We start from the raw sequence: 57,671 nt of genomic DNA, 5'->3' as shown, positions 1-57,671 counted from the left end.
TTGAACTTGTATACTACATAATTAACTCAATTAACTCGACACAAATTACTGCATACTTGCCATACAAATCAATAATTTTTTTGTCTGGTTGTCTGAACCATTGCATCCTATCAATTTTTCCTTTGCAGTGCTCAGGCTTAAACCCTGTTATCGCCTCTCCTTACTTTCCTCTTTCTTTAAACCATAAACTCTTCCCGAAAGCAAAAACATGTTTAAAAAAACTCAGAAACTATCTGTTTTTCCAGCCCTGAATGCACAGAATACAGTATGTGCTAAATCTTTAGGTGAAGGACTGCCCATGACCAGGGACATTAAAAAAGCAGTTTCCCGGAAGATGACATTTAAAATCAGGGAAAAAGCTTCCCGGACGGGTTTAAAACAAAAGGCTTAATATTTCGGATAGCAATTTCCGTTTAAAATGTTAGTTTATTTATGTAAGAAAAGATTGGTAATATATCACAAAAGAAGTACACTTCAATCTTATGAGTAAACCTTACAGTCTTTCAGACTCAAAGGCAGCTTAACAGTTTATGAGATTTACTTTTCCAGAGGAAGCTGGAAAAAGTAATATTCTTCAGAAAGTAGAAGGAACTTTATTCGGGTATAGTGATTGGGTGACCCTGTTTACAGCAGAAGGCATAAATTTGCCAATACAAAGACCCATCGGGTTTCAGTTCAAAATAAAGAGAGATGTTAGCTTGAGGTAAACCTGGATCTAAATCAGCTCAGAGATATCTCTCATATATCAGACAGAGGGAAAAGGGGTAGCGAGTTGTCAGCGGAAAAACAAAAAGCGAATAAGGTGCATGAATTGAAGCAAATAAAGATGTTAATACTTCTATTATTAATATCGCCAATATTAACAGTTTTTATATTTTCAGATTTGAGCTCTGCTGTAAATAGTGAAAACGTAACAGTTACTGCGAATTTTACGGTTTCTAAGGAAACAGGAGAAGCACCTCTAACAGTACAGTTTACTGACAACTCAACAGGGAGTCCGACAGCATGGGCCTGGGAATTTGGCGACGGCTATACTTCTACTTCCCAGAATCCAGGCCACGAGTATTCCAAAGCAGGAACCTACACTATAACTCTGATGGCAAGTAACGGTACAGTGTCGGACGGAATTGTCAAGGAAGACTATATAACTGTAAAAGAAAAACCCGTTGTATTAGCCAGTTTCAGTGCTAACACAACCTCAGGCAAAGTGCCCCTGACAGTCAAGTTTACGGACAGTTCAAGCGGCGGACCTGCTTCCTGGAATTGGGACTTTAACTCAGACGGAAAAACAGACTCAACCGAACAGAATCCGATTTATACATATACAACTGCCGGGACCTATTCGGTCACCCTAAATGCCATTAACGGTACTGCCAGCAACGAAATTACAAAATCAAATTACATTAATGCAGGAAACGGCCCGACAGCCAGTTTTACCGCGACCCCTCGAGAAGGAGAAGCACCTCTAACAGTACAGTTTAATGACAACTCCACAGGGAGTCCGACAGCATGGAACTGGAACTTCGGAGACGGAACTACTTCAACAAAACAAAATCCTTCCCATACATATTCCTCAGCAGGAAAGTATACCGTGGAGCTGACAGTAAAAAATGCGTACGGATCCGATACCTCGGAAGCTCTTTCTTACATCCGGGCATATACAATAGTTGAACCAGTAGCAGATTTTGAAGCAAATACAACTACAGGACCGGTTCCTCTTACCGTTCAATTCAAGGACAAAAGTGAAAACAACCCGACAGCATGGGAATGGGACTTTAACTCGGACGGGAACATAGACTCAACCAAACAGAATCCGATTTATACATATACAACTGCCGGGACCTATTCGGTCACCCTGAATGCCATTAACGGCACTGCTAGCAACGAAATTACAAAATCAAATTACATTACTGCAGGAAACGGCCCGACAGCCAGTTTTACCGCAGTCCCCCAAGAAGGAGAAGCACCTCTGGAAGTACAGTTTACTGACTCCTCGTCAGGAAGTCCGACAGCATGGAACTGGAACTTCGGAGACGAAACTACTTCAACAGAACAAAATCCTTCCCATACATATTCCTCAGCAGGAAAATATACCGTGGAGCTGACAGTAAAAAATGTGTACGGGTCCGATACCTCGGAAGCTCTTTCTTACATCCGGGCATATCCAATAGTTGAACCCACAGCAGATTTTGAAGCAAATACAACTACAGGACCGGTTCCTCTTACCGTTCAATTCAAGGACAAAAGTGAAAACAACCCGACAGCATGGGAATGGGACTTTAACTCGGACGGAAAAACAGACTCAACCGAACAGAACCCGGTATACACTTATAAAACTGCAGGGACCTATTCAGTAACCCTGAATTCCATTAACGGTACTGCTATGGGCAACACAACAAAAACGAATTACATTACAGTTGGAGAGTTACCTGTGGCTGCCTTTAATATGTCCCCCCAGGAAGGATATTCCCCTCTCACGGTTCAGTTCAACGACACATCCACAGGCAATGTGACTTCCTGGCTCTGGGACTTCGGAGACGGCAATACTTCAACATCGCAGAGTCCGTCTCACACCTATTTCAGTGCCGGAACTTACAACGCAACTCTTACAGCAACAAATGCTTTTGGATCCGGTACCTATGAGGTTCCATCTGCCGTAAATGTACTCATTATCACTGCACCGACTCCTGATTTTACATCAAATGTGACTTCAGGCAAGGTTCCCCTGACCGTACAGTTCGAAGACCTCTCAACCGGCGGCGCTACTGCCTGGGAATGGGACTTTAACTCGGACGGGAACATAGACTCGACCGAAAGGAACCCGGTTTATAAGTTTACGGATATCGGGTTCTACACGGTTACTTTGAGAGCAGGGAACGGAACTGCATGGGACAACATTACCAAATCCGACTATATTATGGTGGGAGACGGGCTTCATGCTTCATTTACTGTTTCGACGCGGAAAGGAGAAGCACCTCTGGCTGTGCAGTTTAACGACACTTCCACAGGCAACGTTACTTCCTGGCTCTGGGACTTCGGAGACGGCAACACTTCTACTTCCCAGAACCCGAGCCACGAGTATACCGACTCAGGAACTTATTCCATAACCCTCAATGCCAGCAATGTATATGGGTACAGCGCCGTGACCTGGAACGACTACATTAAAGTCGGGGAAGAAGACGACAGCAGCGGGTCTGGAAGCTCCGGCGGGACATCCTCAGGAGGAGGGGGAGGCTCTCCCGAGCCTGCAAGTAATGTTGAAGTCAAGGAACTTTCCCAGGAATTTGTTACAATCGGAGACCGCATAAAGTTCGAGTTCACCAAAAATGCCACTGATATTACATACGTGAAGTTCGATTCAAGGAGAAACATCGGAAAGGTCACAACCATAGTTGAACAGCTTAAAGGCAGGTCTGTCCTGACCCCTGTAGAACCCTCAGGAAAGGTCTGCAAATATCTGAACATCTGGGTAGGAAATGAGGGCTTTGCAAGTCCCGAAAACATTGCCAACGCCCTTATCGGGTTCAGAGTAAAAAGGACCGAGATCACGGAAAGCGAGAACGAAGGTCCGACGGTATTCCTCTACAGGTACTCGGAAGGGAAATGGAATGCTCTTCCCACACGTAAAACGGGAGAAGACAGCCATTACATGTATTTTGAATCAAAGACCCCGGGTTTCTCCCCGTTTGCAATTATAACTGGCAAGAGAGCTGTTGAGTATACGGAAGACGGATCCGTAGAGACCGGACCTCTGGAGCTTTCCATAAACAGCAGGCAGGAAATGCCAAACGCATCTTCCTGGGCCGTCCCCCTTGCTAAAGAAAAAGACTGGACGGGAGTTTCCACAGCGATCAAGGTTTTTGTCGGGTTCATGGTAATACTTCTGATAGGGATTGCTATAACGGAGAAGAAAAAATAAAAAATATAAATAACGATTAAGAAGAAACAATAAAAAGACACGATAAAAAGAAATAAGGTAGTCATAAAACGGTTTATAAAAATGGAAGGACTGAAAAAGGGATTTTTCAGGTAATAAACCTGTCCAATTGTTTATTATCATAATTACTTTATAGAAACAGAGACTATTTCTAACAGGATAGATATGAGTTTCACGCTTAATATAGAAACTGATTTTTCACCTCAGGAAGTATGTGAGTCTATCCGCTCGGCCCTGGAACATGAAAAGCATGTTGCAAAATACAAGGTCAAGCGGTATTCCATAATCTGTGAGGATTTCGAGGCAAAGTTCGGGTACAGCTCAAGTGAGCTCAAGGCGAAGTTCGAAGCCGGAAACATGGGAGATGAAAGTGATTTCTTCGACTGGTATGCGGCAAAAAGAGGGCTCGACCACTGGAACAAGAGGCTTGAAATCCTTTCGGGGATTTCCTTCTGAAAGGAATCTTAATTACTATTTTTTCTGAAATTTCTGCTTTCCTGTTTTCCGAAAATGGATTTGAAGCCCGAAGTACTCTTCTACGGGACCGTGTTTTTATCCCCTGGATAGTGTTTTATCTCCGTAATCGGTTCTGACCCCCGTAATCGTTTTATCTTCCGACCTCCCGCTGTCGGACTGCACGAGCAGGTTCAGGAATCCACCGGATCTCTTTATAAAAGCCTCTCTGTTGCAAGAACAATGTTTTTCCGGAAAAATGCCTCAGGAAGCAAGGTTGAAAGTGGAAAAATTATTTATTTACGTCAGGAAGTATTACGGCTAATTTATTCGCTACATATGGAAACAGCCTCAATTTCTGCCCCCTGCCATCTTAACATTATCAAAATATCGTAAATTTTTCATTCCGGAAAGGGGGCTGGTGCGACTTTTCCATTGTAGAAACAGATTGAGGTGTTTAACATGGTAAAAACTGTTTTGAAAAGCATGGTAGGAGAAGCCCTCATAGGTACAGGCCCGGAAATCGCACATATAGACCTTATCATCGGGCCAAGAGGCGGACCGGTTGAAGCAGCATTTATGAATTCACTTGCAATGCCCAGGCAGGGACACACCCCGCTCCTTGCTGTCCTTGAGCCAAATGTCCAGCCAAAACCTGTGATCCTGCTTGTAAGCATAAATACATTTTGGTAACCCTAATTACATGATAACTTTTTTTGAGTGGTTGATGTTGATTATCTGATGTTGAATAAGCTTTAAAATGCCTTCTTTTCTGGTTAAGTTATTGTATTTTCATATACTGTTTAGTTTTATATATGGTAAAAATGTTTTAAATGTGATCGATTACATGTTCTTTTATCAACTCTCAACTTTGCAAATGTAAAAATATTTTTATATTATGGAAATAATGTGTTTAACTATGGTTACAGTTAAAAATGCATCATACAAAGCCATAAAAACTGCATCTGGTGTGCTCTCTGCGTGTGGGTTGAAGGCTAAATTTGAACTGACTTCGGGTGGTCAGTTTAGATCAGGGAATTCGGAGTTTATTGGAAAATTGTATATTGATGTTGAGAATGGTGTTGAGAATATTCCTCGTGATGTGTTTGTGCATCTGCATCGCTCAATACCTTACTACAAAGTTGAATTTAAAAATGTGTCAATTATTGGATTATAATCACTGCAACGGAAGACACAAAGTGGATTTCAAAAGAATCATTCCATATATTCAGATAGTACTGATATTAATAGCCGCAATAATAGTCTTTATTGTCATAGATGAAAACGAAAAAGGTAATGCAGCCTTAACAGTTATCGCAATAGTAGCTGCAATTCTATCATTACAGCAATCAATCGAAGCAAATCAAAAAACAGAGAAAGCATTAAAATTAACTGAAAAAACACTGAAATTAACAGAAACTGAACAAAAAATAAGAGACCTTGAAAAGCGTTTAGATCTTTTCTACTATCCGGTATATGATTATCTGACCCCGATTACAAGTCTAGGATTTGGAAACTTAAACGATAAAAGAGCAGATTTTACACGTGCATTATCATTTAGATATCTGGCAATAGGGGATACAAAAGAAAAACTTGAAAAATTCTTAGATAAGAAAGGCAAAACGAAAGAAGACTCAAGTGAAATGAAAGAAGTACTGAAAAATGATATATCAACCTGTGAAAAAGCGATACAAGAATATCAAAAGATTATAGACAAATTAAATTCATAAACATTTTTTAAAACTATATTGTATTCGCATGATTCACTCGTGACCAAAAAACGGTTAAATCGCGCTCGTTCAAAACTGTCTTAAAAATTCAATAGATAAAAAGGGTAGTCAAAAGTTTATACAAAAAGTGGATGTGCTAGACTTTTTAATGTTTTTGAGTATATTTGAATTTTGGTCTTCTGTTGTAACCTATATTCGGATCATTTGATCTGAGCTTTTCGATGAACATTGTTTCAATTTGATTAAGTTCTTCGATAGAGGAAGTTTCAGATTCCCATATGATTTCCTTCCTTATTGTAAAATCGCGTTTTTGATCCCTGGTGAAATCCTTTTCAATAAGATCGTTATTGGCACTTCCAAAATAGTTAATACTGTCTGTCCTATCCTGCCCGATGTAAATTTTACCATTAGGATATGTTATTTTGTAAATAACCTGCATACGAACACCACTAAAAAAGACTTTAAATCAAATCTAAAGAAAGGGAAAGACAATATTTCTAAAAAGATTTTCCCCATACCTCCATTTTTAATTATTATATATATTTTATAAAATTTAAATTTTAAATTGGATTCATGCGCCTGTATTTTCTGACATGCCAATCCTGCCTTGTGTCCTGAATTCATAGCCTGCTTTAAGCCTAGCAGCCTGCCGGGATATCTGGCTTTCATCCACATTCACCTGCGTAAGATTCCCCGCAAACCTCACTTGTCACAAATCCGCGTCATTATCCACTGTCGAAAGTAGTTTAAAATGTGAAACCGCGCCTGAGTAGGAAAGTGTTTTCCGGCGTTGATGTTGAATTTAATTTTGATATCTTAAGTGTATTGAAATTTATTTCGTCGTCGTCGGGGTTATTTCTTCGGGAATCTCGAAGTTCAGAATCATTAAATCGAGTTCATTAAACGTTATTTCACCACTCTTAATTCTGTTCAGAGCTTCAAATACATCTGTTCCATATTGCTTATAATGTCCTGAAAATGTTGTCCTTGGAATGTTCAGAATGTCGGCCATATCGGTTTTCGTTATTCCTTTTTCTTCTTTCATGAACAATATAAGGTTGAAAAGTTTTATGCTGCTTACTGCTGAAAATTTATTGAACACTTCAAGTAATACATCGTATGTTTCGATGTCAATCGTTACTGTTTTGTTCTTGTCGCTCATGTCTGAATTGCCTCCTGTTCTTCAGGCTTCCAGCCCTGTTCGATAAATTCCATCACGATTGCCATGATATCAAAATTGTAAAACAGTGTCCTGTCTGTTAGAGACTTTTTATTATTTTCTGGTTTTTCGTTTTCCCTCTATATCGTGCAAAACAATAAAATTTTAATTATATTGATATATTTTTTCTATTTATGGGAAAAGGAAACATTGCAATAGATAAATCAATGATAAAAACGATAGTTGACGGCAAAATAATAATTCCTTTGCCAAAAGTTTTGGTTGGAAATCGATACTATCCCATGTTCTCTATATTCTCCCCTACTCAGTGTGATAGTTGTGGAAGTAAATTACATGTTAACTCTCATCACACTCGTTTTATTATATCACGTTACGGCACTATATCTCTCAATGTTACATACTGGCTTTGTCCCACTTGTAAGAAACATTATCATGATCAGGTTATTGGTGTTCAGGGTTCTGCAAATTACAGTTCTGAATATTATGATACACAAATAAATGTCAGATACGATGGACGATGCAGTCTGCACAATTCTCGGCGAATTGGGGAAACATATACAGAAGGAGTAATAAATGTCTGTGGAAGAGCTCCTTGTCCCACTTCATTGTGGTTATATGAACAGAAACTAGCAAAACTTTCAAAGCAAGAACTTTTGAACCAAGGAGTTAGCTTTGAAGAAACATTGTATGTTGATGGGAATTGGATCAAGAATGGATGGAAAAAAAAGCTTGAAGAATTTATTGGAACGAAACTCACAAAGAAAGAATGGAAAAAAATGCGATATAAATCTGTTTACGTTGTTGCTACCAAAGAGAAGGTCATTTTAGATTTTGAAGTAACTGAGAGGTTACCAACAATTGAGGCTCTGATGCCTCTTTTTATACGAATAAAGAACCGATTTCCTGAAGATAAAATCAAAAAGATTGTTTCTGATGAGGATAAAGCGATCATTGGAGCCGTAAAAATGGTCTTTCCTGAAGTGACTCATTCCTTTTGTGTGTTTCATCAATTAAAAAACGTTAGTAAGAGGTATTATGAGGAATTCAGTTCTATTGAAGAGATTCCAGATAACGATAAGATTACCTATAATGAGATATCTCAATTGATACTTTCTGATACGGTTATCAGTGCTGTTGCGCATATTCAGAAGATACGAGAATTTAAATCTGATCTTGAACTTTCTGAAGCGTCTCATAAAGCGATTTCTTATGCCGAAGAGATTTTCAGCAAGAATGTGAGCTTCTTAAAAAAAGGTTTTACACCTGAGACAGATAATACAATGGAACAGATATTTTCTTTGATATGTGATATCGTGGACAAAGCGAGGTCATTCAAAACCGATAATGGACTAACTAATTTTTGTTACAATCTATTTACTTTTTTCAACAAACGGTGTTTCAGCACTGGAAAATGGAAAGGTTTCTCACCTTTAATGAGAGCAAGATTCCAATATGGATAATGCTAGAATTGGAGAATAATTAGTTCTTAAACTTGATGGCTTATAGCTGTAGCTGTCGGAAATTCCCACAAAAATAGTTCCACAATTTGGAAAATTTTGGTGAATGCTTGTGTGAATGAATCAACATTTTTAAATGAGTAAATTGATTTGCTCAAATTGGGATAAAATTTTGTGGTTGTCTTGAGATTGAAGAAAAACCAGAAAAAATTAAAAAGACTCGTCTGTTATGTATTTTGTAATCTGTTCTGCGTCCGTTGGTGGTTTTTGTGATTTCTTGAAATATTCAGTCATTGCAGACTCGACGGCATAGACCCGCAGTATTTTTTTAACTTTTGTACTTTTTTCAGGTTGGTTGCTACCGTATCCGGTTGCCGTCAGTTGCCTCTTTTTCAACTGTATTTCAAGAGTTTCCCCTGACATCATGTCGGTTACGATTTCACTATATTTCAGAGGTCGGTGACCGACGCTGTTTTTGGTTTTTGGTGCTTGTTTTCTTGCAATGTTTTGGCAATCTTTTGAACAGTATTTGCGTTTCGTGCCACACTTGCGCGGGAACTTCTTCCCGCAAACCGGGCAGGTTTCGAACCAATCCCTATTCATGCCTGGATCGCCTCCTCTTCTTTTTTTCTTTGTCTAAAGCCTCGCTGTCTGCAGCTTCCGGAACAAATCTGGGCCGTGGCTTTTGTTGAGTAGAACTCTCCCCCGCAAACCTTACAGACACATCTCTTCAAACCTGACCCTGCCAAATTGGGGCTATCGGGTGGTGTCTGGGGCTGTGCTGGCTCGTCTTGAGCGTGGTCTCTGTGACTGTGGCGCGGTCTCCGTTGGCTCTGTGGACTCGTGACGGGTGTGCGTCACTCATAGCTTTTTGTACGGCTTTCCTCTGACAGTCCGGACTACTGCACACTTTTCGGTAATTGAAAAAGGTTTCAAACTCTGCTCCACAGTATTCACATTTTTTACGATGTTTTTCGTGGTTCGTGATTTTTCACCAATATGAAAAAAGGTTAAGAAGTACTTAAATTATAAACATCTTATTATAATATTTAACTGTTGAATGTCCCGATGTGGCAACAAAAACGTTATTGGATGCCTGTGGTGGTGGTCACCTCATCCCTATCTCCTCCCCGGACTTTCCGCCACACGCGGATATCCGCTTTGTATATGATCGGGGCAGGGACGTGGGATAAGGTGAAGGAAAAACAGGACTTATAGGATTTATATAGATCAGGCGATTTTCAAGGGAATTTCTGACTTATTGGATCACTGGGCTTTAGGTCGAATTTCGTTATCTGGTTTTGACGTAGGTTCTGACTGACTATGTTTAGATTTAGAAATTAACGTGGATTCAAGCGCACTTGCTATTGCAAACCCAAAAAATAATATAAAATATGAAATTGTGAGTTTCATTTGATCTGTTTTGAATAGTATCGCCGGGATGGTTGCAGTGATGCCTGCAATCCCCCCGGTTAGCCAGTAATATGAATGATCCAACCGCACGTCAGATTTTTCATCGGGTTTTAGATGTGCTACCATTGCTGTAAATGCAGACATTATCAAGCAACATATAGCTATTAAAAAACTCACGAGAAAAAAAACAAGATTTGATGTCCCATATTCATCTAATTCAATTGCGCCGAGAGCATTTACTAAAATGCCTAATAATAATCCTACAAAACCAAGCATTGTAGCTGCCTTATTTTGAGTTTCATTCTGAGTCTTCATCCTTTCATTGTATCTGTGTTTGTTTACTTATAATGTGTGTACCTAGACACCTTTCGCAGACAGACAGAACCTTCGTTCGCCCCTCCAAGCCGTTCCCTGTTCCCCTCGCCCTTCGTCGTCATCACCCCCTACCCAGCCCCATAGTTCTAAAAAGCCAGGTGCAAGATAAACCAGCCGGCCTTCGGCACGCTGCGCTCGGCAGGATTATCCGCACCTTAGCTTACCGCACATCAAGGGCACCGGGGTCTGGTCTGGGGAAATGACTCCCTTCTCCTATCCAAACACACCCATTTAGAAGGGAATCTCATTTTCTCCCCACACCGTCGCCCCCCTGCCTGTGATGCCACTCTAAGCGGGTGTCTGGATAATGCCACCACTGAAAGGAAGCTCCGAAGGAGCCGGGGGCTTTATCGCAGATAACCGCTTTTGTGGCTCTTTGGCGGGGGGAGTGAGGGGATGACCGATCACCACCAACCACCAACCAACCACACGACGATATCAGTATGAATATTTCCAGATAGATAAACCAAATACCCAATGGTACATTTCCGTACCAAACCCTGTACCAAACACAAAAAAAACGTAAAAATCAATATCAGTATAACCGTACCAAAAATACCAATGAAAATTTTGTTAAAAAAAATTCCTATAAAATGAAAAAATGAAGAAATGAAAAAGACGTATTATAGAAAAAAGTTATAGGGGGGTCTGGTACGGTGGAAAAAATGACATAAAACAGCATCATTAGACGGTTACAAGTGTACCAAAAAAAATTCGAACTTCCTAAACGTTAACCGATGTCGAAAAAAAACGGTAAAAGTATCTTATATTTCTGGTATTTGGCGGTTTTTTTTGGTACAGTGTTTAGACAGTTGCGGAGTTTTCAGGTTCTTCATCAAATTTTTCAGGTTCTTCATCAAATAATGTTATTTCATCGGAGTCAAGAGATTCTGTCCCGCACAGCTTGAGTCCTTTAAAATATTCATACCATGGGCGTGGTTTTCCGTCCTCATCTTTCTCGTATCTATCACGTGTGATTAGGTAGGCATATTCAAGTCTGATGCATTCATCGGTTACACACTTGATTATATCGGCCTGTTTCGGGATAGGAAGTGCTTGTTTTTTGGCGTATTTCACGTATGCCTCATAGATCTCTGCAAATGTCAACCTTGACTTTTCGAACACTATTTTCCATCCGTAATCACTGTATTCTATTTTTCCGGTCTTTTCGTTCAAGTATCCACGGTCTATTTCATCAATGTGGGCTTCCACGAAACATTTTACGGGCCCACTGATCTTTTCGTATCTATTCGTTATTTGCGCTTCCGTCCTTGGATCGGAGAATTTTCCGTTTTCGATTAATCTGTGAAGACCCGTGAGTGCCCAATTGAGAACCCCAGTAAGTGACTCAGGCGTGAATAGCTTATCTTCAAGATTTTCATCCGCGTTGATGCCAAGATTGAATTCATTCGGGAATGTTATAATCACAAGTCTTCGTTTTGCACCTTTGATGCCGTCTTTTATTGTCGGGGGGTTGTTCATCGATACGATGATCTTAGCAAAGTTGTAGAATTCGATCCACGATTTGTAAAGGTCTCTCGATCTGATGAGGTCTCTACCTGTAACTTTTTTGAGTTTTCCAAGGTTCTTGATATCCGCGTCCCCGGTTTCCCCACATAGGTTAGCAAGTTTTCCGTGAAGAGATTTGAGTGAATGGATGTCCTTGGGGTAACATATTTCGTGGATATCCATAGCTGAAATATTTTCTTGTCCGAGTAATCTGGTTATAAGGTTTATCATCACCGATTTTCCATTAGAACCATTACCAACTAGGAAGAAAAATTTCTCTATAAAGTATTTTTTATATAGACAATAACCTATCATTTCTTGTATAATCGGTATCTGCCATTCTACGCCTTTGAATGTCGATGTAAGGTATTTCTCGAACGTGTCTGGTATTTCCACATCTGGGTCATAATTGACGTTGATTCTCATTGTATACATTTCAGCCGGGGTATGGTCAGCAAGGTCACCGGTCAACACATCAAGAATCCCATTATTGACTATAAGTCTCTCTGGGCTTTTGTTGAGATATGTAGACGGAATTGCAGTGAAATCCATACGTCTTCGGTTAAGTGATGAATCATGACAAATTGCCTCCATTCCCACAACAGTTATCAAACATTTTTCCAGATTGGAGGTTGGAACTGAGTATCGATTCCATGTAAAAAGGCCAAAATTTAAGGCCGCTTCTGGTGCAAAATCGATAGCTTTCAGGCAAGAAAATTCCTTAACCGATGACGCATGCAGTGAAATCTGATATTCGCCTTACAACCTTCGTTACGTTCGTCGGCGAAATATCAATAGAGTGCTGATTTGCAAGGCCGTATATGAATCTCCTTATCTCTTCCTCAGTTGTTTCGCCGGCTATGTAAACCCCGTTTTTGTATATATACAAGGTTTTTCCAATCGTCAAAATTGGGTCATACTGCTTCATGAAGTCATTAGCCAAGACTGCCGCGGCATATGCAGCTTTGTCCTCATTGAATCCGAAAGTAATCTCTGAGTGCGTCTCCTCGGTTTGTTGCACCTGATCAATCATGGGTATTATGTCGCGCGGCCATGCTTCCAAGACTCGGTCATTTTTGAAATAGGTCGTGAGTATTCGCAGAATTTCGTCCTTGTTGAACTCTTCAGCTAATGCCACGGCCAGCTTTTTGTAGAAACCAAGTCCTCGCTCGTTGACATCAGAATTGAGTAATTGCTGTATATGATCCGATCCGGAAACAGTCCGTTTTAGTCTCTCGTCAATATCTGGAAGTTGACCGAAATTTTCATGTGGGTTGGAGTCGTTGTTGTTGTCATCAGTACGCATCTCTTTTTCTGGCCCGGGAGCGGGGGTGGTGACCCCTATTCCCTTTTCGTTTTTCGGCATGATCAGGTATCCCCGAAGATTGAATAAAGGGTCTCGTCGTCGAATCTTTCGGAAAGTTGTTTTCTATATTTCCTAAGCCGATAATGCATTTCCGAAACCATACTCAGCGGTGCATCTTCGGCGTTCCACTTACCGAGAATTTTCGGAAACCATGCAGCTTCGGGCGCATTGTAACCTACATAATCTTTTTTAATAGCACCGTCACATCTCGATTTTATGAACATCGCCATGGCGAAAATGGTTGCAGGATCGGGTTGGGTCATATTTCTACCCCGGCAACTTGGTAAACGGTTTTTGCAAGAGCTCTTTTGAATGGGTCTGCGCTATTCTCCCAGATCTTCAAACCTGCTTTCGGCAGGTAAACCTATAGTTTAATATCATTAATTTTATATCTCTTTCCTGATCTTTCCATGGCAGAAAAAAACAGCAGTAGAAGAGTTGAATCCTCCTTAAAACGTACAAAGTTCTTAGGTCACCTTGGTCTTATGGCTGGAGTTTTCCGAGAACTTGAAGTTGACAAACTTATTGATGAGAAACTTCCTAAAGAACGTACTCATAATGTTCCTCATTCTGTTTGTATCCTTGCCATGGTACTCAATGGTCTTGGTTTCGTAGGGCAACGTCTGTACCTGTTTCCTGATTTTTTCAAAAACATTTCTACTGAAAGGCTCTTTGGAGACGGTATAACAAAAGAAGACCTGAATCAATATGCTATCGGAGAGACTCTTGACAGAATCGTAAAATATGGTCCTACAAAACTGTTTACTGAAATTACTCTTCACATTATGACTCGTCTACCTATTCCTGTTCACTGTTTACACGCTGACACTACAAGTGTCAGCGTTTATGGGAATTATGAAGACGAAGAAACTGAATCTATTGACATTACTTTTGGTATTCCCAAAAACGGACGATGGGACCTCAAACAATTTGTACTGAGCTTGATTGTTAATCAACATGGGATACCTCTTTTCATGAATACACATTCAGGAAATGCTTCAGACAAAAACACAATTCTGGAAGCAATCAAATCTCTTAAATCAGTTTTAAGACCTGAAAGCAAAGTGTACTATGTCGCTGATAGTTCCTTTTATACAGACAATAATATCCAGAACATAGGAAGGTCGTTCTGGATCAGTCGCGTTCCTGCAACAATTACCGAGGCAAAGGAACTGCTAGCTGCGAATCTGAACCTTCAAACGCTAAAAAGTGATGAGAGATACTCATTCTATCAAACCTTTATGGAATATGGCGGAATCAAGCAAAAATGGGTTTTGTTGCTTTCTCACAAGATGAAAGAGAAGAAAGAGCAAACTCTCAGGACGAAGCTTGACAAAGAGGTTGAAAAAGCAGAGAAGTCTTTTAAAAAGCTGAAAGGAGAGGACTTCTTCTGCGAAGAGGATGCATTAAAAGCCGCAGAGAAATGGATTGCAGATTTCCCTTTTGTCTCACTTGAAAAGGTAGATGTGAAATCCATTAAAAAGCGTGAATCAGGTAAAAGAGGAAGACCTTCGAAAGATGAGGAATTAAAGACTTATTACAGGATTAATGGCAGTATAAAGGTTAACAATACTTTTGTTTTGAAAGAAATGGAGAAAATGGGACTTTTCATTCTTGCGAGTAATGATATCAGTCTTTCTCCTGAAGAGATGCTGAAGTATTACAAAGGACAGGACAATGTGGAAAAAGGATTCAGATTCTTGAAAAGTGATACATTTAGCATATCGAAAGTTTACCTTAAGAACAAAAAGAGAATGGAAGCGCTGACTATGATAATGGTTCTCTGCTTAATGATTTATTCAATTGCAGAATGGAAATTAAGGACAAAATTAGAAGAAGAAAATGAAACGGTTCCAGATCAAAAAGGAAAAACAACAAAAAGACCTACAATGAGATGGATATTTTTTAATTTCCAGGGAATTACAGAACTTATTTCTCAGAAAGAAGGACAAATGAAGTCAGAAATATTGAATATGGAGGAGATTCACTGGAAGATATTGGGGCTAATGGGAGAGAAATATGAAAATATCTATCTCTAATAACGTTAACCTGCCGAATGTAGGTTCAAAATCTCGCTGTGCTTGTTTTGCAGAGCTTTCGCTCGGGTAATTGTATCAGTATCCATGTTTTTGAACCCCTGAATCGGAGCCCGTAAAATGCAAAAAAAGCAGGAAAAAAAGGTTTAAATATTATCTTAACTTAAGATAATTTGGTGTATTTGTGCCTGTTCCTGCTTCATGACGTTGGCGCGTCTCTGCATTAACAGGCATTCGCATTCACAATTTCATTTATTTTTTCGCCTAAAAAGGCACTTCTTGGCTCTTTTCCTCGCATCTCTTCGATACGTTCGAACGTTTCTGGGTCAATGTATGCAACGACTTGCATCCTTTTTCCAATTTGGGTTGGCATGTTTTTTCACCTCTGTTTATATTATGTGTGTTGAGGTATATAAGCGAACCATTGTCGGTATGTGGCTAAAGGGTAACCGATGTTACTTTTGCATCTGCTTCTATATCCTCATGTGTTACCATATTTTAAGTAACTACGTTAAATATACTAAGCCAAAGATATATATAACCTATTTTACGCGCATGTCTGTATACAAAGGTGATCGCTGTTACTTTTGCATTTCCTGCTTTAACTTTTCAGTCAAGATGGCCAGCAATTCAGGGTTTCCGAGTATTAATTGTGTTATATCGCTTGTGGCGGTTTCCTCTTCTTTGATGCTTTCCTGTGTTAGCGGTAGCCCACACTTAAAGCAAAACTGTTTTTTCCCGACCTCCCCCCGCGCCTCTGCCCCGATCAGGCATAAGCACCGGGTTCTGATGATGGTTTAGCGTAGCGACGGCGAAGCCGGAAACCTTCATCTTGAACTCGTGCCCCTGATTTAAGGGGCTGAGGGAAGGGGGTGACCACCGTTTAGAAATGGTTGGAAAAGTTAGGTTAGCCTAAGAACGATATAAGAAAAAACGGATGAGTAGACTACGACTTAATATGACGTGCTTTTCTATGTTCCAGTGCAATAGTTGTAAATCTCAATTATGCTAGCAATCCCGGTTACTAATCCAACTACGACCCCAAATAAACGAAGTGTTTTGTTTTCCTTAATTGTTTTTATGATTTTTGCATTATTACCGATTATACTGTCATTTTTCATTTTGATGTCGCAGTTATTAACATTTGTACTTGCATCCAAATTTAAATTTAATACAGTTGGTTGTAGATATCGTTCCCCGCTGTGATCAATTTCAATGTCATACATAATTTTATCTAATCTGTAATTTATTTCCCTTGCTAACGGTTTCACGATAGTTTTATTGAATCTACTTATTGCCACAGTCTTATCTGGGGCCCCGAGAAACTTTCTTGAAAAGTCAAAGTAATGAGGGTCTTTCTTGTTAACTTTCAGGCATATTTGATATAAGATGGCATAGCTTTTAGTTTCATCCGAGGGTAGATCAAAAACGCTTCTTTCGCTGGTATGCTTAAGTTTTTTACACCATTCATCATATTCAATGTCTACACTTTTTAACTGATTGCAAATGTATGACATTACTGGATCGTTTTCACAGTACTGAATAAAACGATTAAATGTTGTATCAAATACATAATAATCTGATGATAATACGTCATCCGCGTAACCATTGAACTTTTTAAAACTCAGCTCGATTTGTTTTCTTTCGAACTTTTCAGGCATGTTTGATTTCCTTCGGTTAGACCGTTTTGGGCCGGTCTTTCCGAGTTATACTTTCGTTCGTTTTTTACATTTATTCTTGATGCACGGTTAGTATATAAAATCTTTCTTCATAATGTCGTCACCCGCTTTCGATTAAATCTTATTTTATTTAAAGAAAAAACATATTATATTTATAGAATGAGTTTTATTCGTTTCGTGTGTTTTGTCGATACTGTTTTTTTAATGGTGAAAATATGACATTTTATAATATTGAACCTGTTTTAGATCGAACACCGTAATATGTAGCTATTCACTTTCACAAATCGAAAAGCATATTATTAATTTTTACATTTAAAAATAATATGGGTCAACAGGAAAAACCGAAATTAGTATATAAGTATGAAACCGTTAACGAGCACTTGTTTGAAAACTTGGAGAAAAACCAATTATACTTTCAAGATCCGCGTAATTTCAATGATCCGTTTGACAGTGATGTAAATGGGTGTATGGAATACACGGAGCGGCAATGGTATGAAAAATTTTATAGAGGGTATCCAGCACATGCGACTCCAATGAATGCGCGGGTGCAGCTAAACTACTTGATAAATACTGGTGTACTTAAACAAGATCCAAAAACAAGAATAGTAACTGAAGATATGCGGGATTATCTATCCCCTTTGACGTGCTGTTTTTCGGAAAAACGAAATAATATTCTAATGTGGAGCCACTATGCAAATAAACATAAGGGTATGTGTCTAAGTTACAAAACCATCGAAGTGCCGAAGACACCAAACTGCAGCTATACAACCACGTTTCGATTAACAGTTGACTTGAAAACCGTGCCGCTATTTGAAGTGAGATACCGAGCAAAAAAACCGCCTTATAAAAATTATGCCGGTGTAATTATGCGAAATGATCATGAATCACTTTTTGAGAATCTACTAACAAAATCGACTTGTTGGAGGTATGAAAAGGAACGGCGAATGTTATCAATTGAGCGAAAAAATATTCAAAATTTCAAAAAAGATGAGCTCGAAGGGGTTATTTTTGGATTAAAAACAAAGCATTATGATGCTTACAGGGTTTATAAAATAATTGAAAAGTATTACATCAATAAAGGTATCCCTATTAACTTTTACAAAGCCACGATGAATAAAAATTACTACAAATTGAATATAAGCAAGATAAAAGAGAGTGGGGTGGATGATTACATCGAATCATTAACATAAATCTTCAGTTGTGAATCGTTTATCGAATAAAATGTCCCTGTATCAGTTAGAAGCGCCCGGTATAAGGGGCTGTGGGAAGGGGGACGAACCCCGATTATTTTCCCGATTTAAAGTTTATCCAACAGTGTGTTTAAAGTCTCCCGTTTCTTGTTTTTGAGTTTCTGGAACTCGTTATAACTTGTCGCTTTTCGCCATCTCTCGCGGTAATCCTGATCAGTCTTCAACCGTCTATTGTGCTCCTTCATCTGTTCACTGTCTGGGGGTATTATTGCACCAACATCAAACTTTTCCACTGCGGTTGTGAAGTCTACACCGGTTGTATTTTCCACGGCGTTTATCTGTGCCTCGTTTTCGTCTATTATGGGTGCAAACTCATTTCGCAATTTTTCTCTCTCTGTGGTCGCCTGTTTCAATTTCTCAATTTCATCAAGGACAGTTTTCAGCGCTTCTCTTTCTGCCTGGCGTTCACGGTTCATGATTTCATTCGATGCTTTGAGAGCTTCGTTTTCCTGCTTCATCAAGTTGTATATCGGATGCTCTGTTGGGTCTATGGTCTCCTCTATGGTCAAGTGAGTCGATGTGTTTGGCATACTCCGCTTTCAGAGCTTTAGGATCGGCTCTAAAATATGCGTCTCTTGTGGAGTCTATTTGGTGTCCCATAAAGAAGTCGACGAGATATAATTCAGCTTTATTTGCTAGGAGTGTGCTATTAAAAAACTTCCTGATATTATGGGATCTTACTAGATTTCATTCTCCGGTGGGGTTAGCTTTGCTGGCTCTTTCGTTTAGTTCACAGTAAATCTTTTGTATCGCCTTTGTGCTGAGTTGTCTGAGGTCTTCGTCTTTGGTTTGCAGATATGCTTTCGGGATATATCGACCAATGAATAGGTAACCGATTGCTTTACATCTGGAATCATATTCTACCTTCTGTTTTTGCAAGTGTTCTTGCCTGGGTAGGTCTTTTGTATCTGATGTGCGATTTCTCCACTGTATGTAGTCCAATATTGCACGCGAGCACTCCGGCGATAGGAAGGTGTAAAACTCATAGCCCACTTTTGCCCGGATCAGGTGTAGGGTCGTTATTTGCGTTTCAGGGTCGTAACCGTCAAGGAAGTCTTGTGCTTTCAGGTTTGAAATTTCATTAACCAACAGCCCACTTGAAACACCGGTTAAAACTATTGCTCTTTCGAGTTGATCTGCGACATTGAGTATATCCCTGATGCCTTTCTTATTGGGGATATCCCGGTGTTTTAGTAGTGGTCTTGCTGTGGTCGTGGATCTGGGTAGGACCGGGAGTTGAATATTGTAAAACCTGTAAAAGCTCCGAATTCCGGATAATCTGCCTTTGATAGACATTGGAGCACTGCCGGACTCTTCCAGCTTCTCCCTGAACTTTGTAAGCTCGCTCGATATTTTACGTTCACGCATTAGCAGACCGTTTTTTATGTCGTCTTCGGATTCTAGTATAATGGTTTCCGGTGTCTTTTCTAAGAAGTCGGTGTATGCCCGAATCGAGTCCGTATAAATTTCTCTTGTGTTAGTTTTTGCACCAATTCCAGACAGCCACGCCTTAATATATTTATCCTCTTTTAATTCCGCATACTTCATCCGATCACTTTTCCTGCAATCCCATAATTTTATTAATAGGGTTACAATTATGCAAATATCCTTGTAAACAAGGTAACTATCAAGAATGTGGCACAGGCTTCCCTGATGTTCGGACCTGCCCAGGCTGCGGTTGCAAAAGCTGTTATGGACTCGGTAGCTGCCGGAATACTCCCTGAAGAGCAGGCAAATGACATTTTTATCATCGTTTCGGTCTTTATCGAATGGGATGCAAAAGACAAGGATAAAGTCTACGAATACAACTATGAAGCAACCAAACTTGCAATAGTCCGTGCAATGGGGAGCAAACCGACCGTTAAAGAAGCACTGGCCAAAAAGGATTCCGCAAAACATCCGTTCGCATAAAAAAACCTGTCAGGGTTTTTGAAAGGTTTGAGTAAAGAAGAAACGCCAAAAGGAGCTTCTTCCGCACCGAACCTTTCTGCAGGCTTAAAGTTGTAAGGGAGCGTGCTTTGGAAGCTTTTGGTTTGCGGAAGCTGAAAGGTTTCGGGCCTCAATTCTTCATTTTTGCACAGCCTGTACATGAAAGTTGTCTTACCTAAGTTATCTCACCTCAAAAGTTGTCTCACCTTCTGTCCTGGAGATGTCCGAGACAAGGGAAAAAAGAAGAGAAGGTAATTCATCTAAAGGACAAAAAATAAAAGTGGGATAATAAGAGTGGAATAATAAGAGTGGAATAATAAGAGTGGAATAATAAGAGTGGAATAATAAGAGTGGAATAATAAGAGTGGAATAATAAGCGTGGAGTGGTAATGAAAAATTCAAATATTATTGAAAATGTGCTTGAAAAAGCAGGCAACAAAAACCTGATAAATGAACTTACAAATAGGCTTTCCCAATCAGAAATTACCACATTTCTGCTCGCCCTTTCAAAAGAGATGGCAAACAGAAATACTCCGAATGGTCTTTTGAGCAGGTACGAGGCCAACAGGTTTGTAAAGCCTTCCGGACTTAACCCCATTCAGGTCAAGCAAGCAGAACTATTAATGCTCGAAATGGCTGAAGCTTCGGGTTTTTCGCCTGTTTTACTCTCTCCTGCAGGCCTGTTAGGAAGCTGCTCTGTCATAGCAAAGGTTGACCAGAACAACGTGATCTCCGCAACAAGAGGGTTGGAACTCATTGCAGACAGCACCAATATGCTCGCCATCTACCTTGCTGATGGAATAAAAAAGAAGACCATTGATAACACAAAAAGCCCGGTTCATTTATCCGCGACCTGCAGGGTTACTCGCGGGCAAATGTTTCAGAGTATGGAATTCGTACCTCATTTTAGCCTGTTTACTCTTGCCAGTTCCGGCAAAGACAGAGGTTCTTATGGGTTCGAAAAGAACGCAATAGCCAGGCATATGGAGTTTTATATAAGCTATTTCGGAGAGAAATTGGGGCATAAGTTCCGAGTTTCCCTTAACATAAGAAATGGATATGCCGATAAAACGGGCTTCATCGAGAGAATCCACCTCCACCTTCGGGAAAGGTATCCCAATATTGATTTTACAGTGAACCTGGAAGAAACCGACAACAGTTATTATCAGGGAATTAATTTCAAGCTCAGCGTTAATGATGTGGAAATTGTGGACGGCGGCTTTGTTGACTGGACACAGAAGTTGCTTGGCAACAAAAAAGAGCGCTTATTAATTAGTGGAGCGGGAGTGGATTTGCAGCTTATCACAGGGATGCCGGATAAGAAGATTTGAGGTATGGATAAGAAGATTTGAGGGTTTGACGACTAATTAACAGAAGAAAAAGAGAAATTTTGCTGGGATCACAAACAGATCAGGGCCCACCGGAGAACCTTTTTCTTGCAATTTCGGGAAAACGGAGCTTGCAACAGATTTCATTTAACGGGATAAGATAAGTAAGATAAATCGTTTAACTTTCGTATAATTCTTACCCCTTTATCATTTTCATTTAAAACTGAGACTCCTCCGGGTAGACCCCGAAATTCCGTATTTTCCAGATTATTGATATCGTGGTTATGCCACATGTAAAATAGCATACTTAATGTGCCGCCGTGCGAGACTATTATAATGTTTTCTTCCCGGGAATTTTGCATTTCATGCAAAAAAGGAAGCAGTCGATAATATAGATCTCGTTTTGATTCTGCGTCTGGCAGGAGTTTATAGTCCAGAGAAGATGTACGCATATCCTGCTTAACCTGATTTTTATGTAACCACTCAACTGATTTCCCTGTAGCACTTCCTAAATTAAGTTCTCGAAGTTCTTTTTTATAAATCGGCACAATTTCCAGTGAGGAAGCTACGATATCTGCGGTTTGTCTGGTCCGCAATAAATCGGATGCATACATTACATAGTGTTGATCCGCTACTTCTTTTCTCAACGCTTCACCGATATTAAATGCCTGCTGCTTTCCCAGAGCAGTTAATTCCCAGTCAGTCCAGGCCCCTATCATTCCATTCGTATGATGGACAGATTGTGTGTGCTGAATCGTAATAATATTTTTCAATTTTCTACTTCCCTTAAATTGTTCCAATAAAGACTTAAGCATTTGGACTGAGAAACCGGATTTCAATCAAATTGCGGGCGGCACGCAGTAAAAAATGACATAGATTTAATGAGGTCGGTCTGATTTTTCAAAAAAATTCCGAAAAGGCACTAATTGTCGGAATAAAGTTCAATTCTCCGGTCTCCAAAAATAGGAATAACCTTTCGAATTTCTTCTTTTCCTGCAAGGTCAAGGTCGCAGACAATTGCGCACTCCTTACTGCCTGCTTCAGCTTTTACCTCACCCCAGGCATCAATAATCATCGAATTTCCGAAGTACGTACAGTCAGGAGCAGAGCCTACCCTGTTGCATGCGACGTGCGGGATCTGATTTTCGATCGCTCTTGCCTTTGCAAGAGTTTTCCAGTGATCAGCCCTGGGATTTGGAAAAGCGGCTGTGGTCACAAGCAGGTCAGCCCCGGAAAGGGAAAGTTTTCTTGCAACCTCGGGAAAACGGAGTTCATAGCAAATTTCAAACCCGATTTTAAGGTTCTGTTTCTTAAGGGAAATGGGCTCTATGGAGCTTCCTTTTGAGAAATAATCGTTTTCGGCTTTAAAAGGGTGGGTTTTCCGGTAGGTACCTGCAAAGGCTCCGGACTCAAAACAAAAGCCAAGGTTGTAGTAGAGAGTGGAATTTTTCCTTTCCGTAAAAACTTTACTCTCCGGAATTTCCGTTTCTTTTCCGGAAAAACCCTTTTCTCCTTTTTTAGAACCTTTTTTTCCACCATCTCTACCCTTATCTTTACCGCCGTCTCCATCACTTTCCGTGCAGGTTTCTCTGTTATCTTTCTGAATAAATGAGCCCAGGATAATGCAATCATTTGCTTCGGAAAAACATGCAAGGTTCTCAAGAGTGGGAGAGGGGAGACTTTCGGCTGCATGGTTAAGATCTTCGTAGCAAAAGCCTGTGGAAAAGACCTCGGGAAAAACAATTAACTCGGCTCCTTTCTTTACAGCTTTGAGACCCAGGTAAAGGGCTTTTTCGAGGTTTTCTTGCTTCTTGCATTGAAGCACGTCCATCTGGATACAGGCAACTTTCATATTCGGACCAGCATATCTGCTTTTTTATTCTGGATTGGATTCCGACTTGTGTAAAGGTTTTCAGGAAAAAGAAAAGTTTTTCAGGGCACCAGAGTGGTTTGTTTGCTTTTTGCTACCAGCCCTTCCAGGTCCATTCTGTGCCGAATCATCCCTGCAAGCACTTCATTTGCAAGCCGGGTTAATTCGTCCCTGTTTTCCCTGACTTCGTATGCAGGATCATCTGTAGGGATCTCAATTTTCGTAATTTCTCCTCTGGCTTTTTTCAGGGAGGAGTCCGAAACTTCACAAACCATGGCGGATTTTTCCATGTACTGGTCGAGGTGTTTCTGGGTAATTCCTGCAAGTTTCAACTCCCTGCGAAAACAGGGTCTTTCAAACAGCCTGGAAATTACATAAACGCCAACCGGAATCCGGAAGTCAAGGTCGATTTTCAAGAGTTGGGTCCTGAAAATGAGGTAAATGTCTTCAGAATCGGAGAGGACTGCCGGCTCTGATTCACTGCCTTTTTCAGGCAGAGCCTCCCTGTCCTTTTCGGGCAGAGCATAGATCTTGGAAGGGGGAACTTCACTTTCCTCCAGAAGTTCCAGGTCCCGGAGTGCCCTGAGGTAACCTGTCAGGACCAGCCTGTGTTCTTCTATCCCCTCGGCTTTCAGTTCCCGCGAAAGTCCGCTGATTGAGAGCTGCTTGCCGTCAAGCAGTTCCATAACTTTAAGGTTGAGTTTCTCGGCCATTGTCTCTGCCTTTATATTAACATCAGGGTTAATTAATGGTAGTTCGCTCTTCAGGCCCGGGGCCAGAAAAACACAGTCTCCTGCTCCAATAACACATAATCAGGTCCGCATTTCCGGGGGATACCGGAAAAAACTGAATTTTTCCTGTCATTAAAAGGCTGAACAGGAAAATTGTAAGGAGTAACACACGATGTAATTATCCGGCATGATATAAAGCTTATGAGAGTTTTGCACAGAGGCCGGGAAAATTGAAGTATTTCGGCAAAGAACGGAAACTAAGGCTTACAAGAAGGAATAAAGTACAAAATTAAAAGAATTTTTTGAGGTAACATATCCATTTTGAAAAAAAGGAATTGTAGACCAAATTGAATAAGAGTAAAAGAACTTCGGATTGCAAAAATATACATAAAAACTCCCGAATAAAACACGTTTAAATATAAAAGTATAGATATGAACTCCTGCACTCCGCTAATGCCTGAAGAAACAGCAATAGGACTTTTTTCCAGCGAAATTGAAGGGCAACGCTTAAAAATGATAATTGCCATTTCAATTAAGTTCAAATTGATGGCCTCGCAAGGAAGTAAAGATGATCACAAAGTTAATTCCTAGAAAAGTATTCTTTACAAGTGGAGTTGGTTCGCACTCCGAAAAACTTGAATCATTTGAGGTTTCACTCCGGGACGCAGGTATTGAAAAATTTAACCTTGTAACCGTAAGTTCGATCCTGCCTCCAAACTGTGAAATTGTGACAAAGGAAGATGGCCTGAAAGAACTTAGTCCTGGAGAGGTAGTTTTCTGTGTAATGTCCAGAATCTCTTCCAATGAACCTGGAAAGACCTTAAGCACCTCCGTAGGATGCGCACTTCCCAGAGACATAAGCAAACACGGCTATATTTCCGAGTACCATGCTTACGAAGAAAGCGCACATGAAGTGGGAGAACATGCCATAAAACTTGCAGGAAGCATGTACAGCACCTGGATAAATGAACCCCCTCTCAAAACCTTCAGCATCCCAAAGTCGTCTTCAGTACAGGAAAGTGGAGACTGGATGACTGTAATATCCGCAGCAGTTTTTATAATTTAAAAAGGAACTTCATACTGAAACTCCGTCATACTGAAACTGCGCCGGAACTGCGGTTAATGCTGTTGTTTAATATACATTACAGTACTATTACAGATATTAATTACATACTTTGCCTGTTTACAGACATTACATATTTTACTGCAATACATCTATTTACACATCTATTTCCCTATACTATCTCTAATACTCTATCCAGATCACAATTATTAGCATCCAATCACCAGGTCAATCATCAACTCAGCATTGATAATCAAACCAATCGTTAACTCAGCATTAATTATCAATCCGTCAATCCGGCACCTGATCGACAATCAACACAGTAAAAAAGTCCCCTTCGGAGAAGCCTGTCTCTATAAAGAAGTTTCAGGATAGAGAGTCTGCATATATTGATATTTAATAAAAAATATATAATCCCTTAACGTTATTTGTGTCTCCTACCTTTATTGCCGGGTACCTGCCAGACAAGATTCCGAGGGCACAGGCAAACCTACCTCTATCTGCTTATTATGGAGAATGGCATGCATCACAATGTATTTACGAACAACCCGACCGTTCCTATTGATGTAAAAGACAGGTCCGTAAGTGAATTGATGGACGGAATGCTCAGGACCGGCTTTCAGGGAAGGAAGCTGGCAGAGTCAGTCCAGGCCTGGTATAACATGCTTAAAGAGAAGAATACGACTGTGTTTATGGGTTTATCCGGAGCCATGGTCCCTGCCGGGATGCGCAGGGTTATTTCCCATATGATCCGGGAAAGAATGATCGATTGCCTTGTAAGCACAGGAGCAAACCTGTTCCATGACTGTCACGAAGCCCTCGGCAGGAAACACTATGTGGGTTCACATCTGGCTGATGATGAAAAACTCTTCGAACAGGGAGTGGACAGGATTTATGACGTCTTTGCAGTGGAAGAAGAGTTCAGGACCGCAGACAACCTGATTGCGGATTTTGCGCCGGAGATCGGGGAAATTACCTGTTCTTCCAGAGAATTCATGTACCTGCTCGGAAAGGAGCTTGTCAGGAGAGGAGCTGCCGAAGACTCGATAGTTGTAAGCGCATACAGGTACAATGTCCCGATTTTTGTACCTGCACTGTCAGACAGTTCCATAGGAATAGGGCTTACCATTGCAAGGAGGAAAGGGCTGAAACTTGAAATAGACCAGATAAAAGACGTGGATGAGATCACACAGATCGTGGAAAAATCCGAACGTACAGGTGTTGTTTATGTAGGAGGCGGAGTTCCGAAAAACTTTATCCAGCAGACCGAAGTAATAGCTTCTATTCTCGGGATGGATATTGGCGGACATGACTACGCGATCCAGTATACTTCCGATTCCCCACACTGGGGAGGTCTCTCAGGCTGCACTTTTGATGAAGCTGTCTCTTGGGGAAAGATCGCCCCTCAGGCAAAGAAAGTACAGGTTTTTGTGGACGCTACCATTGCTCTTCCGATTGTTGCCCACGCCCTGCATGAAAAAACCCATAATCTGAAGCGCATTGCTCCTGTTTTTTCCTGGGACGGGCCCGAAGGGCTTGATATCGATTACAAAGAAGCTTGATGTCGATTACAAAGAATTATCATATCACAAATCTTTATCATATTTGAAAGCTGATAATATAAGGCGAGAAGGAGAGGACATAAATGGGTAAACGAACTCGAATAATTAACGATCCTTCCTATTTAGTACCATTACTCAGGACATTTGGATCAAGAACCCATAAAAAAATATTCGATGCACTTTCTAGCAAATGGATGACAAGAGCAGAAATTGATGAGTTCATAGGTTCGGACTCATCAAGAAGCCTTCATATTCTGAAAAAAGCCGGGCTCCTCGAGAGCCAGTGGAGAGTCCCTGAAGCAGGACAAAAACCCTCAAAAGAATACCACAGTTCTTATTCAAAGGTTCAGGTGAACTTTCAGTGTTCCTTTGAAGACCTCAGTGACATCATAATGCTGACCTTCAAACCGTATGAGGAGGTAAAGGATGCAATGGATGAACTGGAAAGACTGGTAGAAGAGGGTAATACCTCGATGAGCAACCTCACACGGACTCTTAACAAAAATCCGTTTTATATCTGCGCCGTTGCCCGCAGGTCCGAGAGGCTTTCAGTAATGGGGCAGAGATTAAAAATAATTGAAGATGTTGAGGAGAATTACGATTGATGATTAAGATCCTCCAGACCAAGAGCGGCGTCACCAAATTTCAGGTCCTTATTGAGATTGCTGCCCACCAGCCCAATGTCAGGCAAAAGGAGATTGCCGCAAAGATAGGAATAACCCCTCAGGCTGTTTCCGAATACATCAAGGAGCTTGTAAACGACGGGCTCATTGTAACCGAGGGCCGCGTCCGGTACAGGATTACAAAAGAGGGCGTGGAATGGGTCCTTGAAAACGCTGCTGAAATGAAACAGTACGCCCGCTTTGTCATGGAGGACATCATCAGCCATGTCTCTACCTGGACAGCCATCACAAAAGAGGACCTCAAAGAAGGCCAGCAGGTTTACTTGAAAATGGAAAACGGACTTCTCTATGTAAGCAGCACGGAAAAAACAGGAGCTTCAGGCACTGTCATATCCAATGCAGCCGAGGGAGAAGATGTGGGAGTAACAACCCTCAAAGGTCTCATAGACCTGGAAAATGCTACCATCACAATCTGCAAGGTTCCCAGAGTCGAACGCGGTGGATCAAGAAAAGTTGACCTCGACCGCCTGAAAGCACTGGCAGGCTCAAAACCCTATATAGCAGCAATCGGGGTGGAATCGTTAATTGCCCTTCGCAAGATCGGCATAAGTCCCAATGTCATGTTCGGTACAAACGAATCCGTAATCGAAGCTGCATACCACGGTCTTTCATCCCTGGTCGTGTCGGTGGACGAACAGGTCTCTGCGCTCCTGAGCAGGTTAGAAACCGAGAACCTTGAATACGAACTTGTTGACCTGACAGTCGAATAAGTTTCCTGACTTTTATCTTTCAGTTCGAATTATTCCGGACTCACGGGTCTGGAATCCGAACCACCTGTTTTTCTGCAATACTGCATAATCATCTACCCGGAGGTTTTCCATGAAGCTGATCGCAATTTCCGATACCCACCTCAAGACCGGCGAAGTCCCCCCTCAACTTCAAAATATCCTCAAGGACTGCGACCTGATCGTCCATGCAGGGGACTTCAGTACTGTAGAAGCATATCAGGCGTTCAATGCAAGTGGCAAGCTGAAAGCCGTTGCCGGAAATGCCGATACCTTCGAACTCCGACAGCTCCTTCCCGAAAAGCTGAAATTTGATGTTGAAGGGATCAGAATAGGGGTGGTGCATGAAGGAGGGCTGTCCGTGATAGATACAACTGCTCAGGGTTACCTTGCCAGGGAAATGGGAGTGGATGTCCTGATTTTCGGACATCTTCATCGCCCTTTGATTGAGAAAAAAGAGGTCATACTTGTCTGCCCGGGTTCCCCGACAAAACCCAGGATGTCAAAACCGAGTGCTGTGGAACTGATAATTGAAAAAGGAAGTATTAAAGGTCGGATTCTTACCCTTGAAGGAGATAGCTGTGAATATATCAGGTTTCAGGATGCCCTGAAAAAACAAAAAGAGGAAGAGAACAGGAAATAAAAGAAGTCTGATCACCTGAGCCTGCAGGAAGGACCTGAAAAAGGTAGCATAGGAATATACTAAGGATTTTTATTGTCAGAATTCGGGCACATGCCCCGCTAGGCAAGGTCTCTGGAACTTACGTATCTGACAAACTCCTGTCAGTTCACATAGTCTCCAGTTTGAACATTACCCCCGTCCCCTGAAGGCTCAGGTAGACTTTGTCTCCAAACTCGAGAATTCTCTCGACGTCAACATTGCTGTTCCAATTATATACGAAATCGTAGCTTCCCTGCATGGGCTCGAAACCCAGGGACAGGAGCCTCTGGTTGACCTCAGACGGGCGAACTCCCTCACTACTGAACCAGACCACAAGATAGGTTTTCACAGGATCATCTCATATACCAATTCATTAACTTATTTTAGCGCTAACTCTTATTCAAACACTTATTGCTTATTTCATATCATGTTTCGTTTATTTATCTATATTTTGCCTTTTAACGCTGCCAGAACCTAAAAAATAAAAAAACAGAGCCAGTACGTAAAAGATTGGAAGAAAACTATCCGAAAAATGAAGAGAATAAAGGAAAAAGCAAAATAAAAGGAAAAACAAAATGAAAATAAAGTAAAAATCAAGGGTAAAGAAAAGAATTAACAGAAAATTAAAAACACAAAGATCTTCCTGGTTTAAAAACGTGGATTCAGGGCAAAAGCCCCTGAATTTCACGATTACTTATCATTACTGCTTTTTATGATTCTCGGGGATTATTTCCAGGGCATTAGATCTCAGAAATTATCTTTAAGGGACTCAAGAGCTTTTTTCACCATTTCACAGTAAATCGCAATATCGGTAGAGTAGTGCTCCCTTGCAAGCTTTGAGTTAGGGTCTTCCTGTGCCTCAACTGCCTTTATTCTCTCAAGAGTCTGCTTTGCAGTATCGAGCACCCACAGATTTCTTGTCAGTTCATCCACCTGCTGGATAGATTCCGGACGGATAGAGGTCAGGACATTTCCGTCGTCTGTGGTATAGGTGCTGGTTTTGCCAATGACCGCTACGAAAGCAGGCAGTTCGCACTCCTCAAGGAACTGTGCGGCTTCGGGCTGGTACTGCCCTGCATAAACAAGGAAGGAACCTGTAGGGTCGGAAACCCTGCCTCTCCAGTACTCGGAGTCGGTACCTATATCCTCCTTTTCGATAAGAGTTCCCACAATGAAAATACGGTTCACCTTCGTTCCCGTAGGTGTAAGGAGATACTGAGGAGCATACTGGTCGGTTTCATCCCGGGATGTGAGGTTTGAGTCTTTTAATTCCTGGGCGAAAACCCTGCGCGACACTTCTCTAAAGAAGCCTGCCATTTACTCCACCCCCAGTTCAGCAAACATTTCATTAAGTAGTTCCCTGTCCAGAGAAGTCCTCGGAGTGATCGATTCCACAAGGATATAGCGGTCAAGCCTGTGCCCACTGACTGTGTAATACCTGCCGACAAGCTCATGTTTCAATTTATCCAGCACAACCCCGGGGTCAAGGGCATCCGCAGCCATTGCAATGGCGCTATCAAGAGAGATTCCTGCAAGCTCTTCGGTGAGCTCCCGGTTAATCAGGGCATCCTGTGTGGAAGTTCCGGAATCAAGGACTGCCTTTATCCTGAGGTCATATTCTCCTTTGACCTTTCCATGCTCTGCACAAGCACCTTTAACCAGGGCCCTTTTGCATTCAGGGCACCGCTTTATAAGCCCTGACCCGGTCTGAATGTCAATCATTGCCCCGAAATATGTAAAAGAGGAAGTCCCCACCTCGATATCTTCATCGAGTATTTCTATGGAACTTGATTTATTAAGCTGGATCTGGATCTTGCCGTTCCACTCGTTAACGACCACATTTTTAAGCATGTAACTTTTGCCTTCCTCCATATCAGGAAGTTCGGAGCTTGCCCAGTTGGTGAATTTAATAACACCGGTTTCGTCTCCTATAAGCCCTGCCTGTTCGATTGACTCATGGGAATTTTCCCAGAGCTGGACCACTTTTCCTCTTACTGTAGCCCACTGGTTCCCCACCAGGTCGACAATATTCCGGAGTTCGGCTTCTCTTGCTGCGGGAGTGAAATCGCCTCCCCCTACTTCAACGGGATCGGAAAGCTTCTCTACGGAACTGTTTTTATTAAACTGGACCTGGAATCTACCGTTGTATTCTCCTACAACAACGCTCCGGAGAAGGTAGCTCTCTCCCTGTTCAAGAGGAGGAAGTTCGGCATTTTTCCAGATGGTAAACTTTATGATCCCGGTCTCATCTCCGAGGAGCCCAACCTGGGAGATGGATTCATGGGTATTTTCCCAGAGCTGAACAACCTTTGCCTTAAGATTTGCCCACTGTCCGTTCTCAGTAATATCCACAATTTTAGTGAGCTGGGGTTCAGCCTGCCGGACATAAAACTCATTTTTAGGAATGGAATATTTCTTCAAAAAATAGTTTATTACGCTGCGCTGTGCCTCGTTTGAAGGCACTTTGAACTTCGTGATCAACTCGTCAAGCCTGCTTTCGATGTCCTCAACAGGCACATCGATGCCAAGTTTCATAAACCGGTCTCTAATGGATTCTGCAATCTGTTTCATCTTTAATCTACCTCAAGCCTCATGGTTATTTTCATCAAATTGTGAGGCACTCTAAAGTACCGCAGCAGAGAATATAAAGCTAAGTGAGGCGGGGTGAAAGTATTCGGTCACAGGTGAAAATATTCGGTTGCGGATAAAAATTTTCGGTTATGGTTGAAAACATTTGATATAAAACATTCAGATATTATGCATTTATGCATTCCGCACTTCCCATCAAGGGAAAGTCCGGGAGAAGGAATAGGAGTGCATACCATTTCAGTGCATGTTTTCCACACAGAGAAAAGATTTATCTTCCTTTCCAGGTCTGAATCCATGATACAAAATCACTTTCTCTGAGACTTCCTCTGATATTCGATTTTCAGCATGTGTTTATCAAATTACCAGGGAGTATACTCCGCAATATATTAAAAGTTATTTGTGAAGTATGGACGCGGTCTGCTTGGCTGCATCTCCTTCTCCGATAACGGTTACGATATCTTCATATTCAAGCACGAGGTTTCCATGGGCGATAATAGAATCACTTCCCCGCTGAACCATAACCAGAAGGCTCTTTTCAGGGAACTGGATATCCTTGATGGCTTGCCCGATCACCCTGGGGTTCGTAACCTTGACTTCCATCATATCCCCTTCACCTCCCACCTCACACATTGAGAAAAGATGGGGTCTTCCGATCATGTTGTCCAGCACAACTGCAGTGGTCATGGCCGGGCTCATGGAGCGGATCCCCAGGTTCCAGAAAGCCTGCAGGTTTTCGATTTCGTTTACCCTGGCTACCAGCTGGTCACCCCTGAATCCGAAAGAAGCTTTAGCGAGCTGGCAGAAGAGAAGGTTCGTATTATCCTGATTAGTTGTAGCAACCACATATTTGGCATTCTCTATTCCTGCCTTTTTCAGGACATTCACGTCTCCAGCATCTCCCTGGACAGTACGGATTCCGAGTTCCATGCATTTCTTGCAGTTGTCCTCGGAAATATCCACAACAACTACATTTTCTCCTCTTTTGTCAAAACGTTCGGCAAGAATCCTGCCTACCTTTCCTCCACCAATAATAAGGATTTCCATAGGGATTACCTCCAGCACCTCTGCCACTTTTTTTGACAGGCTGCCACTCATGAAGACCGTGATAATAACCGTAAGGAAGACAAGCCCCACGAGGGTCTGTCCTCCGGGAATGCCCATTGAATCAAGCTTGATTGCAAAATAGGTCGCAACCGCAGTCGGCACAACGCCCCTGGGCCCGACAAAGGAAATAAAAAGTTTCTCATTCGTGCCGATCTGCGAGTTCCACATAGAAACAAAGACTGCAAAAGGACGGATCACGAATATGAGAAGCATTACAAGGGCTATTCCGCTTGCCCCTATTCTCAGAATATATTCGAATTTAATCATTGCAGCAAGCAGGATAAAAATCAGGGAAAGCATAACAATCACAATGTCGCTCTTGAATTCCTTGATAGTATCCTTATAAGGGAATTCCGAAGTTCCGAGGATGATCCCGAAGATGGCTACCGCCAGAATTCCGGACTCGTTGCCCAGGTATTCCGAAAGGACGAAGCAGGAAAATACCGCGGTAAGGGAGACCAGCCTTGCAGTCCGATTGCTGATCGCCTTTCCCCGTGTAAAAAACCAGCGGAGAGCAAACCCACTCAAGGACCCCAGTGCAATTCCGATCCCCAGCCTGTAAAGGATAAAGACTACAGCATCAGTCCCGGAAAGTTCTGCTGCTACCCATTCGAAGACCATGGCCGCAAGGATCACACTGGCAGCATCATTCAGGACCCCCTCAAGCTCCAGGATCTTGCCAAGCTTGTGGCTGACCTGGATATTTCTCACAATTGGGGTTATCACTGTCGGGCCCGTTGCCGTTACAAGGGCTCCGAAAAGGGCAGCTAGTTCGAGTGGGAGCCCTATCAGGCAGCTGGTCAGAACCGTGGTGCCAAGAAAAGTCACAAAGACCCCTATTGTTGTCAGCTTCAGGACACTTTCCTGAACCATCCTTATGTGCTTCAGGTCGATATGGAGCCCGCCGTCAAAAACAATAACGGATACCGAGATTGCCACGATAGTGCTCAGCCCGTCGACATATAGGGCCGGGTTCACCAGGTTAAGGACCTCGGGCCCTGCGATGATTCCTTCGATCAACAGGAAAATGATAAAAGGAATCCGGAAATAGAAGCTAAGTGCCTGTGCGACAAGAGACATTACAAGCACGGCAACCACGAGCCCTAGTAGGAGTATTGGATCAAGCATGAGATTCCCTGTAATGATGCATTAACTTACCAAAAATATTTGACAAATATCCGAGATAGTGAACGGAAAGATATCTAAAGGTTGTATTGCCTAAAGGTTGTATTGCCAAAAAAGCACATAACACTTGAAGATGCATACATTATCATACAATTGTTTTATATAAACTTGACTCTGTTGTTAACCCCCTTAAAGCGAAAGAATAGTTTTTTACAACATCTACAATCCATGGAAACTGGAAAAAACAAGAGCGTTTGAGTTATATTCCTTGTCCTCTTTAAAGGACTCCATGGAGTTGCTTTTGATCTTTCTCTTTCTGCTCAGCCTTGCCATGATAAGCAAAGGTTCGGACTGGTTTATTGAAGCTGCGGTTGCAATCTCAAACAAAAGCGGGATCCCGAAAATGCTTATAGGGGCTACGATCGTAAGTTTTGCAACCACAGCTCCGGAGTTTGCAGTTTCTGCAACAGCAGCTTATCTCGGGCATACGGATGTAACAATAGGAAATGCAGTCGGCTCGGTCATATGCAACACCGGGTTTGTACTGGGTTCGATTATCACTGTAAAAGCAATCCCCGTGAAGGACGATACCTTTCCCATTAAAAGCGGGCTTATGCTCCTTTCAGGAATTGTCCTCATCATAGTCAGCCGCGACGGAAATGTGAACCATCTCGACGGAATAATACTTCTGCTTGTGTTTTTTGCCTTCCTATTCCACGCTTCAAAGACCCAGCGTGTGTTATTCGAAGATGACGAGCCCGGAAGAGAAAAGATAAAGATCAAAGATATCCGGAAGGACATAGCTTTCTTCGTTCTCGGTTCCTTTTCCGTAGTTATAGGAAGCAGGATCCTGGTAGATTCCGGAATAAAGATAGCCGAATGGATAGGCATACCCGAAGTAATAATAGCCCTGACGGCGGTTGCAATAGGAACCTCCCTTCCCGAACTTGCAACTGCAATTGCCTCTCTCAGGAAAGGGCACCAGGACCTCTCCATAGGAAACATCCTTGGGGCAAACACAATGGACGTGGCCATGGTCCTCGGGGTGTCCTCCCAGATTCGCGTACTTCCTGTCTCGGAACAGCTTGCAAAATACGATTTTCCATTCATGTTCTTTATAACTCTCGCCCTTGTAGTCTTCGGAATAACGGGAAAAAAACTAGAAAGGTGGGAAGGAGGCGCGATTCTAGGAGCGTATCTGTTTTATGTAGCAGGGCTTTTTATCTTATACGGATAAAACCTGCATTTCAGTTTTGAGAAAATTAGAATGTTCATCACTCTTAAAACCGGAGAGTGACAACTTCTTATATATAATTTTCCCTTTAAATAGACCAGTAACTCATTTTAATATTTTACATAATGTATTTGAGTCTTTGAATTAAATAAACTTATTAATATATTTAAATGAGATCGCATTTGAAGGTAATGTATAAATTCTAAAAAAAAGTTCTTTAACTCTATGAAAGCTATTATCCTTGCAGCAGGGGAAGGACTGCGCTGCAGGCCTCTTACGCTTACTCGTTCCAAAGTAATGCTTCCTGTGGCCAACAGACCCATTCTGGAACACGTCATATCTTCGCTTGAGAAAAATGGAATAAAAGAGATCATCCTTATTGTTGGATATGAAAAAGAACGCATAATGAACTATTTTGAAGACGGGCTGAATTTCGGGGTCAATATAACATATGTTGAGCAAAAAGCCCAGCTTGGGACAGCACATGCAATTGAACAGGCAAAAAAACAAATAAGTCCCGAAGATTCCGAATTCCTCGTCCTTAACGGAGACAACCTGGTAGAATCTAAAACCATTGCAGATCTTCTTAACAACTATGAGGGAGATGCAAGCCTTTTAACCGTGAGAATGGAGGAAACAGCAGGGTATGGAGTAGTATTGAAAGAAAATAAACGAGTTACCCGAATTCTGGAAAAAAGGCCCGGGGACCTGAGCCATATCGTAAATACGGGAATTTATATTTTTACTCCGCAGGTCTTTGAAACAATAGAAAAAACTCCGATATCCGAAAATGGAGAATACGCAATAACCGATACTCTCCAGCTTATGATTGACGAAGGAAAAGTCGTCACTTCAATCCCGACCGAATCCAAATGGCTGGATGCGGTTCATGCCTGGGACCTCCTGAAAGCAAACTCGACTGTATTAAACTCCTCCAGGAACCTTAAGCAAGAAGGAGAAATTGAAGAAGGGGTAATAATTCGCGGGAAGGTTGCAATCGGGAAAAACTCAAGAATCCGTGCCGGAACCTATATAGTAGGCCCGGTAGTTATCGGGGAAAACTGTGATATAGGACCTAATGTAGTAATTCTGCCCTCTACCACAATAGGAGACAATGTGTCCATAAGGTCCTTTACCGAAATCCAGAACAGCATCATAATGAACGACTGCAGGATTTCTTCCCACGGACAGATTTCTAATTGCATAATCGGTAGCAACAATACCCTTGGCCCGGGCTTTACTGCAGAGGAAAAAGAAAACCTTGAGATAAACATAAACTGCAAGATTCACACTGCTCCGAAGCTCGGTACCATACTTGGAGACGATAACCGGATAGGAGACAGGGTGCTTGTGAAAGCCGGCGTAATGATTGCTGTCAACTGTCAGGTAGAGTCTGGAAACACCATTTACAGAGACCTCCCCCGTGATTCGGTGGTCCTCTGAGCTCTTAAAAAGGAGATTAAAAATGTGTGGAATTGTCGGATATGCAGGGCGAAATGCTGCTGCACCGGTCATTATAGAGTCCCTGAAAAAACTTGAATATAGAGGATACGACTCCGCAGGGATTACCGTTCTTGGTAAAGAAATTGAAACTTACAAGGCAGTCGGGAAAATCGTAAATCTCGAAGCCGAAATTCCGAAGAACCTCGGAGGAAGCGTAGGAATAGGACACACACGCTGGGCAACCCACGGCCGTCCAAGCACGAAAAATGCCCACCCTCATAACTCAGGAGGTAACCCGGGAAAAATTTCGCTGGTACATAACGGGATTATAGAAAATTACATGGCACTGAAAGAACAGCTCACCGGAGAAGGCTATGTCTTCAACTCCGAAACCGACACCGAAGTGGTCGCACACCTCCTCCACAAACACATCTATGGAAAACCGGATGGAAAAGAAGCTAAATGCGAACTCCTTGTCGGACTCAGAGAATCCTTAAAAGAGATTGAAGGGTCCTATGCCCTTGCAATCCTCTCTGCTGATGAACCCGGGAAACTCGTGCTCGCCCGCAAGGACAGCCCTCTCGTCATCGGGCTTGGGAAAGGGGAAAACTTTGCTGCATCCGATGTAACTGCTTTTCTGAGCCACACCAGAGATGTTGTCTTCGTAAACGACTTTGAGACGGCAGTCCTGAGTCCTGCAGGCGTGGAGATCTTTGACAGGGAAGGAAAACCCAGGGAAAAGAAGATCGAAAAGATAGAATGGGACTTTGAGGCTGCGGAAAAAGCAGGTTACGAACATTTCATGCTGAAAGAGATTCACGAACAGGTCACTGCAATTCATAACACCCTGGCAGGCAAAGTCTCTGAACTGGAAGGAGATATTTACTTAAAAGAACTGAACCTCAGTGAGGACGAAATCAGGGAACTTGTAAGGGTTCAGATTCTCGCCTGCGGAACCTCCTGGCACGCAGGCCTGCTCGGGAAATACCTGTTTGAACAGCTTGCAGGAATTCACTGCGACATTGACATCTGCTCTGAATACAGGTACAGAAATCCTGTTATGAATGAAGGGACCCTTGCCATTGCGATTACTCAATCAGGAGAAACTGCCGATACCCTTGCAGCCGTGCGGGAGATTATGTCTTACAATTGCCCTACACTTGCGATTACAAATGTTGTGGGAAGCACGATTACAAGGGAAGCAAACAGTGTGCTCTATACACGTGCAGGGCCCGAAATCGGAGTTGCTGCCACAAAGACCTTCACCACCCAGCTTACCCTTCTATATCTCCTCGCCGTAAAATTCGCTCTTGTAAGGGACAGGCTTAGTCCGGATTATGTAAAAAGTTTCATTACGGACCTCAGGAAAGTCCCCGGACAGATCCAGCAGATCCTAAACCAGAAGGAAATAATAAAGGAATGTGCCGATGGCTTTGCTCGCTCAAAAAGCTACTTCTTCCTTGGCAGGCATCTTAACTATCCCATAGCTCTAGAAGGAGCCCTGAAACTCAAAGAAATTTCCTACGTGCATGCCGAAGGCTTCGCTGCAGGAGAACTGAAACACGGTCCGATTGCCCTGCTTGATGAGGGAACCCCGGTAGTTGCGATTGCCACCAGAGGGCATACTTATGAAAAGATGCTCAGCAACATAAAGGAAGTAAAAGCCAGGGATGCTTTTGTAATAGCAGTTGCCGACAACAAGGACACAGAGATCACGAAGTATGTAGATGTTGTCCTCAGAGTACCCCAGAGCGACGAACTGCTGTCTCCCCTGCTGAGTATTGTCGTACTTCAGCTGCTTGCCTATTATACGGCTCTTGCCAGGAACTGCTCCATTGACAAACCCCGCAACCTTGCAAAGAGTGTTACTGTCGAATGATTGTACGGACTGAGAATTTCGGATCAGGACCGGATTTTCAGGATTATAAATCTAACAACAGAATATGGGACTTCAGAACAAAAAGGGACCTCACGAAATATGGAGTGGGATTTATGAAACTCTTCGGATCTTCAGGAATTAGAGGCATAGTCAATAAAGAAGTTACACCCGAACTTGCACTACAGATAGGGCTTGTTCTGGGAAGCCGAAAAAAGACCGCGGTTATCGGGAGGGACCCCAGAGTTTCGGCGCCTATGATAGAGCACGCCCTGGTTGCCGGGCTGACTGCAGCAGGCTGTGATGTTACAAAGGTGGGAATGGTAACCACCCCTACCCTGGCATACGCAGCCAGAGAATATGAGTGCGGAGTAATGGTTACGGCTTCACACAACCCCTCAGAGTATGTGGGGATAAAGTTGTGGAACCCTGACGGCATGGCTTTTGATTCGGCCCAGCAGGAAGAAATTGAGGATGCTATCGAAAACGGAAATTTTTTGCGAGTTACCTGGGACCTCATTGGAAATGTTGCCGAGGACGAAAACGCCATTCGGAGCCACATAGATCTGATCGAGAGGCTCGTAGGGAATTCAAAACTGCGCGTAGTTCTTGACTGCGGATGCGGAGCCGGAAGTACAATCACTCCATATCTCCTGCAGGAACTCGGCTGCCAGGTAATAACCCTGAACTCCCAGCCTGACGGGCACTTCCCTGCAAGGAACCCCGAACCTAACGACCAGAACCTTTCCCTGCTCAAAAAAGCCGTTGTGGCGTTCGAAGCCGACCTCGGAATAGCCCATGATGGGGACGCGGACAGGATGATGGCAGTCGACGAAAAAGGCAACTTCATCTCCGGAGATGAACTGCTCGCAATCTTCGGGCGTTTTGAGTGCGGAGGCGAAAAAGAAGCTGTAGTCGTGCCTGTGGACACCTCTATGATGGTTGACGATTATCTTGAAGGTTCGGAAATCATAAGGACCAGGGTTGGGGATGTTTACGTTGCAGAGGGCATAAAGCAGTATGGGGCCATCTACGGCGGAGAGCCATCAGGAAGCTGGATTTTCCCCAGGATTTCCTACTGCCCTGACGGGATCTATGCTGCTGCGAAGCTTGTTGAGATTGTCAGGAAAAAGAAATTAAGCGAACTCAGGGCAGAACTTCCTGTCTATGCCACAAAAAGGGGAGCTCTTCCGTGTGCAAACGAAAAGAAAGCCGAGTTAATGGAAAAGGTAAAAACAAAGCTTGAACCCCTCGGAAAAGTCCTTGATATTGACGGCATCCGCGTGGAACTCGAAAACGGCTGGGTGCTTGTCCGCCCCTCGGGAACGGAAACAAAGGTCAGGATTACGGCAGAAGCCCGGGAAAACGTAGACGAAATCTATGGGATGGCAGAGAAAATCGTAAAGGAGGCACTTAAATGAAAGCAGTTGTCCTCGTGGCAGGCAAAGGCACAAGAATGGAGCCTCTTACCTCCGACTGCCCGAAAGTGATGCTTAAGGTTGCAAACAAACCGATACTTGAACATATCCTGAACTCAGCGATAGAAGCCGGTATCGAGGGCTTTGTCTTCATTACGGGATACCTTGAAGAGCAAATAAAAGCCCACTTCGGGGACGGAAGCAAATGGGGAGTGAGCATTGAGTACGTGCAGCAAAAAGAGCAGCTCGGAACTGCAAATGCGATAGGCTACGCCAGGGGACACGTTGAAGGGGCATTCCTTGTACTTAACGGGGACATGCTCATAGAACAGGAGGACTTAAAGGCCCTGGTCTCAAGGAAAGAAGAAGCTGTCATCTGCGTAAAAGAGGTAGAAAACCCCTCGAACTTCGGAGTGCTCGAGACCGAGAATAATAAAGTTGTCAGGATAATTGAAAAGCCGAAAACCCCCCCAACCAACCTTGCAAATGCCGGCATTTACCTTTTCAGGGAGTCCATTTTTGACTTTATTGACAAAACCCGGCCCTCCGTGAGAAGGGAACTTGAGATAACGGATTCCATCCAGATGCTGATCGACAGCGGGACACCTGTGGGTTACAGCCCCCTCGAAGGCAGGTGGATTGACATCGGATATCCCTGGGACCTCCTGAAAGCAAACGAACACCTTTTAAAAGACCACAAAGGCAGCTGCGAAGGTACCGTTGAGCCATACGCAGTCATAAAAGGAGAAGTTGCAATCGGAAAAGGTGCTATAATCCGAAGCGGGTCATATATCGAAGGGCCTGTGGTAATAGGTGAGAACTGTGACATAGGGCCCAACTGCTTTATCCGCCCTTCAACTGCAATAGGCAAGCGTGTCAGGGTAGGCAATGCCGTTGAAATAAAAAACACAATTGTTATGGAAGGCACTCATGTAGGGCACCTGAGCTACGTGGGAGACAGCGTAATAGGCCGCCGCTGCAATTTCGGGGCCGGGACAAAGGTTGCAAACCTCCGCCATGACGGGAAGAACATAAAGGTAATGTTGAGAGGCAGGATTCTTGACTCCGGCAGAAGGAAACTGGGCGTGATCATGGGAGATGATGTGCACACCGGCATCAATACGAGCATAAATATTGGCGTGGTAATGCACAAAGGAAGGGCCACACTTCCCGGAGAAATAGTCAAGCACTGAACCAAAGTAAGAAAAGAAAGCAGGATTCCCTTCCTTATGGGGTACAGGAGGGGAATCAAAAGGTTTTTTATACGAATCTTTATTCTGAAAGGACATTTTTAAAGGGTTCAGGAATACAGCTGCTTTATGCTCCAGAGCACCGTTTTTCGGAAGAAACCTTCTACTGTCACATTTAGAGAACCATCATTCATCTGTTCTACAGCCTTCCTTAAAGGATCATCCGAATCAAGTGTCTCTCTTACGGTTTCTTCATCGGATTCCACGATTATGGTGGGGCCTAACTGTGAATTGGGATCATTGGGAGTGTCGTATTTGTAAAACTCGCCTACTTTCCCACCCCTCATAAGTGCGGTTACGTAGAGCATCTCACCATTCTCAAGTTCAATTGTTCCTGCAATCTCTTCACTTGCCACAAGTCTTTTGACGAGTGAAGGCACATTATCAAAGTTATTGTTATAAAGCTCCGCTTGTGCACTTAATTCCGAAAAAAGATCGTTCTCCGTACTGGAATTAATAGAAGTTGTAAAGGTTTCAGCTGCTGTAATGTTACCCGCACCGGAAGCCGCACCTGCGGAACTAACAAGCAAAAGCATAACCAGAAGGGAAACCATAGCCCTATTTTTCAAATAATTCATGATTGAGAATAAGAGGCAGGGATATAAAAAAGTTCTCAATACTAATGTTGTATCCTGAATTGGTACTGCGAATGATCATGTAAAATGAAACAAATTTGAGCGTCAGGATCTTTGATATAACCTGATTGAGGATATTTTACCAAAAAATCACCAAAGTAATGGATACATAGTTTTTATTTAAATAGGTGCATTTTGAGTATTTTTGAACTAAAAAGCCCTATAACTATATCAAATCTTAAAAAATGCACAGTTTTTTAGAGTAAACATGTGCACCAATGTAACAGGAATGAATACAAAAGTGTGAGAAATAGCAATTGTTAGAGACTTTGGTCAGAACATTTATATTGAGTTAACAAATAGGAGTTTAGGGGATTAAAATTTTCTTCCTATTTTACAATCAGTTAAATAGAAAATATGTCAAATCGATAAGTTAAAAGAGAATATGTTATTTGGTGAGTGACCTGGCCATTTATTAAACAGTCATGTCCTTTATTTTTAGGAAGGAGTTGAAAATAATATGGAGCTTTCCAGAAAAAATACTTCGTTGATATTTCTTATTGCACTACTGATTGCTATAATTGCTATTGTATATTACCTCACTTCAGGACCACAAAGTTTCGCTTTTCGTGTGATTTATACGTAATATCGTTGCATTATCAGGAATTCTGCTAAAGTTTGGTATTATACCGAAAGAACTGATTCTTTGTTTCTACTTAAGCACAGGTTTTCGTATAAAAACTGTGCATGAATATGAAGGGTATGATTTCATTTATAGTGATGTCATGCGGTTGTTTATGGGAACAGTGACTTGCCCAGGAAGTTGCAGTATATTGAACACATCGAAAACAAGTTTGATGGGGAGACAGGGATTTTAAAGCGGAGAAAACTAAGTCTGATGGAGCAATTGTGAAAAGCCAGATGCAAACAAATATAGCAAAAGATTTTAATTTTGATGTGAAAGTGGAGTAATCTATATTTTCATTCATTGCAGAGACGGATTTATTTTGGAAGGGAGCAGAAAACGACAATGAACATCTCTATCAGATTAGAAGAAGAAAAGGACTTCAAAAGTGTAGAATACATGACAAGAGAAGCATTCTGGGATTTATACAAACCGGGATGTGATGAACATCTTATAGTGCATAAAATAAGAAAAGTACCTGCATTTGTAAAAGAGTTGGATTTCGTTGCATGTGATAAGGATACAATCGTCGGAAATATTATCTATTCAAAAGCTAAGGTCATAAATGAGGAAAATAAAAAGTTCGAAGTTTTATGTATGGGCCCGTTTGCAGTATTGCCGGCATATCAAAAGCAGGGGATCGGTTCTTTATTAATAAATTATTCTATCGAAAAGGCAAGGCAGCTGGGATATAAGGGTATTATTATTTTTGGAAATCCCGACTACTATCATCGTTTTGGTTTTGTCAATGCTAAAGAATATAATATTCGGTCATCCTGGGGTGATGATGTTGATGCATTTATGGCATTAGAACTCTACGATAACAGCTTGAATGGTGTTTCAGGAGAATTTTATGAGGACGAGATTTTTAAAATAGAAAAGGAGGAGCTGGAGGATTTTGAAAAGCAATTTCCCTACAAAGAGAAGCATGTTACGGGCACTCAATTAAAACTATAAATAAAGAAGGAACGCCGTGAATTCTTTTTTTGAGAAATTTATGGCAGGCTTGGAGCAGTTCCGGCAGCAAAAAAGGAAAGAAAACTCTTTGCGAAATAAAACGGAGTTAAAGTCGAATGATTAAAAAGGTTGCAAATTTTATAATACCATTTGTTATTACAACTATTATTTTACTGGTCTATTTTTATCTTGCACATGGTTTACCTGTTGCTCATGAACTGGAAAAAACGAATATCATATCTGTGCAAATTGTGCAGGGAAATGAAACCATTAATCTTACCGGCGATGAAGATATTGAGAAAGCCGTCAATGTTGCAAAAGTATTAAGTTTTCGATTTGGAGAAGCTAATGACAGACCTGCAGATACGACATGCACATTTTATCAGAGAGATGGTTCCAAAATCGAAATCGGAGCAAACAATGACACCATATTTAAGAATGGCAAGCAGTATGTTGGTGTGAATGAGTCATGTCGATTTTTTGGAAACGTAATTCAAGGCCTTTTCTTCTCGGAAACACTACAGGATGGGAAACTGTATAACTAACGAATGAGCTTATCCCAAAACTTGATCTAACCACATTACTTTTGGAGTAACCACATTACTTTTGGAGTGGGATCATTATAAAGAAAATTTCAATGCCATCAACTGTTTTTTAATTTTCCTTAATTCATCATCCTGAAAGGTGAGGCACTGATAATGAAGCATAGAATTAAGGAAAACAGAATGAATTATCATAGAGCTTCAAAATGTTGGACTGTTCGATCTTTATATTGTAAGAAAAGAATTTAACGTCCCCTGATACATTGAGCCAACCGCATTACTTTTATCTTAGGTTATCCCACCACTGTCTTTTTGAGTCCCGACTTCCATAATACTCGGAAAAACCACTTAAAGAAACGGTAATGTATGAGATCTGTCGAGAAAACAGGTCGTGAAACTAAAAGAAAATATATCGGAATGTGGATTGTATTGAACGAAGGCGTAAATATGGGAAACAGCTACCAGATAATAAATTTTGAAACATGGAAAAGAAAAGAATATTGTCAAATCTACAGGAATGCAGTGCAGCCTCAATATTGTGTGAGTTTTGAACTTGATGTGAAGAATTTTAAAAGGTACGTTAAAGAAAATAACTGGTCATTTACGATGGCGTTTATCTTTGCTGTTACGAAATGCGCAAATGAAATCGAGGAGTTTCGGTATCGTTTTCTTGATGGCGAAGTTGTGTTATATGATTCCGTTGACACCTCATTTACATATCTGGATAAAGAAACAGAATTATTTAAGGTAGTAAACGTGCCCATGCAGGCTACGATTGAGAAGTTTGTACAACTGGCAATCGTAACGGCAGAAAATCAAAAAGAACATTTTACAGGCCCTGTAGAAAACGATGTATATCAATTCTCTGCCCTTCCGTGGATAACGTTTACGCATATTTTGCACACGGATTTAGGAAACAGGGAAAAAGCGCAACCCATATTTGATTGGGGAAAATATCATGAAAGGGGTGGCAAATTAATGATGCCGTTTGCAGTCCAGGTTCATCATACATTTGTTGATGGTATTCATATTGGCAAACTTGCGGATAAGCTGCAGAGATATCTGGATGAAGTGTAGATACGCTCAGGGCTCCGATAAATTCAGTCATGTATGAAGTTTTATATTCATCATCGAGAAGTGACATGAACTAGTACCATGAAAACTTAATTATGGATCATCAATTTAGATCAAAACAATATCAGCTGATGGTAGTCACTAAAATGTATGTTCAACATTTAGGTCACGGTACTAGTTTACGGATGCTTTGCCCATATAGGAGATAAGTGAGAAAATGGAGAAAAGACATTTTTATATCTCAAATAATAAAACTCGTATTCCTGCCATCCTGTGGGGAAAGCAAGGTGAAAAGCTATTGATTGAAGTTCACGGCAACCTTTCTAATAAAGAGGACACCGTAATTTCCATGATGGCACAAAAGGCCGTTGCAAAAGGTTACCAGGCGTTAAGCTTTGACCTGCCAATGCACGGTGAGCATGTAGATGAGGAATATGCCTGTATTCCCGAAAATTGCATAAGTGATCTGGTTGCTGTTTATGAGCATGCAAAGTCGCTTGCGTCTGACATTCATTTGTTTGCATGTAGCATGGGCGCCTATTTCAGTCTGCTTGCCTATCATGACTTTGACATAAAGCAAAGTTTGTTTCTCTCGCCTGTTGTCAATATGGAACGCATTATACGCAATATGATGGAAGGTTTCCAGGTAAGTGAAGAGAGACTAAAAGCAGAGCATGAAATCCGATTGCCGATTGGACAGACATTGGAATGGGACTATTATTGCTATGTGAGAGAAAACCCTATCTGTTTTGAATGGAAAGTACCGACTGCCATTTTGTACGGCTCGGACGATAATCTGTCTGAATGGGACGAAATTTCAGCATTTGCAGCGAGGTATCAAGCAACAGTTAAAGTTCTTGAGCAAGGGGAGCATTACTTCCATACGGAAGAGCAATTGCAGGTATTTGATCTATGGGCAGATGAGAATCTGCTGTAAAGTAGCATAGAAAATGAGCAAAACCCCATAAGGGGGATATTAGAAGCAGACAGGAATAGCAGGTAAAATCACTCTTTTTTATTTGTATTCGTGGTCATGGTAAAACACTCCAAAGTTCTTTTTTACATCTGAGTCATTGAATACACATATTTAAGAATCCCGAGTAAGTAAAAAGCAGCAGGTTAAGGTTAAAACCTGTGCATATAGGAAAACTTTCTTTATATTTTGTATATTCAAAAATTTAACAGTAGATAATAGATAAGGGACAGAAGCAGATAGATAAGGGACAGAAGCAAAGGAACCTGGGTCATTCGGGAAGACTGAATATATAAAAAATAAAGATGTTTAAAACAGATAAGAAAAGAATGAGTACTATAATCTCCAGCTCTGTTGTAACTTCAACAGCTCATAATAAACTCATAATGTAATGATATATGGAATTAAAGAGAAGGTAATATTATTATCAGCATGTATGCCTAATTGGACGACTGAGAATTAATGCCCCGGAAAGCTTCATTTCTCAATTTCCAGCTTACTGAAGCGGATATTGAATTTTGTCCCTTTGTCTCTTTTAAGTTCGATGTAACCTCCTATCTGTTCAACAAAAATGTTTACGAGCTGCAACCCAAGGGAGTCCTTATTCTGAAGGTCCGTCAATTCCGGAATTCCCCGGCCGTTGTCTTCTACGGTCAGGATGAACTGCAAATTCTTTTCATTTGAGTAACCTGATACAATTCCTGAGCTCTTGGAGTTTTTAAATTCTTTTTTGCAATTCTTCATCCGGGAAAGATTTACTCGAATTTCTCCTTCTTTTCCAGGTAGAAAGGCATGCTTCAGGGCATTTGAAACCAGTTCGTTGACAATAATACCAAGGGGTACCGCGGTATCTGTTTCCATATAAACCTGTTCGAGGTCCAATCTCAAATTAATCCTTTCATTTCCTACCCGGTAGGAATTGAAAAGTTCTGCAGTGAGTTTCCGAAGATAGTCGGCAAAGTCAATTGTGTACGTTTCTCCGATGCAGAGTTCCTGATGGATAAGAGACATTGAGGCTATACGGTTCTGGCTTTCCCGAAACGCTTCAATAATTTCTGGATCGATAGATTTATCAGCTTCGAAACTGAGCAGGGATGAGATCACCTGAAGGTTATTTTTTATCCTGTGGTTAATTTCTTTTATGCGTGCGTTCCCAATTTTTTCCAGGGAAATCGCTGCCAGTTTACTTCCGGTGATATCACGAATAAATCCCTGTACTTCTCCGCGCTTTCCGGAAACTGACGGAGTTTTCTGAATAACCTGCCTGACCCACTTTATATCATCATCCCTATTCCGTATCCGATACTCTATTTCGGTGGAAGCGGCCGGATTAGACAAAGCTGTTTTTACATTTTTAAAAATAAGAGGCAAGTCTTCGGATACGATTATTTCTAACCATCTTGCCCTGCTGGATAGAAAATCCTCTTTATTGTAACCGGTTACGCCTTTCACATCTCCATCAATAAATACCGGTTCAAAGTTCTCATCCGTCCTGAACCCTATAAAACCTTTAATATTCTGTACGAGTAAACGACAGTCATTTTCATCGGTCTGCAAACTCCTGCCCGAAAGTTCACTTTCGTTTTCTTCTCTCCATAAAAACACTGTTTTTTCCCAGGATACGGGTTTTGCTTCTGTTTTTTCTACCCCTCGATCCGTCAAAAGCAAAGGAGTTAACAGGAGGACTATACTTACTACATATCTCGCAGCTGTATGAAACATTATGTCGCAGGACTCTGCTATCACGTCTCTCTGTTTATCCAGCATTCTCCCTTCCTTTTCACATTCTTTTTCATTCATAATCGGTGTATTTATCATACATTGTTATTAACTATTCTTATAAATAACTTATTATCGGTTCTTTTTTCATACAATCGTTTATATTATAATCAGTGATATGATTTAGCGATGAAAGAACGGTTCACTATCTCAATGGATAATGATTTAGCATCATGGCTTGATAGATTGTATGATGAAAAAATATTCAGCAGTAGAAGTCATGGAATTGAATTTTGTGTCAGGCAAATCAAAAAAATGGATATCGAAAAGGTTGTACTTTTACACTGGGGGAAAGAGGAAGTAGAGCCGGTTTTCTTATCTAAAAAAAATGTTCAAATTCTTTCCAGGATATCTGAAAAATTCAATCTCAGTCTTGAAGACACTCTTGGTGTACTTTTATATAAGGAATTGGAGAATTTGAGTAAAAATATTGCGGAATCGGAAAAAGAGAAAGGAACTAAAGAGGAGAACCTTAGAAAAGTTTTTTTTGAATAAAGTATTATCCGCTTCAATAAAATTGGGGATCATACCTGCGAGTCCTGTTAAAGAAGCATAGTTTTTCTCTACCTGTACTGCAAGTTTGAAGATGATATCTTTTTTAGTTCTCAATAAAGAAACTTACCCCACATTCAAGTTTTTGATTACTTTCAGCATGCTTGATTAGCTCTTATATCTTTAGAGGTTATTTAATTCTCGGATGGGAGTTAATAATGTTTTTAAAAATACATTGTCCGGTTTGTGGTGCTGAAATGTACCATAACATCAGGTTATCTGCTCTGGAACATCTGCATTTCGAAGGGGAGAGGCAGGCTTGCAGGTATGTGGTTGAAAATATCGAGATACAGGATTCTCTAACTGAAGAAGAGCTCGTCAGAAGTATCCTGCAGGGCCTGCAAAAAGTTATCCATGATGGAATTGAGGTAGAAACCCTTATAGGGATTCTGGAAGAAAATTACGGAGTTACAGGGAGCTGCTGCATGGAGCTTATCGAGAAGATCAAGCTTGAACTTGATATGTATTGTCCGGATAGAAAAAGGCTCTATTTTGCTGATCTGGGAGAAACGGGGAGTTACGCGAAAAGAAAGACTCTTTATTTTTTGTCTGACTCATTTTCTCAGTTTCTCCAGCTATGAATTCATAACTCTTCGCCATCATAACCTTATCACCGGCGTATTTGACAGATTTGACATTTAAGAATTAATTGACAGCCTTTCCCCAGAGTTAGTAACTGAAATTGATAGAATTTACATTTCGACCCCCCTCTTAAAAATATGATGAATTTTTCAACAACTGATTCAACTTATTTAATCCGTTGAGAACACATAATCAATAAGTTTGATGAGTTTGGCTTGAATTCTACATAGTTCTAAAAAACCAAGTCTAAATTTGAGGGATCTACTGAAAAATAAAACAATAATTGCTAAAATTTTTCAAAATTATTCTTAAATGGATGAGTATAGGTATAATTAGCAATAAACATTATGAATAAAAAAATTAAGTTGGTTTTTTTGAGGGGGGTCGAAATGCAAAATAGAAATAAAATAGGTAAAGTATTGGATTCCAATGAGTAAAATCATTGAAGTCCTGAACTAATGGAAAAAAATGAGAAATACTACGCATGAAAGAATTGAGCGGGAAGTGACTGCAATTCTGAATTCCAGCAGATCTCCTACTCAATATTTTTAAATTAAAAATATTGTTAATAGTGGCTCTTTTCACCAGGCCATGGATATGTTTTTCAGTTTGCCATTTTTAACCAAAACCCGGCTCTGTTATGTATTTGCCATATTTCTCCAGACCCTTGATTTGTTTTTCAATAAGCGATGAATGTTCAAAGTATAAACTTCCAAACTCTTTCACAAATTTTATATATAATGGGGGTGTAAAAATGTTTGGCAAGTGTGCATAGCTTGACACGATGAGAACATGGGGGACGGATTGTATTCAATCCAGTCCCCCAACAACCACAAAATTTTAGTCGAGAGCCTTTCCCCTTAAGTCCATACGTTTCCTAATCCTTTATTTAACTTGTTCTCAGAGCTGGGAAAGTAAGTACTGTAAACAGGTCAAGCTGGTTTATAGCTGTTTTCTAACCCTACAGCTAAAATATTCTTTCTTGGAAAAGATTACATATTATGAAAGTTATCAGAAAACAACGGTGTATCTAACCTGAAAACAACGGTGTATCTAACCTGAAAACACAGGTATTAACCTGAAAACACAGGTATGAAAAAGTGGAGTTCCAGGTTGATCTGCTCTTAAAATTGAGATCAAAAACTTTACGTTTTCAATCTTCATTTTTCATAGCCACTCTTTCTAAGACCTGTAAAAATAGGAGATAAAAGATGGTAGAGACAAGCATTACGGAAACTTTGAAAGATATGGCTTTTAGATCAGGCGCTGATTTTATCGGCATGATCGATCCCTCTTGCTTTGAAAATTCTGAGTACACCGGGAATAAACCCCAGGATGTGATGACAGATCTCCAATCCGTTATAATTCTGGGTGTTTCCATACCAAGAGGAGCTTTTGATACACTACCCAATGGTAGAGCCGAATATACAAATACTCTTATGGCAGGTACAGCCACATTGAGAGTAATTGCTTTTCAAATCGCCAGATTTATTGAAAAGAAAGGATATAAGGCAACGATTGCTCCGAGTGAGGGGAGCGAGTTCGGCTACTGGTATGCTGACCGTAAGACCCTTAAAGCGGATTTCTCCTTCAAATATGCCGCATACCATGCAGGCCTGGGAAACTTCGGCCTGAACCATCTTCTCATCACAAAAGATTTTGGGCCTAAAGTCCGTATGACATCCATCCTGACAGATGCCCCGCTGGATGGAGAAAAAAATACCCGACTGCCTTTTATCAACGATGCATGCAGTACTTGCATGAAGTGTATCAAAGCATGTCCTGCAGGTGCCCTTTCCGCAGAAGGGGTGATTTACAAAGAGAAATGCGCTGAATACATGTTCAATGTTCTCGGCGGACTTCGATGTGGGCTCTGTATAAAAGTGTGCCCTCTGAACAGATTTTAATCATTTCTAACTCGAATAACGTGGTAAAAATAGAATAAAAAAAAGTACAAATAAAAAAGTTCAGGTTATTTCCAATCTCCGGACATTTTGTTATCTGGAGATCCGTTTTTCCGTTTTTCCGTTTTTCCAAGTTTTTATAAAACTTGTTATTTTCCTAATTATTTTTATATTACTTAATATTTTCTGGTAAAGTGTGGGCGGATAAGTTCTTTGAAACATGTATTATTCGGGTGTAAAAAAGATCGGATCCTAAATTGATTAAATGTTGGATTTAATGGTTACGGAAACCCTCGGATCCAGAAACAAAGACTCTCTCAATCCCGTATTGATCGAATTTTGATCCGTATCCTCACTATTTTAATTTGCTTCTATTAGTTTCCGGTTTAATCTTCTCCCATTTCCCTTCTAAATTCCACATAATCTCTCTCTACTTCTTCGAGTTTTACGGTTTTGAGTTCAATATCTTCAAGTTCGTATTCTATTTCACGTGCCCCCATATTCGAGACCTCCGATGTCTCCATTATTTTCTTTGTCTGCAAGCTAAATTAGTTCGTTTAAATTAGACTTTCCCATTATTTTAATGGAGATGGCAAACTTATATAAATTTTTCGGTTAACCTTGTATTCTGTTTGATATATCTACTAAGTTTACATTTTTACAGAAATGTGATAAGTTTGCTCCTTTTTATGAATATGAGAAAACTGCATTTCATTCCATTTAGTCTAACTATTTTTCTACGGAGTGAACCTTTTTCCCATACTATAATTTGCGGACCCGCTGAAAGCAGCAAAGATATTCTTAAATGAAAGTTAGAGCATTTTTCTCTCCCATGCATAAAAGTTCGGAACCGGAACTCATCCTTGGTGTCAGGAACCTTGCAGGGCTTGAGGCATGTTCCAGGTATGCTGATGCCGTCTATTTTTCTACGGACAGGCTCAGCCTGAGGGCAAAGGCAAAAGAGATTTTCCTTGAAACTCTGGAGGAGTTTGTCTCGGAGGTCAGGGCAAAGAGGCTGAAAGCTTATCTGGCCGTAAACTCTGCTGTGAATGAAACCAGGCTTGGGGAAGCCGAAGACGTGGTCACTGCAGCTGTAAAAGCCGGAGTTGACGCAGTTATCGCCTGGGACCCGGCGGTCATCCTCAGGGCCCGTAAAGCCGGGATCAGGGTCCATATCTCCACCCAGGCAAACGTTACGAACCACGAAACAGCTGAGTTTTACAGGAGCCTCGGAGCTGAACGGATCGTTTTTTCAAGGGAACTTTCCCTTGAGGAGATCCGGCAAATCAGGCAGCAGACGGAGGTCGAAATCGAAGCTTTTGTCCACGGGGCGATGTGCATGGCGGTTTCAGGCAGATGCCACCTTTCAGCATACGTCCTGGGAAAATCCGGGAACTGCGGGGAATGCACCCAGCCCTGCCGCTGGGAGTGGGAACTTCACGGGGAAAACGGGTTAGTTACGGAAAGCAGGGGAAAATACCTTCTCAGTGCAAAAGATTTATGTATGATAGGGCATGTGCCGGAACTTATTGGAGCAGGGATAAATGCGTTTAAGGTAGAAGGCAGGCTGCGTGACCCCGGATACCTGGAAGTGGTCTCTCGCTGCTACAGGGAAGCAATTGATGCCTTCAAAGCAGGGAGCTATACCCCTGAAAAAGTAGAGGCCTGGAGAACCGAATTGGCTTCGGTGTATAACAGAGGCTTTTCTACAGGTTTTTACTTCGGAGTTCCGGGCCTGGAAGGCTTTTCTACAGAAAAAGGCATGAACGCCTCGGAAAAGAAGCGCAGGGCTGCAGGAATCGTAGAGAATTATTATCCCAAACAGCAGGCTGCGGCAATAAAACTCCTTGAAGAAGGGCTTGTTATCGGGGATGAGATCCTGATCGAAGGCAGTACCACTTATCTGAAGCAGCAAGTTCGCTCGCTTATGAAAGAAGGCATGAGCCTGCAAAGTACTGAAAAAGGGGACGAAGTTGGGCTTGCCGTTGACGGAGTGGTCAGAAAAAACGACCGAATCTTTATAATCTGATCAATTGTATTATCTAAGTAAATTAGTATTATTCAATTAAAATATTATAACAGTATCTATATATTGGATTCTTCCTTATACGAATTACAGCTTACGGAAACAACTAAAAAGAGTTGGCTCAGTTATTAATATAGGGTAAATCTTTCAATATAGCTCAGTTGTTCAGAAACTTAGTTATTCAGTATAGATAGTTATTGACTATTTAGTGTAACTCGTTTACTCGGAGTAAGCCCAATATTCAATATAATGTTCATCTGGCAGGACTAACTTCCAGCCGGGCAAATTACGCCTCGATTGGTAGATGTCATCTGATAATGGTTTATAGCCAGCTCATGACATGTGCCAGCCTGTAGAAGATCGTGATAAACAATTTCGAGAATTAATTTCGATAAATAGTTCGATAAATAACTTAGACAAATAACTTCGATAAACAACTTCGATAAACAATTTTCTGACCGATAAGTAAGGTGATATTTTGATAAGTGTCAACGAAATGGGATCATACGTCATCGAAGAGATGCTCGACTGGAGTGAAGACCTGAAAACGGAAGTAACCAAGCTTGACAGCGGAGCCACAATCATTGACTGTGGAGTTAAAGCCGAAGGCGGATATGAAGCCGGAATGTACCTGGCAAGACTCTGCCTTGGTGACCTTGCTGACCTTAAATACAGCACCTTTGACCTGAACGGTGTCAAATGGCCTGCCATCCAGGTGGCAACCGACAATCCGGTAATTGCCTGCATGGCTTCCCAGTACGCAGGCTGGAGAATCTCTGTAGGAGATTACTTCGGAATGGGTTCCGGCCCTGCCCGCGCGCTCGGCCTGAAACCCAAAGAGCTCTACGAAGAAATCGGGTATGAGGATGATTTTGAAGTTGCGGTTCTTGTAATGGAGTCCGACAAGCTTCCTGATGAGAAAGTGGTCGAATATATTGCAAAGCACTGCGGCGTGGAGCCGGAAAACGTAATGATCGCCGTTGCCCCGACAGCTTCCATCGCAGGTTCTGTCCAGATCTCGGCCCGTGTTGTGGAAACCGGAATCCACAAGCTCGAATCCATCGGTTTCGATATCAACTGCATCAAGAGCGGGTACGGAATTGCCCCCATAGCCCCGGTTGTCGGAAACGATGTCCAGTGCATGGGTTCAACCAATGACTGTGTGATCTACTGCGGCGAAACCAACTATACAGTTCGCTTCGAAGGCGAGCTGGCCGAACTCGAAGATTTTGTAAAGAAAGTCCCCTCAACCACCTCCAGTGACTTCGGAAAACCCTTCTACCAGACCTTCAAAGCCGCAAACTTCGACTTCTTCAAAGTTGACGCAGGCATGTTCGCCCCTGCCAGAGTCACCGTAAACGATCTCAAGAGCTCGAAGACCATCTCAAGCGGCGGGCTTTATCCTGAAATTCTGCTTGAGTCTTTTGGAATCAGGAACGTTTAAAGGGCATTTGCTCTTTTTACTTTTCTTTTTTCTCTGATTTATTTCTCAGTTTTTTCTATTCTTTTCCTAATTTATCTGCTATTTTCCATGTTGTATTCCATCCCAAGACGCTTTGGTCCTTAACTCAACTTATTTATGGGAATGTATCCAATCTTATTGTGGAAGTAGATGATACCTTATTGTTGAAGTAGATGATACTGTAAAGAAAGTACCCTAAAAGCAGGCTTTTGTGAAGTATCAATTATCAATAAGAAGATTTTGGATAAAAAAGAAGAGTTTGGAGAAGAGTTTCATGCCGATAATAAACACCTCTCAGGGAGTAGGAGGCATCCTGAACAGCTTCAAGGGTCTCATGGATGGAGTAGAAAAAATTACATTTGTGGGAACTCCAGGATTCTGCACACCCTTTGCCGAACTTCTGGGTTTTGTGGTAAGGGACAAAAAACTTGCATTTATCCCTAACATGGACTTTAAAAAAGCCAGGTTGATCACTATGACCCCCGAAGGAATACAGCTTGGCGAACCTGTAGACGCTCATGCTGACGCTGTTGTCCTGCTCGGCGGGCTTGCGATGCCAAAGATCGGCGTCAGCCCGGAAAAAGCTAAAGACATCACTGAAAAGGTTCTTGAAGGATCAGCTAAAAGAAAAATCATCGGAGTCTGTTTCCAGTCAATGTTTACACAGCAAAAATGGGACGAGATTATCAACTTTGATTATATTATCAATGCTGACCTGGCTGTTGAAGTGCTTCAAACCTGAAACCAAAGCCACAAATTCAGGAAAAACAATAATCATACCGCTTAAAGCAGTATCGTAAACCGCCTTGAACAGTTTTCAACAAATTCTTTTTTCATCCTTTTTTATCGTACTTAGCGTATTACTCAAATCCTGTTCTACTTTCGTCATCCGGTGCTAACAGATAAACTACCCCTGCAATCAAAAGGGCAGGAGATGACATAAACCTCAATGACATACTTAAAAAAATTACCACAATTTTTAGATTTCCAGCGGATTCAGCCCACCCCCCGGTAGCTGGCCAAAGAGGAGTCATAGTATCGGTTGTATTTGTAAGAGTAGGGTCAAAATAGTAATAAACGTTAAGCGGAACTCCAAATGTCAATTCAATTATTAAAATAAATAATTCCGACGCAATGAAACTTAAAATAGCAAGTTTAGTTTTATACACATGAAAAATATTTGCACTATTAAGTATAAAAGTTTCCGGTGTTTTGGTGATTGTTAAAAATCGACACTGTTTGTAAATTTTACAGGCACTTTTCTCTTCATCCCATACCTTTTAATAGCCCCACCGCCGTAAATATGCAGAATTACATACTGTAAATTCATATTCAGGTGACTTTTCCAATGTATTCTGACCGCATAAACGCATTACCACCATATCTTTTTGCAGCGATTGATGAAGCTAAGGACGAAATGATTGCAAAGGGGGTAGACGTGATCGACCTTGGAGTGGGAGACCCTGACCTTCCGACCCACCCGCACATTGTGGAGGCCATGCGCGAGGCTGTTTGCGACCCCGGGACACACCAGTACCCTTCTTATGCCGGCATGCCGGAATTTCGGAAGGCTGCGGCTGAATGGTGTAAGAATTATAAGGGAATTGAGGTTGACCCTGCAACCGAAGTCCTTTCCCTGATAGGGTCAAAGGAAGCGGTTGCCCATATCCCGCTAGCCTTTGTCAACCCCGGAGATGTCGTGCTCTATACCGAGCCCGGATATCCGGTTTATAAGATCGGCACCCTTTTTGCAGGAGGAGAGCCGTATCCTCTGCCTCTGAAGGCCGAGAACAGCTTCCTGCCTGACCTGGACTCGATTCCGGCAGATGTCCTGAAAAGGGCGAAGCTCTTCTTCTTCAATTACCCGAACAACCCCACCTCGGCAACTGCGGACATGAAGTTCTTTGAAAAGGTTGTTGAGTTCTGCAAGAAAAACGACATCATTGCAGTGCACGACAATGCCTACTGCCAGATGGTCTACGACGGGTACGAGGCACCTTCCTTCCTTGCAGCAGAAGGGGCAATGGACATAGGGATGGAACTTTACTCCCACTCCAAGACCTACAACATGACCGGCTGGAGACTCGGGTTTGCAGTAGGAAACAAATCCCTTATAAAAGGGCTCGGGAAAGTTAAGTCCAACGTGGACTCCGGAGTCTTTGATGCAATCCAGATAGCAGGCATTGCAGCTCTTTCCTCTTCCCAGGCCTGCGTTGACGATACCAATAAAATCTATGAAGAAAGGCGTAACGCCCTGATTGAAGGGCTCACAGCTATGGGCCTTGAAGTCAAACCCCCAAAAGCAACCTTTTACGTCTGGGCTCCGGTCCCGAAAGGCTACACCTCAATCGAGTTTGCAAAAGTCCTCCTCGAAGAGGCCGGAATCGTCGCAACCCCCGGAGTAGGTTTCGGAGACGCTGGTGAAGGCTACATCAGGTTTGCCCTCACCAAGCCGGTCGAGAGGATCCAAGAAGCTGTAGAAAGGATGAAAAAACTGCAATTCTAAGCAATCGGGAAAATTCCTGAAACCGGACTCAAAGTAATTCAAATAACTCAAAACAATCAAAAATGGCGGCGTACCTGAAAAGCCGCCAAAAATCTCTTTTTTTCATCCTCCGGCAACCGGAGGGATCAGCACAATCACATCCCCGTCTTTTAATCCGGTCTCGAATCCGTCGAGAAAATCGGCATCCCTACCGTTAACCAGGAACCTTACTTTAGGAATCCCGCCTGCGGTTGTGCCTGTTGTTGCTTCCTTGAATACTGGCCCGTAGAGGGTTTGAAGGGCCTGCAGGAAGGTTCCCACGGTGTCGCCGGGATGGCCCTCAAGTTCGATTTCGGATTTGCCGGTAATTTCACGGATAGTTGCAAGGAACTTTACGTGGATTTTCAAGCCTATCTCTCCGGAATAAGGAAGAAAACGGTTTATATGAAGTTTATAAAAAAATAAAAAGGAGGAGCTCAGGCAATCCCGAGTTCCTTTAGCTTCTCTTTTGTGGGCTTTCCGTCAACCCAGCCCCGGAGGGCGTAATACTCGTTGATCATTTCCGGGACGTGGGAAACCTGGCCTTTTGCAGGCCCGGAAGGGACCGGTTCTTCGGTGAGACGCTTTGGAAGGACGTCTTCAGCCCTATCAAGCCCATACATATTGTTCATCAGCCGTTCGAGGTTTGTGATCCTTTCTCCAAGTTTAAGGAGCTTATCGGCGTCAAGATCAGAGCCCGTAATCGCTGCGAGCATTCCTGCATACTCGGGAAGGCCGAGGGCAAACGAGCTAAAGAGGCAGACAACCGAGGAGTTAATGGCAGAAGTCAGGTCCTGCAGGATGATGGTCCATCTGGGTTTGTCCTCTACTGCATAAGGGTCAAGTTTTTCGGGCAGCCCAAGGATTTCGGGTGAGATCATGTAGCCGTAGACGTGGTCCCCGCCGCGGTTTGCGGTTGCATAGTTCAGGCCTATTCCCTGGATCGGGCGAGGGTCGTAGGCGGGCAGTTCCATGCCTTTTACAGCCATGGAGAACTCCGGAGCCCCGTATTTTTCCGAAAGCTTTTTCGAACCCAGCGCAAGGTCAGCCCCGATCCCTG

57 protein-coding genes (1 of these 57 only partly in view) are annotated in these 57,671 nt (G+C 41.9%); 33 read left to right on the top strand and 24 right to left on the bottom strand.

The genetic code is table 11. The features are described from left to right. Window positions 1-208: 208 nt before the first annotated feature. The 6 genes from MSSIT_RS06485 (at window position 209) to MSSIT_RS06460 (ending at window position 6,120) form a co-directional block, all read left to right on the top strand. Entirely contained in the window at window positions 209-391 is a 183-nt protein-coding gene (locus MSSIT_RS06485) for a hypothetical protein (protein WP_048170973.1), read from the top strand. 492 nt (window positions 392-883) lie between these two features. Further along, on the top strand, window positions 884-3,919 hold the full coding sequence (locus tag MSSIT_RS06480) for a PKD domain-containing protein (RefSeq protein WP_052721559.1): 3,036 nt from the start codon (window positions 884-886) through the stop codon (window positions 3,917-3,919). 183 nt (window positions 3,920-4,102) lie between these two features. After that, window positions 4,103-4,393 carry a hypothetical protein gene (locus tag MSSIT_RS06475; protein WP_048170970.1) on the top strand — a complete coding sequence of 97 codons (291 nt, stop codon included), beginning with the start codon at window positions 4,103-4,105 and terminating at the stop codon, window positions 4,391-4,393. Window positions 4,394-4,852: 459 nt separating this feature from the next. Then, entirely contained in the window at window positions 4,853-5,083 is a 231-nt protein-coding gene (locus tag MSSIT_RS06470; RefSeq protein ID WP_231590448.1) for a formaldehyde-activating enzyme, read from the top strand. Window positions 5,084-5,309: 226 nt separating this feature from the next. Continuing rightward, window positions 5,310-5,567, top strand: coding sequence for a hypothetical protein (locus MSSIT_RS06465; protein ID WP_048170969.1), 258 nt, complete (start codon window positions 5,310-5,312; stop codon window positions 5,565-5,567). Window positions 5,568-5,589: 22 nt separating this feature from the next. Beyond that, entirely contained in the window at window positions 5,590-6,120 is a 531-nt protein-coding gene (locus tag MSSIT_RS06460) for a hypothetical protein (protein ID WP_048170966.1), read from the top strand. Between the two features lie 145 nt (window positions 6,121-6,265). Here MSSIT_RS06460 and MSSIT_RS06455 read toward each other — a convergent pair whose 3' ends face one another. Then, window positions 6,266-6,559: a GIY-YIG nuclease family protein gene (locus MSSIT_RS06455; RefSeq protein ID WP_048170964.1), complete on the bottom strand. Its 294-nt coding sequence runs from the start codon at window positions 6,557-6,559 to the stop codon at window positions 6,266-6,268. 393 nt (window positions 6,560-6,952) lie between these two features. Beyond that, the gene (locus MSSIT_RS06445) at window positions 6,953-7,282 is read right to left on the bottom strand and encodes a hypothetical protein (protein ID WP_048170960.1); all 330 of its coding nucleotides are present in this window, start codon (window positions 7,280-7,282) and stop codon (window positions 6,953-6,955) included. Window positions 7,283-7,473: 191 nt separating this feature from the next. Between MSSIT_RS06445 and MSSIT_RS06440 the strand changes: the two genes are divergently transcribed. Then, window positions 7,474-8,760, top strand: a complete 1,287-nt coding sequence (locus MSSIT_RS06440) for a transposase (RefSeq protein WP_082088898.1) — start codon at window positions 7,474-7,476, stop codon at window positions 8,758-8,760. 207 nt (window positions 8,761-8,967) lie between these two features. On the opposite strand, the gene MSSIT_RS06435 is transcribed toward MSSIT_RS06440, so the two are convergent. Next, a complete protein-coding gene (locus tag MSSIT_RS06435) occupies window positions 8,968-9,360 on the bottom strand; it encodes a hypothetical protein (protein WP_048170956.1) in 393 nt (130 codons plus the stop codon). A 467-nt stretch (window positions 9,361-9,827) separates the two neighbouring features. On the opposite strand from MSSIT_RS06435, the gene MSSIT_RS25235 reads away from it, so the two are divergent. After that, window positions 9,828-9,950 carry a hypothetical protein gene (locus MSSIT_RS25235; RefSeq protein ID WP_269430812.1) on the top strand — a complete coding sequence of 41 codons (123 nt, stop codon included), beginning with the start codon at window positions 9,828-9,830 and terminating at the stop codon, window positions 9,948-9,950. Between the two features lie 73 nt (window positions 9,951-10,023). Here MSSIT_RS25235 and MSSIT_RS06430 read toward each other — a convergent pair whose 3' ends face one another. The 5 genes from MSSIT_RS06430 to MSSIT_RS06415 form a co-directional block, all read right to left on the bottom strand. Further along, a complete protein-coding gene (locus MSSIT_RS06430) occupies window positions 10,024-10,485 on the bottom strand; it encodes a hypothetical protein (RefSeq protein WP_048170954.1) in 462 nt (153 codons plus the stop codon). A 304-nt stretch (window positions 10,486-10,789) separates the two neighbouring features. After that, window positions 10,790-10,963 carry a hypothetical protein gene (locus MSSIT_RS22965; protein ID WP_156158805.1) on the bottom strand — a complete coding sequence of 58 codons (174 nt, stop codon included), beginning with the start codon at window positions 10,961-10,963 and terminating at the stop codon, window positions 10,790-10,792. A gap of 386 nt (window positions 10,964-11,349) precedes the next feature. Continuing rightward, window positions 11,350-12,666: a DNA primase family protein gene (locus tag MSSIT_RS06425; protein WP_082088897.1), complete on the bottom strand. Its 1,317-nt coding sequence runs from the start codon at window positions 12,664-12,666 to the stop codon at window positions 11,350-11,352. A 109-nt stretch (window positions 12,667-12,775) separates the two neighbouring features. Then, window positions 12,776-13,420: a hypothetical protein gene (locus MSSIT_RS06420; protein WP_048170950.1), complete on the bottom strand. Its 645-nt coding sequence runs from the start codon at window positions 13,418-13,420 to the stop codon at window positions 12,776-12,778. A 2-nt stretch (window positions 13,421-13,422) separates the two neighbouring features. Beyond that, window positions 13,423-13,683, bottom strand: coding sequence for a hypothetical protein (locus MSSIT_RS06415; RefSeq protein ID WP_048170948.1), 261 nt, complete (start codon window positions 13,681-13,683; stop codon window positions 13,423-13,425). 147 nt (window positions 13,684-13,830) lie between these two features. Here MSSIT_RS06415 and MSSIT_RS06410 point away from each other — a divergent pair, with 147 nt between their 5' ends. Next, window positions 13,831-15,459, top strand: a complete 1,629-nt coding sequence (locus MSSIT_RS06410) for an IS1634 family transposase (RefSeq protein ID WP_048170946.1) — start codon at window positions 13,831-13,833, stop codon at window positions 15,457-15,459. A 220-nt stretch (window positions 15,460-15,679) separates the two neighbouring features. Here the strand turns inward: MSSIT_RS06410 and MSSIT_RS22960 are convergent, their stop codons facing one another. Together MSSIT_RS22960 and MSSIT_RS06405 are read right to left on the bottom strand one after the other, a co-directional pair. Next, complete coding sequence (locus MSSIT_RS22960; protein WP_156158803.1) at window positions 15,680-15,829, bottom strand: hypothetical protein; 150 nt, start codon at window positions 15,827-15,829, stop codon at window positions 15,680-15,682. 598 nt (window positions 15,830-16,427) lie between these two features. Further along, entirely contained in the window at window positions 16,428-17,117 is a 690-nt protein-coding gene (locus MSSIT_RS06405) for a hypothetical protein (protein ID WP_048170944.1), read from the bottom strand. A gap of 341 nt (window positions 17,118-17,458) precedes the next feature. On the opposite strand from MSSIT_RS06405, the gene MSSIT_RS06400 reads away from it, so the two are divergent. After that, on the top strand, window positions 17,459-18,325 hold the full coding sequence (locus MSSIT_RS06400; RefSeq protein ID WP_048170942.1) for a DUF2971 domain-containing protein: 867 nt from the start codon (window positions 17,459-17,461) through the stop codon (window positions 18,323-18,325). Between the two features lie 107 nt (window positions 18,326-18,432). Here the strand turns inward: MSSIT_RS06400 and MSSIT_RS06395 are convergent, their stop codons facing one another. Together MSSIT_RS06395 and MSSIT_RS06390 are read right to left on the bottom strand one after the other, a co-directional pair. Next, the gene (locus tag MSSIT_RS06395) at window positions 18,433-18,894 is read right to left on the bottom strand and encodes a hypothetical protein (protein WP_231590447.1); all 462 of its coding nucleotides are present in this window, start codon (window positions 18,892-18,894) and stop codon (window positions 18,433-18,435) included. Between the two features lie 178 nt (window positions 18,895-19,072). Next, window positions 19,073-19,933: a hypothetical protein gene (locus MSSIT_RS06390; RefSeq protein ID WP_048170938.1), complete on the bottom strand. Its 861-nt coding sequence runs from the start codon at window positions 19,931-19,933 to the stop codon at window positions 19,073-19,075. A gap of 57 nt (window positions 19,934-19,990) precedes the next feature. Between MSSIT_RS06390 and fae the strand changes: the two genes are divergently transcribed. Then, window positions 19,991-20,296 (top strand): formaldehyde-activating enzyme, encoded by a 306-nt coding sequence (gene fae, locus MSSIT_RS06385; RefSeq protein ID WP_269430827.1) that lies wholly within the window; start codon window positions 19,991-19,993, stop codon window positions 20,294-20,296. A 407-nt stretch (window positions 20,297-20,703) separates the two neighbouring features. Continuing rightward, complete coding sequence (locus tag MSSIT_RS06380; RefSeq protein ID WP_048170936.1) at window positions 20,704-21,645, top strand: hypothetical protein; 942 nt, start codon at window positions 20,704-20,706, stop codon at window positions 21,643-21,645. A gap of 140 nt (window positions 21,646-21,785) precedes the next feature. Here MSSIT_RS06380 and MSSIT_RS06375 read toward each other — a convergent pair whose 3' ends face one another. The 3 genes from MSSIT_RS06375 to MSSIT_RS06365 all read right to left on the bottom strand — a co-directional run bounded on the left by MSSIT_RS06375 (window position 21,786) and on the right by MSSIT_RS06365 (window position 24,225). Further along, window positions 21,786-22,415 (bottom strand): histidine phosphatase family protein, encoded by a 630-nt coding sequence (locus tag MSSIT_RS06375; RefSeq protein WP_048174562.1) that lies wholly within the window; start codon window positions 22,413-22,415, stop codon window positions 21,786-21,788. Window positions 22,416-22,564: 149 nt separating this feature from the next. After that, on the bottom strand, window positions 22,565-23,494 hold the full coding sequence (locus MSSIT_RS06370) for a nitrilase-related carbon-nitrogen hydrolase (protein WP_048170933.1): 930 nt from the start codon (window positions 23,492-23,494) through the stop codon (window positions 22,565-22,567). Between the two features lie 80 nt (window positions 23,495-23,574). After that, complete coding sequence (locus tag MSSIT_RS06365; protein ID WP_048170932.1) at window positions 23,575-24,225, bottom strand: hypothetical protein; 651 nt, start codon at window positions 24,223-24,225, stop codon at window positions 23,575-23,577. A 586-nt stretch (window positions 24,226-24,811) separates the two neighbouring features. Between MSSIT_RS06365 and MSSIT_RS06360 the strand changes: the two genes are divergently transcribed. The 5 genes from MSSIT_RS06360 to MSSIT_RS06340 all read left to right on the top strand — a co-directional run bounded on the left by MSSIT_RS06360 (window position 24,812) and on the right by MSSIT_RS06340 (window position 28,919). After that, the gene (locus MSSIT_RS06360; protein WP_048170929.1) at window positions 24,812-25,309 is read left to right on the top strand and encodes a pyruvoyl-dependent arginine decarboxylase; all 498 of its coding nucleotides are present in this window, start codon (window positions 24,812-24,814) and stop codon (window positions 25,307-25,309) included. Window positions 25,310-25,827: 518 nt separating this feature from the next. Next, window positions 25,828-26,868, top strand: coding sequence for a deoxyhypusine synthase (locus MSSIT_RS06355; protein ID WP_048170927.1), 1,041 nt, complete (start codon window positions 25,828-25,830; stop codon window positions 26,866-26,868). Window positions 26,869-26,951: 83 nt separating this feature from the next. Continuing rightward, the gene (locus tag MSSIT_RS06350; protein ID WP_048170924.1) at window positions 26,952-27,473 is read left to right on the top strand and encodes an ArsR family transcriptional regulator; all 522 of its coding nucleotides are present in this window, start codon (window positions 26,952-26,954) and stop codon (window positions 27,471-27,473) included. Further along, entirely contained in the window at window positions 27,473-28,261 is a 789-nt protein-coding gene (locus MSSIT_RS06345; RefSeq protein WP_187151936.1) for a DUF7839 domain-containing protein, read from the top strand. The genes MSSIT_RS06350 and MSSIT_RS06345 overlap by 1 nt, the downstream gene beginning before the upstream one ends. Window positions 28,262-28,370: 109 nt before the next feature. After that, a complete protein-coding gene (locus MSSIT_RS06340) occupies window positions 28,371-28,919 on the top strand; it encodes a metallophosphoesterase (RefSeq protein ID WP_048170919.1) in 549 nt (182 codons plus the stop codon). A 145-nt stretch (window positions 28,920-29,064) separates the two neighbouring features. On the opposite strand, the gene MSSIT_RS06335 is transcribed toward MSSIT_RS06340, so the two are convergent. The 4 genes from MSSIT_RS06335 to MSSIT_RS06315 all read right to left on the bottom strand — a co-directional run bounded on the left by MSSIT_RS06335 (window position 29,065) and on the right by MSSIT_RS06315 (window position 33,758). Continuing rightward, a complete protein-coding gene (locus tag MSSIT_RS06335) occupies window positions 29,065-29,286 on the bottom strand; it encodes a hypothetical protein (RefSeq protein ID WP_011022956.1) in 222 nt (73 codons plus the stop codon). A gap of 398 nt (window positions 29,287-29,684) precedes the next feature. Next, window positions 29,685-30,254 carry an RPA family protein gene (locus tag MSSIT_RS06330; RefSeq protein ID WP_048170917.1) on the bottom strand — a complete coding sequence of 190 codons (570 nt, stop codon included), beginning with the start codon at window positions 30,252-30,254 and terminating at the stop codon, window positions 29,685-29,687. Further along, window positions 30,255-31,508, bottom strand: coding sequence for a replication protein A (locus MSSIT_RS06325; protein ID WP_048170915.1), 1,254 nt, complete (start codon window positions 31,506-31,508; stop codon window positions 30,255-30,257). 411 nt (window positions 31,509-31,919) lie between these two features. Next, window positions 31,920-33,758: a cation:proton antiporter domain-containing protein gene (locus MSSIT_RS06315; RefSeq protein WP_048170912.1), complete on the bottom strand. Its 1,839-nt coding sequence runs from the start codon at window positions 33,756-33,758 to the stop codon at window positions 31,920-31,922. Window positions 33,759-34,056: 298 nt separating this feature from the next. Between MSSIT_RS06315 and MSSIT_RS06310 the strand changes: the two genes are divergently transcribed. The 5 genes from MSSIT_RS06310 to glmU (MSSIT_RS06290) all read left to right on the top strand — a co-directional run bounded on the left by MSSIT_RS06310 (window position 34,057) and on the right by glmU (MSSIT_RS06290) (window position 40,919). After that, on the top strand, window positions 34,057-34,992 hold the full coding sequence (locus MSSIT_RS06310; RefSeq protein WP_331456184.1) for a calcium/sodium antiporter: 936 nt from the start codon (window positions 34,057-34,059) through the stop codon (window positions 34,990-34,992). A gap of 222 nt (window positions 34,993-35,214) precedes the next feature. Next, on the top strand, window positions 35,215-36,432 hold the full coding sequence (gene glmU / locus MSSIT_RS06305) for a bifunctional sugar-1-phosphate nucleotidylyltransferase/acetyltransferase (RefSeq protein ID WP_048170910.1): 1,218 nt from the start codon (window positions 35,215-35,217) through the stop codon (window positions 36,430-36,432). Between the two features lie 22 nt (window positions 36,433-36,454). After that, window positions 36,455-38,311 (top strand): glutamine--fructose-6-phosphate transaminase (isomerizing), encoded by a 1,857-nt coding sequence (gene glmS / locus MSSIT_RS06300; RefSeq protein WP_048170908.1) that lies wholly within the window; start codon window positions 36,455-36,457, stop codon window positions 38,309-38,311. A 113-nt stretch (window positions 38,312-38,424) separates the two neighbouring features. Continuing rightward, window positions 38,425-39,729 carry a phosphoglucosamine mutase gene (gene glmM, locus MSSIT_RS06295; RefSeq protein ID WP_048174560.1) on the top strand — a complete coding sequence of 435 codons (1,305 nt, stop codon included), beginning with the start codon at window positions 38,425-38,427 and terminating at the stop codon, window positions 39,727-39,729. Beyond that, complete coding sequence (glmU, locus tag MSSIT_RS06290) at window positions 39,726-40,919, top strand: bifunctional sugar-1-phosphate nucleotidylyltransferase/acetyltransferase (protein ID WP_048170906.1); 1,194 nt, start codon at window positions 39,726-39,728, stop codon at window positions 40,917-40,919. Before glmM ends, glmU (MSSIT_RS06290) begins: the two co-directional genes overlap by 4 nt. 107 nt (window positions 40,920-41,026) lie before the next feature. On the opposite strand, the gene MSSIT_RS06285 is transcribed toward glmU (MSSIT_RS06290), so the two are convergent. After that, on the bottom strand, window positions 41,027-41,554 hold the full coding sequence (locus MSSIT_RS06285; protein ID WP_048170904.1) for a hypothetical protein: 528 nt from the start codon (window positions 41,552-41,554) through the stop codon (window positions 41,027-41,029). A gap of 1,027 nt (window positions 41,555-42,581) precedes the next feature. On the opposite strand from MSSIT_RS06285, the gene MSSIT_RS06280 reads away from it, so the two are divergent. The 4 genes from MSSIT_RS06280 (at window position 42,582) to MSSIT_RS06265 (ending at window position 45,746) form a co-directional block, all read left to right on the top strand. Beyond that, a complete protein-coding gene (locus tag MSSIT_RS06280; RefSeq protein WP_048170903.1) occupies window positions 42,582-43,193 on the top strand; it encodes a GNAT family N-acetyltransferase in 612 nt (203 codons plus the stop codon). A gap of 116 nt (window positions 43,194-43,309) precedes the next feature. Next, window positions 43,310-43,738, top strand: a complete 429-nt coding sequence (locus tag MSSIT_RS06275; RefSeq protein WP_048170901.1) for a hypothetical protein — start codon at window positions 43,310-43,312, stop codon at window positions 43,736-43,738. A 363-nt stretch (window positions 43,739-44,101) separates the two neighbouring features. Then, on the top strand, window positions 44,102-44,812 hold the full coding sequence (locus tag MSSIT_RS06270; RefSeq protein WP_231590445.1) for a CatA-like O-acetyltransferase: 711 nt from the start codon (window positions 44,102-44,104) through the stop codon (window positions 44,810-44,812). Between the two features lie 214 nt (window positions 44,813-45,026). Next, window positions 45,027-45,746 (top strand): alpha/beta hydrolase, encoded by a 720-nt coding sequence (locus tag MSSIT_RS06265; RefSeq protein ID WP_048170899.1) that lies wholly within the window; start codon window positions 45,027-45,029, stop codon window positions 45,744-45,746. Window positions 45,747-46,259: 513 nt separating this feature from the next. Here the strand turns inward: MSSIT_RS06265 and MSSIT_RS06260 are convergent. After that, window positions 46,260-47,582 carry a sensor histidine kinase gene (locus tag MSSIT_RS06260; RefSeq protein ID WP_231590444.1) on the bottom strand — a complete coding sequence of 441 codons (1,323 nt, stop codon included), beginning with the start codon at window positions 47,580-47,582 and terminating at the stop codon, window positions 46,260-46,262. A gap of 108 nt (window positions 47,583-47,690) precedes the next feature. Here MSSIT_RS06260 and MSSIT_RS06255 point away from each other — a divergent pair, with 108 nt between their 5' ends. From MSSIT_RS06255 to MSSIT_RS06230, 6 genes are all read left to right on the top strand, one after another. After that, window positions 47,691-48,056, top strand: a complete 366-nt coding sequence (locus MSSIT_RS06255; RefSeq protein WP_048170895.1) for a ribbon-helix-helix domain-containing protein — start codon at window positions 47,691-47,693, stop codon at window positions 48,054-48,056. Between the two features lie 254 nt (window positions 48,057-48,310). Then, entirely contained in the window at window positions 48,311-48,694 is a 384-nt protein-coding gene (locus MSSIT_RS06250; protein ID WP_048170893.1) for a hypothetical protein, read from the top strand. Between the two features lie 1,212 nt (window positions 48,695-49,906). Further along, window positions 49,907-50,602: a 4Fe-4S dicluster domain-containing protein gene (locus MSSIT_RS06245; RefSeq protein WP_048170891.1), complete on the top strand. Its 696-nt coding sequence runs from the start codon at window positions 49,907-49,909 to the stop codon at window positions 50,600-50,602. Window positions 50,603-51,431: 829 nt separating this feature from the next. Beyond that, complete coding sequence (locus MSSIT_RS06240; protein ID WP_048174558.1) at window positions 51,432-52,628, top strand: peptidase U32 family protein; 1,197 nt, start codon at window positions 51,432-51,434, stop codon at window positions 52,626-52,628. Window positions 52,629-53,103: 475 nt separating this feature from the next. After that, the gene (gene mch / locus MSSIT_RS06235) at window positions 53,104-54,069 is read left to right on the top strand and encodes a methenyltetrahydromethanopterin cyclohydrolase (protein ID WP_048170890.1); all 966 of its coding nucleotides are present in this window, start codon (window positions 53,104-53,106) and stop codon (window positions 54,067-54,069) included. 292 nt (window positions 54,070-54,361) lie between these two features. Then, window positions 54,362-54,829 carry a DUF2124 family protein gene (locus MSSIT_RS06230; RefSeq protein WP_048170888.1) on the top strand — a complete coding sequence of 156 codons (468 nt, stop codon included), beginning with the start codon at window positions 54,362-54,364 and terminating at the stop codon, window positions 54,827-54,829. 118 nt (window positions 54,830-54,947) lie between these two features. On the opposite strand, the gene MSSIT_RS06225 is transcribed toward MSSIT_RS06230, so the two are convergent. Further along, window positions 54,948-55,256 (bottom strand): hypothetical protein, encoded by a 309-nt coding sequence (locus tag MSSIT_RS06225; protein ID WP_048170886.1) that lies wholly within the window; start codon window positions 55,254-55,256, stop codon window positions 54,948-54,950. 179 nt (window positions 55,257-55,435) lie between these two features. On the opposite strand from MSSIT_RS06225, the gene MSSIT_RS06220 reads away from it, so the two are divergent. After that, complete coding sequence (locus MSSIT_RS06220; RefSeq protein WP_048170884.1) at window positions 55,436-56,593, top strand: LL-diaminopimelate aminotransferase; 1,158 nt, start codon at window positions 55,436-55,438, stop codon at window positions 56,591-56,593. 102 nt (window positions 56,594-56,695) lie between these two features. On the opposite strand, the gene MSSIT_RS06215 is transcribed toward MSSIT_RS06220, so the two are convergent. Beyond that, window positions 56,696-56,980, bottom strand: a complete 285-nt coding sequence (locus tag MSSIT_RS06215; RefSeq protein ID WP_048170882.1) for a MoaD/ThiS family protein — start codon at window positions 56,978-56,980, stop codon at window positions 56,696-56,698. A gap of 68 nt (window positions 56,981-57,048) precedes the next feature. Further along, window positions 57,049-57,671 carry the 3' end of an aldehyde ferredoxin oxidoreductase family protein gene (locus MSSIT_RS06210; protein WP_048170880.1) on the bottom strand. The gene runs 1,201 nt beyond the window's last position, so 623 of the gene's 1,824 nt are visible here — the last part of the coding sequence; its start codon lies beyond the right edge, outside the window; it ends in the stop codon at window positions 57,049-57,051.

The organism is Methanosarcina siciliae T4/M (assembly GCF_000970085.1).
Lineage (GTDB): Archaea > Halobacteriota > Methanosarcinia > Methanosarcinales > Methanosarcinaceae > Methanosarcina > Methanosarcina siciliae.
This window is presented reverse-complemented; position numbering and strand designations above follow the sequence as displayed.

Bases quoted from the DNA above. Each gene is read 5' to 3' on its own strand.
- MSSIT_RS06475 (WP_048170970.1), top strand. From the start codon at position 4,103: ATGAGTTTCACGCTTAATATAGAAACTGATTTTTCACCTCAGGAAGTA.
- MSSIT_RS06275 (WP_048170901.1), top strand. From the start codon at position 43,310: ATGATTAAAAAGGTTGCAAATTTTATAATACCATTTGTTATTACAACT.
- MSSIT_RS06285 (WP_048170904.1), bottom strand. From the start codon at position 41,554: ATGAATTATTTGAAAAATAGGGCTATGGTTTCCCTTCTGGTTATGCTT.
- MSSIT_RS06325 (WP_048170915.1), bottom strand. From the start codon at position 31,508: ATGAAACAGATTGCAGAATCCATTAGAGACCGGTTTATGAAACTTGGC.
- MSSIT_RS06255 (WP_048170895.1), top strand. From the start codon at position 47,691: ATGAAAGAACGGTTCACTATCTCAATGGATAATGATTTAGCATCATGG.
- MSSIT_RS06230 (WP_048170888.1), top strand. From the start codon at position 54,362: ATGCCGATAATAAACACCTCTCAGGGAGTAGGAGGCATCCTGAACAGC.
- glmU (WP_048170910.1), top strand. From the start codon at position 35,215: ATGAAAGCTATTATCCTTGCAGCAGGGGAAGGACTGCGCTGCAGGCCT.
- MSSIT_RS06410 (WP_048170946.1), top strand. From the start codon at position 13,831: ATGGCAGAAAAAAACAGCAGTAGAAGAGTTGAATCCTCCTTAAAACGT.
- MSSIT_RS06345 (WP_187151936.1), top strand. From the start codon at position 27,473: ATGATTAAGATCCTCCAGACCAAGAGCGGCGTCACCAAATTTCAGGTC.
- MSSIT_RS06430 (WP_048170954.1), bottom strand. From the start codon at position 10,485: ATGAAGACTCAGAATGAAACTCAAAATAAGGCAGCTACAATGCTTGGT.
- glmM (WP_048174560.1), top strand. From the start codon at position 38,425: ATGAAACTCTTCGGATCTTCAGGAATTAGAGGCATAGTCAATAAAGAA.
- MSSIT_RS06355 (WP_048170927.1), top strand. From the start codon at position 25,828: ATGCATCACAATGTATTTACGAACAACCCGACCGTTCCTATTGATGTA.
- glmS (WP_048170908.1), top strand. From the start codon at position 36,455: ATGTGTGGAATTGTCGGATATGCAGGGCGAAATGCTGCTGCACCGGTC.
- MSSIT_RS06455 (WP_048170964.1), bottom strand. From the start codon at position 6,559: ATGCAGGTTATTTACAAAATAACATATCCTAATGGTAAAATTTACATC.
- MSSIT_RS06485 (WP_048170973.1), top strand. From the start codon at position 209: ATGTTTAAAAAAACTCAGAAACTATCTGTTTTTCCAGCCCTGAATGCA.
- MSSIT_RS06445 (WP_048170960.1), bottom strand. From the start codon at position 7,282: ATGAGCGACAAGAACAAAACAGTAACGATTGACATCGAAACATACGAT.
- MSSIT_RS06435 (WP_048170956.1), bottom strand. From the start codon at position 9,360: ATGAATAGGGATTGGTTCGAAACCTGCCCGGTTTGCGGGAAGAAGTTC.
- MSSIT_RS06405 (WP_048170944.1), bottom strand. From the start codon at position 17,117: ATGCCTGAAAAGTTCGAAAGAAAACAAATCGAGCTGAGTTTTAAAAAG.
- MSSIT_RS06280 (WP_048170903.1), top strand. From the start codon at position 42,582: ATGAACATCTCTATCAGATTAGAAGAAGAAAAGGACTTCAAAAGTGTA.
- MSSIT_RS06365 (WP_048170932.1), bottom strand. From the start codon at position 24,225: ATGGCCGAGAAACTCAACCTTAAAGTTATGGAACTGCTTGACGGCAAG.
- MSSIT_RS06380 (WP_048170936.1), top strand. From the start codon at position 20,704: ATGAAAAATTCAAATATTATTGAAAATGTGCTTGAAAAAGCAGGCAAC.
- MSSIT_RS06390 (WP_048170938.1), bottom strand. From the start codon at position 19,933: ATGAAGTATGCGGAATTAAAAGAGGATAAATATATTAAGGCGTGGCTG.
- MSSIT_RS06440 (WP_082088898.1), top strand. From the start codon at position 7,474: ATGGGAAAAGGAAACATTGCAATAGATAAATCAATGATAAAAACGATA.
- glmU (WP_048170906.1), top strand. From the start codon at position 39,726: ATGAAAGCAGTTGTCCTCGTGGCAGGCAAAGGCACAAGAATGGAGCCT.
- MSSIT_RS06370 (WP_048170933.1), bottom strand. From the start codon at position 23,494: ATGAAAGTTGCCTGTATCCAGATGGACGTGCTTCAATGCAAGAAGCAA.
- MSSIT_RS06415 (WP_048170948.1), bottom strand. From the start codon at position 13,683: ATGACCCAACCCGATCCTGCAACCATTTTCGCCATGGCGATGTTCATA.
- MSSIT_RS06465 (WP_048170969.1), top strand. From the start codon at position 5,310: ATGGTTACAGTTAAAAATGCATCATACAAAGCCATAAAAACTGCATCT.
- MSSIT_RS06420 (WP_048170950.1), bottom strand. From the start codon at position 13,420: ATGCCGAAAAACGAAAAGGGAATAGGGGTCACCACCCCCGCTCCCGGG.
- MSSIT_RS06265 (WP_048170899.1), top strand. From the start codon at position 45,027: ATGGAGAAAAGACATTTTTATATCTCAAATAATAAAACTCGTATTCCT.
- MSSIT_RS06245 (WP_048170891.1), top strand. From the start codon at position 49,907: ATGGTAGAGACAAGCATTACGGAAACTTTGAAAGATATGGCTTTTAGA.
- MSSIT_RS06220 (WP_048170884.1), top strand. From the start codon at position 55,436: ATGTATTCTGACCGCATAAACGCATTACCACCATATCTTTTTGCAGCG.
- MSSIT_RS06260 (WP_231590444.1), bottom strand. From the start codon at position 47,582: ATGAATGAAAAAGAATGTGAAAAGGAAGGGAGAATGCTGGATAAACAG.
- MSSIT_RS22960 (WP_156158803.1), bottom strand. From the start codon at position 15,829: ATGCCAACCCAAATTGGAAAAAGGATGCAAGTCGTTGCATACATTGAC.
- MSSIT_RS06350 (WP_048170924.1), top strand. From the start codon at position 26,952: ATGGGTAAACGAACTCGAATAATTAACGATCCTTCCTATTTAGTACCA.
- MSSIT_RS06470 (WP_231590448.1), top strand. From the start codon at position 4,853: ATGGTAAAAACTGTTTTGAAAAGCATGGTAGGAGAAGCCCTCATAGGT.
- MSSIT_RS06340 (WP_048170919.1), top strand. From the start codon at position 28,371: ATGAAGCTGATCGCAATTTCCGATACCCACCTCAAGACCGGCGAAGTC.
- MSSIT_RS06360 (WP_048170929.1), top strand. From the start codon at position 24,812: ATGATCACAAAGTTAATTCCTAGAAAAGTATTCTTTACAAGTGGAGTT.
- MSSIT_RS06240 (WP_048174558.1), top strand. From the start codon at position 51,432: ATGCATAAAAGTTCGGAACCGGAACTCATCCTTGGTGTCAGGAACCTT.
- MSSIT_RS06250 (WP_048170893.1), top strand. From the start codon at position 48,311: ATGTACCATAACATCAGGTTATCTGCTCTGGAACATCTGCATTTCGAA.
- MSSIT_RS06330 (WP_048170917.1), bottom strand. From the start codon at position 30,254: ATGGCAGGCTTCTTTAGAGAAGTGTCGCGCAGGGTTTTCGCCCAGGAA.
- MSSIT_RS06400 (WP_048170942.1), top strand. From the start codon at position 17,459: ATGGGTCAACAGGAAAAACCGAAATTAGTATATAAGTATGAAACCGTT.
- MSSIT_RS06270 (WP_231590445.1), top strand. From the start codon at position 44,102: ATGAGATCTGTCGAGAAAACAGGTCGTGAAACTAAAAGAAAATATATC.
- MSSIT_RS06315 (WP_048170912.1), bottom strand. From the start codon at position 33,758: ATGCTTGATCCAATACTCCTACTAGGGCTCGTGGTTGCCGTGCTTGTA.